The sequence below is a fragment of the Mediterraneibacter glycyrrhizinilyticus genome (assembly GCF_015560805.1).
In the GTDB taxonomy this organism is placed as follows: domain Bacteria; phylum Bacillota; class Clostridia; order Lachnospirales; family Lachnospiraceae; genus Schaedlerella; species Schaedlerella glycyrrhizinilytica_A.
This window is the reverse complement of record NZ_JADMSO010000004.1, coordinates 171,260-228,930: the sequence shown is the minus strand read 5'-3', so window position 1 is coordinate 228,930 and position 57,671 is coordinate 171,260. Positions and strand designations below refer to the sequence as shown.

Genomic DNA, 57,671 nt, shown 5'->3' with positions numbered 1-57,671 from the left:
AAACATACCATGGCATTGTATATACAAAAAAATTCGGAAAAGGCGCATATATCACCAAGGCAACTTCGCAGCTGATGCGTGACCTTGGTTCGATCCAGTCTCCGCAGAATGCGTTTCTTCTGAATCTGGGATTGGAGACATTACATCTGCGCATGCCGCGTCATTGCGAAAATGCGCTTGCGGTTGCTACCTATTTAAAGAATCACGAAAAAGTTGCATGGGTTTCCTGCCCGTCGATGCCGGGAGACAAATATTACGATCTCGCGCAGAAATATATGCCAAATGGCTGCTGCGGAGTGATCACTTTCGGATTGAAAGGTGGAAGAGACGCAGCGGTTGAAATGATGGATAAGTTAAAAATGGTGGCGATCGTAACACATGTTGCGGATGCCAGAAGCTGCGTGCTGCATCCGGCGAGTCACACACATCGTCAGATGAACGAAAAAGAGCTGTTAGAGGCTGGCGTTCAGCCGGATTTGATCCGTTTTAGTGTTGGAATTGAAAATGTAGACGATATTATTGCCGATGTAGAGCAGGCATTACGTTAAATAAAATGGTATGGATGTATACAATTTGCATTCATGCCATTTTTTACTTCTTTACCGTTCGACACCGGTGTATAGTTCCGTCAAATTTTTCGTATACTATGATTCCAAAGAGGATATGTTCCGGGAAGAATACGTTTGAAGAAGACGCGTATCCCGAAAGGAATATGTCGGAGCTTCAATCAGAATAATTATAGAAAGAGGGCTGAAAAATCTATGGAATCAAAAGAAATGCAAAAGTCTGAGACGGGATCGGCAGAAACAAAAGAGCAAAAGAGAGAAGAAGAGACAGCCAGACGTGAAGAAATCAAGGAGATGGGCACGCTGCGGCTGGAAGAGGGGAAGAGCAGACATCGGATCCAGCTTTTAACGATCATCGGGGAGATCGAGGGGCATGAAGCGGTATCCGGAAATACAAAAGCAACGAAATATGAACATTTACTTCCGAAGCTGGCAGAGGCGGAAGACAGTGATGAAACCGAGGGGATCTTGATTCTGCTCAATACGCTTGGCGGAGACGTGGAGGCGGGGCTGGCGATCGCGGAGATGATCGCATCACTCAGCAAGCCGACCGTATCGCTCGTACTTGGCGGCAGTCATTCGATCGGAGGACCGCTTGCGGTCTCGGCAGATTATTCGTTTATTGTTCCGAGCGGCACGATGATCATTCATCCGGTGCGGTCAAATGGGATGTTCATCGGTGTTTACCAGAGTTACCGTAATATGGAACGGACACAGGACAGGATCACCGGCTTTATCGCCAATCACTCCCGGATCAGCCAGAAACGTTTGGAAGAACTGATGCTGGATCCGACAGAGCTTGTAAAAGATGTCGGAACTTTGTTAGAGGGAGAAGATGCGGTGCGAGAGGGGCTGATCGATGAAGTAGGCGGAATCAGTCAGGCTTTGAACAAACTTCATGAGATGATCGACGAACGGAAAAAATCCATGTGAAAATTTTCTGATGACATCATATCGAAAGAATGCTATACTAGAAATAGTGTCGGTGTATGGAGAGAAAGAAATAAGGCACAGGATGTGGGGAGTCTTTCGGAGGGGAACATACACCGGTTCAGGCATTTTAATTGACCAAGGGGGAAGCAATAATGGCCGCAAAGTCAACAAAAAAGCGGAAAAACAGCAGGGGAAAAAAGAAAAAGACACAGGAATATTCCGTATTGCATGGGGAGATCATCATACTTTGTGTGCTGGCAGTTTGTATCTTTCTTATGATCAGTTGTTTTGGTCTGGGAGGGATTGCCGGTGAGATTTGTTCCTCAGTGATCTTTGGATTGTTTGGATGGGTCGGATATGTGATTCCGATTTTGATTTTTGGTGTGGTTGCCTTTTTGATCTCAAATAAAGGCAATACACACGCATACATAAAGACAGCGGCGGCGATCGTGCTTGTATGTCTGGTTGCTGCATTTTTAGAACTGGTTGTCAATTCGTATACACCCGGAACGGGATTGATGGAACATTATCGTCAGGCAAGTATCCGGAAAGATGCGGGAGGATTGCTGGGGGGAGCGCAGGTACAGCTTCTCTGTCCGATGCTTGGCGTAGTCGGCGCATACATTGCGATCGTGATCCTGGCAGTAATCAGTGTGATCCTGATCACCGAGCGCTCGCTGTTGAAACCGCTAAGTCATGGCGGAAAAAGAGTATATGAAGATGCAAAGATACGACATGAGACCGCTGCGATCCGCGCGGCAAAGAAAAGGGAAGAGCGTCGGCAGACAAGGGTTCTTCGGTTAGAAGCGCTGCAGGCGGAAGCAGAAAAAGAACGTGTACAAAAGCAGAATGAAGAGAAGAAAGAATCGAAAAAAGCACGCAGGCAGGATCAGAAAGTTTCCGGTGTGTCCTTTGCCACGACTTTATCAGACGGAACTTCAAAACGAAAGTCTCCGGAAGTTCAAGAACTGATACCGGATCTGCCAATGGATGAAAAGCCGCAGGATATTCCGTTTCCGTTTGACGAAACGCAGGGAGACGATTTGCCGGAGACGGCATTTGTGATCAATCGGGCGGATGATCGTATCGAGGCGGAGCAGGCAGAGGAGACGAATATATGGGGAGAGGAACCGAGGACTTTGGATTCCGAAGTGAATGACGGAGAACAAGTTTCGGCATCTCCCGCAAAGAAAAAAACGACAAAGCAGGATATACAGGAAATTGCGGCGGAGACACAGAATGTCGAGGCGGAGATCAAAGAGAAAGAAGAACAGCCGAAACCGGTCTATAAGATCCCGCCTCTGCGTCTGCTGAAACGCGGAAAGAAAGGCGGCGGAGATTCTGATGCACATTTGCGTGCAACGGCATTGAAACTGGAACAGACACTGCAGAATTTTGGAGTAAAAGTGCATGTGACCAATGCCAGCTGCGGACCGTCGGTTACACGGTATGAAATCCAGCCGGAACAAGGCGTGAAAGTCAGCAAGATCGTCGGGCTTGCCGATGATATTAAACTGAATCTTGCAGTGACCGATCTGCGGATCGAAGCTCCGATCCCGGGGAAAGCGGCAGTCGGGATCGAGGTGCCGAACAGCGAAAATTCTGCCGTTATGCTGCGGGATCTTCTGGAAGCGGAAGATTTTCAGAAAAGTAAGTCCAATCTTACGGTGGCAGTCGGAAAGGATATTGCCGGAAAAGTGGTGATCGCGGATATTGCAAAGATGCCCCATCTGCTTGTGGCAGGTTCGACGGGATCTGGTAAATCGGTATGTATCAACACATTGATCATGAGTATGATCTTCAAGTCTGATCCGGAAGACGTCAAGCTGATCATGGTCGATCCGAAAGTTGTGGAATTAAGCGTATATAATGGAATCCCGCATCTTTTGATCCCGGTTGTCACAGATCCGAAGAAAGCGGCTGGCGCTCTGAACTGGGCAGTTGCCGAGATGATGAAACGTTATCAGATGTTTGCCGAATACAATGTGCGCGATCTGAAAGGCTTTAACGAAAAGATCCTGCAGATGGAGCCCGGGGAGGGCGTGCCGAAAAAAATGGCACAGATCGTGATCATCGTGGACGAGCTAGCCGATCTGATGATGGTCGCTCCAAAAGATGTGGAGGGAGCGATCTGCCGGCTGGCGCAGCTGGCCCGTGCGGCGGGGATTCACCTGATCCTTGCGACACAGAGACCGTCTGTCAATGTCATTACCGGACTGATCAAGGCAAATATGCCGTCGAGGATCGCATTCGCAGTCTCCTCAGGCGTGGATTCCCGGACGATCATCGATATGAACGGTGCGGAAAAACTGCTTGGAAAAGGAGATATGTTGTTTTATCCGACCGGCTATCCGAAACCGGTCCGGGTTCAGGGATCGTTTGTATCCGACAAGGAAGTACAGCAGGTCGTGGAATATTTGATCGAGAACAACGGAAATGCTTCTTATAGCAATGAACTTGAGGAACATATGAACGCGGAGCTGGAGACAGAGAACGGCAGTATATCGATCGCAGCGCCGGGAATGGAAAATAGCAGTGACGCGCGAGATCAGTATTTTGCAGATGCAGGATATTTGATCATTGAGAAAGAGAAAGCGTCGATCGGGATGCTGCAGCGGATGTTCAAGATCGGCTTCAATCGGGCAGCGCGGATCATGGATCAATTGGCGGATGTAGGCGTAGTCGGTCCGGAAGAGGGAACAAAACCAAGGAAAGTGCTGATGACAAAAGAAGAATTTGAGCAATATTTATCAGAAAATAAATGACAGTCAAGGAGGAAATGAAATTGAAAACAGACATTCAGATTGCACAGGAAGCACAGATGCTTCCGATCAGAGAAGTAGCCGAAAGAGCAGGGATCGCAGAGGAAGATCTGGAATTTTACGGAAAGTATAAGGCAAAATTATCGGAAGAATTTTGGGATCGTATCAAAGACAATCCGGATGGAAAGCTTGTCCTTGTGACTGCGATCAATCCAACACCTGCCGGAGAGGGAAAAACGACCACATCAGTGGGGCTTGGTCAGGCAATGCAGAAACTGAACCAGAAAGCGGTCATTGCACTTCGCGAGCCATCGTTAGGACCGTGTTTCGGGATCAAAGGCGGTGCGGCCGGAGGCGGATATGCGCAGGTTGTTCCGATGGAAGATCTGAATCTGCATTTTACCGGAGATTTCCATGCGATCACTTCTGCCAACAATCTGCTTGCAGCAATGCTGGACAATCATATCCAGCAGGGAAATGCACTGCAGATCGATCCTCGCCAGGTTGTATGGAAACGCTGCGTGGATATGAACGACCGCGTACTGCGTAATATTGTTGTCGGACTTGGCAATAAGATGGACGGTATGGTGAGAGAAGATCATTTTGTGATCACGGTAGCGTCGGAGATCATGGCGATCCTCTGTCTTGCAGATGATCTTGCAGATCTGAAACAACGTCTTGGAAAGATCATCGTTGCATACAATTTTGCGGGGGAGCCGGTTACGGCGGACGATCTTCAGGCAACAGGAGCAATGACGGCGCTTTTGAAAGATGCGATCAAACCAAACCTGATCCAGACACTGGAACACACGCCGGCATTGGTCCACGGCGGTCCGTTTGCCAATATTGCCCACGGATGCAACAGTGTGCGGGCAACAAAGATGGCGTTGAAAATGAGTGACATCACGATCACGGAAGCGGGATTCGGCGCGGATCTCGGTGCCGAGAAGTTTATGGACATCAAATGCCGTAAAGCGGGACTGAAACCGGATGCAGTTGTTCTTGTTGCAACCGTGCGTGCTTTGAAGTATAATGGGGGCGTTGCAAAAGCGGATCTGGCAGAAGAAAATCTGGATGCTCTGAAAAAAGGTATCGTCAATCTGGAAAAACATATTGAAAACCTCCAGAAATTCGGTGTTCCGGTTATCGTGACGTTGAATTCGTTTGTTACGGATACAGACGCTGAGAATGCGTTTATCCGCAAATTCTGCGAGGAACGCGGATGTGAATTTGCTTTATCCGAGGTGTGGGAACACGGCGGTGAGGGCGGAATCGAGCTTGCGAAGAAAGTGTTGGAAACATTGCAGACAAAGGAAAGCCATTTCCATACACTCTATGAGGACAGTCTGTCTTTGGAAGAAAAGATCGGGACGATCGCAAAAGAAATTTACGGAGCGCGCGGCGTAGTTTATGAGCCTGCCGCAAAGAAACAGCTGGCACGGATCGAAGAGCTTGGATTTGGAAGTTTCCCAATCTGTATGGCGAAAAATCAATACTCATTGTCGGATGATGCGAAAAAATTGGGACGCCCGGAGAATTTTGATATTCATATCCGGGAGGTTTATGTGAGCGCAGGCGCCGGATTTGTTGTTGCACTGACCGGTGCGGTCATGACAATGCCGGGACTTCCGAAAGTGCCTGCGGCAAATCAGATCGATGTAGACGAAAACGGAAAAATTACCGGTCTGTTTTAATATAGATGCGATAAAGGAGACACGAATGACACATTTGATAGACGGAAAGCAGATTTCAAAAGAAATCAAAGATGAATTGAAACTGGAAGTAAGCAGATTAAAATCTGAGGGAAAGCAGGTCTGCCTGGCGGTTGTACAGGTTGGAGCGGATCCGGCTTCATCGGTTTATGTTAACAATAAAAAGAAAGCCTGTGCATATATCGGGATTGAATCGGAATCTTATGAACTGGAAGAATCAACGTCGGAGGAAGAGCTTCTGAAACTGATCGATACTCTGAACAGTAAAGAATCGGTGAACGGAATCCTTGTCCAGCTTCCGCTTCCGAAACATATTGACGAAGACAAAGTGATCCGCGCCATTTCACCGGAAAAAGATGTGGATGGATTTCATCCGGTCAGTGTAGGAAGACTGTGGATCGGTGAAAAAGGATTTTTATCCTGTACACCGGCAGGGATCATTCAGCTTCTGAAGCGTTCGGACATCACGCTGGACGGAAAAGAATGTGTTGTGGTGGGGCGGAGCAACATCGTCGGGAAACCGATGGCTGCGCTTTTGCTCCGTGAAAATGCAACGGTAACGATCGCGCATTCCCATACAAAGAATCTGAAAGAGATTACAAAGCGAGCAGACATTTTGATCGCAGCAGTCGGAAAAGCACGTTTTATCGATGAGGACTATGTAAAAGACGGGGCGGTCGTGATCGATGTCGGAATGCATCGGGATGAGAACGGAAAGTTATGCGGGGACGTTGCTTTTGAGAGAGTCTCAAAAAAGGCGTCTGCGATCACGCCGGTTCCGGGCGGAGTTGGTCCGATGACAATAGCAATGTTGATGAACAACTGTGTGGAAACAGCACGACAGTAGGAGGAAGCACTAAATGAGATGTACACATTGTGGTGCAGATATACCGGAGGGTATGCTGATCTGCCCCGATTGCAGAAACGAAGTACAGATGGTGCCGGATTATAATCCGTTGGAAGATGTTCTTGTGCGTGAAGTGCGTGGCTCGGTTGAAGATGCAACAAGACCGATCCGGACTGACGATATTCGACGATATCGAAGCGGAGCGGAACAGGGAACCGGAAATTCTACGCGTGTATTGAGTCAGGGGGAACTGGAGCGGATCCGGGCAGAACGAATGGGGAAGACTTCTGCTGTCCGGAGAGGGAATACGCAAGGATGCAGGACACAGGGCGAGGCACGCAGAAATACAGGCAATATGCGGCAAAGCACAGACAGTTTGCGGCAGAACACAGGAAATATGCGTCAAAGTACCGGACAGATGAGACCCGGCACAGGAGCAGTCCGTCAAAATGGAGGCGGATCCGGTCGTGATGTAGAAGAAAAACGTCGTCAGCAGGCAGCGCGTAAAAAACGTGCTGTCAAAAAAAGACGCCGTCTGGTGGCTGGAATCCTGCTTGTGCTCCTTGTCGTATTGGGAGGTGCCGGATTTGTCGTATACCAGAATTCTTACGACGGGGTTGTAGCCAAGGCATATCAGGCAATGCAGACCGGAGATTATCATACTTCGGAAAAACTATTTCAGCGTGCGATACGAAAGGATGCGAAAAAAGCAGAGGCGTACACAGGAATCTCCAAGTTATATATCCAACAGAAAAAGGAAGATGAAGCGGAAGAAATGTTCTTGACGGCAATTGATTCCCAACCTGAAAATGCGGCATTGTATCAGGCGGCGATCCAATTTTATGTGGATACGAAACAGGTGGAACAGATTTCCGGAATGCTTTCGGGATGCAGTGATGCGGTACTTTCTAAGGTGAGCGCATATGTTTCCGATATGCCGGAATTTAGTCTGGAAGAGGGTGATTACACCGAAGTACAGGAAGTTACGCTTACAGGAGACGGTAAGATTTACTATACGCTGGATGATTCGGAACCGACAACGGAAAGCATCGAGTATACGGAGCCGATTCTTCTTGAAGAGGGAACGACAACGATCAAAACGATCGCAGTCAACAAAAAAGGAATCCCAAGTCTGACAGCAAGCCGCACTTATACGATAGAGATCCCAATCGAAGATGCGCCTGCAGTGACACCTTCGACCGGTCAGTACAGTGTACCGACGCAGATCACGATCCAGGTACCGGAAGGGTATACCGCATATTATACAACGGATGGGACTACGCCGTCGGCAGCGTCCACTCCATATACGGGACCGGTAGATATGCCGGAGGGAAGCACGATCTTTTCAGCGGTTCTGATCAATGATGCCGGAAAGATGACACAGGTGACAAAGCGGAATTATCTGTTGGAATACGAATAGAGATACCCCTTGTATTTTTAACTAAAAATGCAAGGGGTTTTTTGTGCACTATTTAGCTCAAAATTTACATATATTGGCTTGTATGAAAAGGGGAAGAGTGTTATAATATACATGTTAAAAAAATAACAAATACATATACAAGGAGATGTATTGCGATGGGAAGATTTACATTACCAAGAGACATTTATCACGGTAAAGGATGTCTGGAAGAACTGAAAAATCTGAAAGGAAAAAAAGCGATCCTCGTAGTTGGCGGTGGTTCCATGAAGCGTCAGGGATTCCTTGATAAAGCGGTGAATTACCTGAAAGAGGCAGGCATGGAAGTAGAACTGTTCGAGGGTGTTGAACCGGATCCGTCTGTTGAGACTGTTATGAGAGGCGCGGAAGCGATGCGCAAGTTTGAACCGGATTGGATCGTATCTATGGGTGGTGGATCCCCGATCGATGCCGCAAAAGCAATGTGGGCATTCTATGAATATCCGGATGTTACATTTGAGGAACTCTGCATTCCGTTTAACTTCCCGGAATTAAGACAGAAAGCAAAATTCTGTGCGATCCCGTCTACATCCGGTACTGCAACAGAAGTAACAGCATTCTCTGTTATCACAAACTATGAGACCGGCGTAAAATATCCGCTGGCTGATTTTAATATCACACCGGATGTTGCGATCGTAGATTCCGAACTGGTAGAGGGACTTCCGGCAAAACAGGTTGCATATACAGGTATGGATGCGTTGACACATGCGATCGAGGCTTATGTATCTACATTGAACTGTGCATATACGGATCCGCTGGCAATTCAGGCGATCGAGATGGTATTTGATTATCTGCCGGCTTCTTTCAGAGGCAATATGGATGCAAGAGCACATATGCATGACGCACAGTGTCTGGCAGGAATGGCATTTTCCAATGCCCTGCTTGGTATCGTTCATTCCATGGCTCATAAGACAGGCGCAGCGTTCTCAACCGGTCATATCACACATGGATGTGCAAACGCAATGTATCTGCCATATGTTATCAAATACAATGCAAAAGATCCGGTAGCTGCAAAACGGTACGCTGAGATCGCAAGAAAAGTCGGACTTCCGGGCGCTTCTGAAAAAGCACTGATCAACAGCCTGTGCGAGAAGATCGACGACTTTAATGTACAGTTGAACATTCCGAAGACATTGAAAGAATTCGGTATCAATGAAGACGAGTTCAAAGAGAAGATTGCAAAGATCTCCGAACTTGCCGTTGGAGATGCATGTACAGGATCCAATCCGCGTGCGATCGATCCGGCTACAATGGAGAAACTGTTCACATGTATTTACTACGGAACAGAAGTTGATTTCTAATTCCGGACGGAAACTTGAGGGACAGGTACTGAAAGGTATCTGTCCTTTTTCTGATGATTTCCTGAAAAAGACTACTTGCTTATAAGAGGGGAATATCGTATTATATCAGAAGAGAGGCTCTTGCACCGGTTTTCTGTAAAAGCAGAATCCAAATGAGAGGGCGTATATGAATACAAGGAGGAAGATCATGTATAAGATTTTAAAAGCAGAGAAGCTGGCTGATAAGATTTTTCTTATGGATGTTCATGCACCACGTGTTGCAAAGCATTGTCAGCCGGGACAGTTTGTGATCGTAAAGATGGATGATAAGGGGGAACGGATTCCGCTTACAATCTGCGATTATGACCGAGAGGCAGGAACGATCACGATCGTATTCCAGGAAGTAGGAGCTTCCACCGTGAAGATGTCGGCGTTAAAAGAGGGCGACAGTTTCCGTGATTTTGTTGGACCGCTCGGATGCGCTTCTGAATTTGTGGCAGAGGCTCTTGCATCTCTGAAGAAGAAAAAAATGCTGTTTGTTGCCGGGGGTGTCGGCGCTGCACCGGTATACCCACAGGTGAAATGGCTTCACGAGCATGGAATCGAAGCAGACGTCGTGCTTGGCGCCAAAACAAAAGATATGGTGATCCTCGAGAAAGAACTGGAAGCAGTTGCCGGAAATCTGTATGTGACAACGGATGACGGCTCTTACGGAAGATCCGGTATGGTAACGGCTGTTGTGGAAGACCTTGTTCAGAATGAAGGCAAGAAATATGACGTATGCGTTGCGATCGGACCGATGATCATGATGAAATTCGTCTGTCTGCTGACAAAGAAACTGGAGATCCCGACGATCGTCAGCATGAACCCGATCATGGTAGACGGAACCGGAATGTGCGGCGCCTGCCGTCTTCAGGTTGGCGATGAGATCAAATTTGCCTGTGTGGACGGACCGGAATTTGATGGTCACCTTGTAGATTTTGATCAGGCAATGAAGAGAGCACAGACATATAAGACTGCAGAGGGACGCGCAATGCTGAAACTGCAGGAGGGTGACACACACCACGGCGGATGTGGAAATTGCGGAGGTGACAACTAATGGCAGATGTATTAAAGAAAGTGCCTGTAAGAGAACAGGATCCGAAAGTACGAGCAGCAAACTTTGAAGAAGTTTGTCTTGGATATAATCAGGAAGAAGCGATGGAAGAGGCAGCCAGATGCATCAATTGTAAAAATGCGAAATGTATTCAGGGATGTCCGGTTGCGATCAATATTCCGGGATTTATCAAAGAAGTAAAAGATGGAAATATCGAGGAAGCCTACAAAGTGATCGGACAGGCAAGCGCGCTTCCGGCTATTTGCGGACGTGTATGCCCGCAGGAATCCCAGTGTGAGGGGCAGTGCATCCGCGGAATCAAGGGCGAGCCGATCTCCATCGGTAAGCTGGAGCGTTTCGTTGCAGATTATGCGCTGGAACATGATATCAAACCGGTCGGCGCAGAGAAGACCAACGGGCATAAAGTTGCAGTGATCGGTTCCGGTCCGTCGGGACTGACTTGCGCCGGAGATCTTGCAAAGCTTGGTTATGAAGTGACAGTATTTGAAGCGCTTCATGAGCTTGGCGGTGTTCTCGTATACGGTATCCCGGAATTCCGTCTGCCGAAGCAGAAAGTTGTTGCAAAAGAAATTGAGAAAGTCAAAGAACTTGGTGTTAAATTTGAGACAAACGTTGTGATCGGCAAATCTACAACGATCGATCAGCTGATCGAGGAAGAGGGATTTGAAGCTGTATTTATCGGATCAGGAGCAGGTCTTCCGAAATTTATGGGAATCCCGGGCGAGAATGCCAACGGTGTATTTTCTGCAAATGAATACCTGACAAGAAGCAACCTGATGAAAGCGTTTGATGATAATTATGATACACCGATCTGCGCCGGAACAAAGGTAGCGGTAGTCGGTGGCGGTAACGTTGCGATGGATGCCGCAAGAACAGCGCTCCGTCTCGGCGCTGAGGTACATATCGTATATCGTCGAAGCGAAGAAGAACTTCCGGCCAGAGTGGAGGAAGTACATCACGCAAAAGAAGAGGGTATCATTTTTGATCTGCTGACAAATCCAAAAGAGATTCTTGTAGACGACAAGGGAAATGTCACAGGAATGAAAGTGATCAAGATGGAATTGGGCGAACCGGATGCATCCGGAAGAAGACGTCCGGTAGAAGTTCCGGGATCTGAATTTGTGATCGACGTGGATACCGTGATCATGTCGCTTGGTACATCCCCGAACCCGCTGATCTCTTCTACGACAGAGGGACTTGAGATCAACAAGTGGAAATGTATCGTAGCAGATGAAGAAAGCGGAAAGACTTCCAAAGAGGGCGTTTATGCAGGCGGAGACGCCGTGACAGGCGCTGCAACGGTTATTCTTGCAATGGGCGCCGGAAAAGCGGCGGCAAAAGGAATCGATGAATATCTGCGTGATAAATAAAATAAGAGAATACGCATGAAAAACAGAGGGCAGAAAGTTATTTTAGAAGCTTCAGGCCTCTGTTTTTTCTTTCATTGACAAACATCCGTGCCGATGGTATAATGCCTCATTGCTTACCCAAAGCGAACACTTTCACTGGTTAAAAAGTATTCGCTTCGGGTCACTAAAAAACACGAAAAGAAAGGAAGATTTTATGACATTTTATCAGGAATTGCAATTAAATCAGGCGGGATCCAAGGCGGTGATCAAAAATGCGGCAGGACGCAGGGAGAAGCTGCATCATACATGCATTTATATGTGCAAAATTGCAATTACGATGATCTTCTGTATGTGTTTTGTGATGTTGTACGGGAAAGTATTCGGTGATGAAAACAGTATTGTCGGCGTAGTCGTACTTCTGTTTTTAATGGTATTTAAAAATGCGGATTTTGGTATCTGTATGCGGCATTCCCTGGAAGTCATCGGCGTTGTGTTCGCGATCATGATGTTTGGTCCGAGGGCTGCGAATTTCTTTGGACCATTTGGCGGAATGCTCGTAAATATCGGCTGTATCTTTGTGCTGGCATTTTTAAGCTGTCACAACATTTTGATGTCCAATCATTCCACCGTCGTTTTGGGATATCTGCTTCTTTATGGATATGATGTGAACGGCACGAAAGCATTTTCCATGAGACTTCTGGGGCTTTTGATCGGCGGGATATTGACGGCAGTCGTTTTTTACAGAGGACATAAGAATCGGGTGTATAAGAGGGATTTGGATCGTATTTTCAAGGAATTTAACATTCATTCTTCAAGGACAAGATGGCAGCTTGCGATGACGTTTGGAGTTGCGACGATGATGTTTTTTGTGGAAATTTTTAAACTGCCTCGTTCAATGTGGGCGGGAATCGCAGTGATGTCCGTGATGCTTCCGTTTGAGAAAGATTCCAAGATCCGTTCCCAAGGGCGTATCCCGGGAAATATTTTCGGAGGGATTCTTTTCCTTGTACTTTATATGCTTCTTCCGCCCTCCTTTTTGTCCTATGCGGGGATCATCGGCGGAATCGGTGTGGGTCTTTCTGCGACATACGGATGGCAGTCTGTCTTTAATTCGCTCGGAGCGATGGCGGTTGCTACCGGTGTGATCGGTCTGGAGGGAGCGATCATTTTCAGGATCGTACATAATATTTGCGGAAGTATTTACGGTCAGGTGTTCTATAAAGGTTTTCATCGTTTTATCGATCTTTTTGCAGGAGAACGCAAAAAGGCAGCCGCACAATAAGAAAAAGGATGTAAGACAAATGAAGATTTCATTGATCACAGTAGGGAAAATCAAAGAAAAGTATTTAAAAGATGCGATTGCCGAATACAGCAAGCGCTTGAGTAAATACTGTAAGTTGGAGATCATTGAGGTGGCGGATGAGAAGACACCGGATCAGGCAAGCAAGGTTGTAGAAAATGGGATCCGTACAAAAGAAGCGGAACGTATTATGAAATATATCAAAGAAGATTCCTATGTGGTCACATTGGAAATCCAAGGGAAAATGCTCTCCTCCGAAGAACTTGCATCGAAGATCGATCAGCTTGGGATCCAGGGGAAAAGCCACATCACATTTGTGATCGGCGGTTCCATCGGTCTCGGGGAAGCGGTGCTGAAACGTTCGGATTTTGCGTTGAGTTTTTCCAAAATGACATTTCCCCATCAGTTGATGCGCGTGATTCTTCTGGAACAGATTTATCGAAGTTATCGGATCAATTTCAGCGAGCCTTACCACAAATAAGAAGAGAGAACAAAGGAGGGACACGATGAAAACTTTTTATTATAACGGAACAATCCTCACCATGGAAGACGCTTCCTTGTATGCGGAAGCTGTCTGTGTGGAAAACGGTCGGATCCTGGCGGTTGGCAGCTTCGATGACGTCATGCAGTATAAGAAAGATGGAGATCAGATGATCGATCTTAAGGGAAAGACGATGCTGCCTGGATTTATCGACGCGCATTCTCATTTTGTCGGGGCGGCGAATGCGATGACGCAGTGTGATCTGTCCGGCTGCGGAAGTTTTGCGGAAATCATAGATACGATGAAAGCATTTGCGCAAAAAAGAAAGCTGACGGAGGACAGCTGGATCATCGGCTGTAATTATGACCAGAATTTCCTAAAAGAAAAGCGCCATCCGGACCGGTACGTTTTGGATGAGATCAGCCGGACGAATCCGGTTCTTCTGATCCATGCATCGTCCCATATGGGTGTGACCAACAGCAGAGGTCTAAAGATCGCTCAGATTGACGAACATACCGAAGACTGTGCAGGAGGAAAATATGGAAGAGTAGAAAACACGCAGATACCGAATGGATATATGGAAGAAAAGGCGTTTATTGAATTTCAGGCACATTTGCCGATGACTTCCATGGAAGAACTGATGTATTTGATCGGGGAAGCGCAGAAGATGTATGCAAGTTACGGAATTACGACCGTTCAGGACGGCATGGTCGCAAAACCGTTGTTCCAGCTTCTGAAATATGCTTCCTCAAACGGTCTTTTAAAATTGGATGTGGTCGGATATGCGGACATTATGACCGCGGCGGATCTGCCGGAGGAAGAACGTGATTATGCGAACCGGTATAAGGATCACTTCAAACTGGGAGGATACAAAGTGTTCCTGGACGGATCGCCGCAGGGACGGACTGCCTGGATGAGTGAACCATATGAGGGCGACAATGCTTACTGCGGATATCCGATCCATACGGATGAAGCGCTGCGCGGATATATCGAACTTGCCCTTGAGAAAAAACAACAGTTGCTTGCGCACTGCAACGGCGATGCCGCTGCCGAACAGTATATTACGCAGTTTGAACGTGTATTAGCGGAAACCGGAACAACCAATCTGCACCGTGCGGTCATGGTACATGCACAGCTTGTCCGGAAAGACCAGCTGCAGCGGATGGCAGCGATCGGAATGATCCCCAGCTTTTTTGTGGCACATACGTATTATTGGGGTGACATCCATTTACAGAATTTCGGAGAGAGACGGGGAAGCCGGATCTCACCGGTGAAAGATGCCATTGATCTTGGAATGAAATATACGTTCCATCAGGACACACCGGTCATTCCGCCGGATATGATGCGGACAGTATGGAGTGCGGTAAACCGGATTTCAAGAGCGGGAAGAACGATCGGAGAAGAGCAGAGGATTTCCGTACTGGATGCGTTAAAAGCCATTACGATCTATGCGGCATATCAGTATTTTGAGGAACAGGAAAAAGGAAGCATCGCATGCGGAAAATATGCGGACTTTGTTGTGCTGGATCAAAATCCACTGGAAGTTCCGAAAGAACAGCTCGATCAGATCAAAGTGAGGATGACGATCAAAGAAAATGAAGTAATTTACAGAAACGGAGAAACAGATCATGAGTAATCGTGCCAAAGGGATCAGCCTTGCCGTCATTACCGCGGTGATGTGGGGAATCATGGGGATTTTTGTAAGATCTCTGTCCCAGTATCAGTTTACAAATCTGGAGATTTCCTTTTTCCGCTGTGCGCTGGCTGGCGGAGCTTACTTTTTGTTTTTGCTTTTTACGAAACCATCCGCATTAAAAATCGACCTCAAAGTACTTGTGATCTGTCTGATCTACGGCGCGGTGGCATACAGCATCAGTTTTGTAAGTTACAGTGTATCCGTTTCCAGGATCCCCGTGGGTGTGGCTACGGTGCTGATGTTTATGAGTCCCATCTGGGTTGCGATCCTCGGTCGTTTCATGTTTGGAGAAAAACTGGAAAAAAACAAGATGATCACGATTTTCATTTGTCTGATCGGAGCGGTTCTTGTCTCCAATCTGATCGGCGGCGGAAATGTAAAGCTGGATGGGATCGGTATTCTCGCAGGTGTCGTCAACGGGATCGGTGTTGCGCTGCAGATCCTGCTCCCGAAATATTTTGCCAAGGATTATGAGAGAGATACGCTTCTTGTCTACGGATTTTTGGGCGCGGCTGTTGTGCTGATGTTCGGAATCGATTTTTCTTCCGTTGCAGGTCATATGAGCGGTACGCCGGTCGGAACATTGATCTGGAATCTGTTCGGGATCGGAATCTTGTGTACGATGGTCGCCAATGTCTCCTGTGTCAAATCCACGCAGTATGTGGAAGCGACGACAACGAGTATTCTTTCCGCGCTGGAAGTTGTGGTGGGAACGCTGGTTGGATTTCTTATCTTCAATGAACATATGACGCTGCTGCAGCTCCTCGGCGCAGTGATCATTGTAGCTGGCGCAGTCGGTTCAGAAATCCGACGGAAATAATTGTATTTGCCGTGCAAGTCATGTATAATAAAATGACAATGTCGGTGTACAAAGGAGAGGTTCTCCTTTGTATTCGACGCTGATCGTATTCGGTTTTTACGCGTGCATGGCAACGGAGAAAGGCAGAGAATTACTTTTGACAGTTACCGTGGCATATCGTCGCGGTACTGTCTTTTTTCGTACCGGATCTTTAAAAGAGCGGAAGGAGAGATGGTTATGAGTATCGGAGCAATATTACTGGCGGCAGTGGGGATCATTCTGCTGATCGTACTCGGAATCCTGATCTGGGTGATCGGATCGTATAACGGATTTGTCAAACTGCGGAACAAGACGGAAGAGGCGTTTTCCGCACTGGACATTTCGCTGAAAAAGCGGTATGATCTGATCCCGAATTATGTGGAGACCGTGAAAGGATATGCGAAATATGAATCGGAGACTCTGGAGCGGGTGATCCAAGCGAGAAACCGTGCGATGAACGCGGCATCTCACAAAGAGCGGATTGAAAAGGACAATGTATTTTCGGGAAGTCTCCACTCATTGTTCGCACTTTCCGAAAACTATCCGGATTTAAAGGCAAGTGAAAATTTTATACAATTACAGGAACAGCTTGCGCGGATCGAAGAGGAAATCGCGGGGGCAAGACGGTATTATAACGGGATCGTGAATCAGTTTAATACAAAGGCGGAGATGTTTCCGGGCAGTCTGATCGCCGGGATCTTTCATTTTGAACGGATGCCGCTGTATGAAGTGAACAGCAGGGAAGAGCGGGAAAAGGTCAATGTATCATTCTGACAGGAGTGGGGATATGAGGATAAAGAATAAAAGCAGTGTTTTTACAATCGTTATTTGGATTTTATTTTTCTTGATCGCCGGGAATTTCGGGATTGTAAGCCGTCTTTTTTCAACAGACGGGACACAGACGCAGGTAGTCGAAGACCGGAATATGACGACGCAGGATTATCATACGGAAATCGAAATCCGGGAAGATCATTCTTATCTTGTGTCGGAACGGATCGAGGTGGATTTCTCAAACGCGCGGCACGGTATTTATCGTTATATTCCACAAAAGGGCGTGATAACGGAACTTCAGGAAGACGGTACACTTTCGGAAATCCCGTATTATGCATCTTTTGATAAGGTCGCATCCGATGAGCCGCTGGATGTGAGTTCTGACAACGGAAATAAAGTCTTTCGTTTTGGATCGGAAGACGAGCAGGTATGGGGAGCTCAGGACTATGATTTTCAGTATGAAGTAACGCCGATCACAAGCAAGGGCTATCCGAATGTATATTATAATATCTTCCCGACCGGCTGGCAAAATGAGATTCCGGCGGGAAGCAGCTTTACGATCTCATTTCCGAAAGATTTTGACAAAGACAATTTTCAGATTTATTACGGCGCCTACGGAGAGCGGATGGACGGCACCGATCTCGTAGATTTAAGCTGGGACGGAAATACCGTGTCCGGCACGCTGCGCGAATCGCTTCCGGTTGGAACCGGGATGACGTTTTTTGTTCCGATGGAAGAGGGATATTTTCAGAGTCTTCATACGACCGGCGGGATCAACGGAATTTTGCTCGGGATCAATGCGGCTGTGCTTTTGATATTACTGCTTCTTTTTTACGGTTTTGGACGTGACAAAAGGATCATCCCGTCGGTACAGTTCCATCCGCCGCAGGGGTTGGACAGCGCCGCAGTGGGATATATTGTAGATGGAAATGTATCCGATACGGATGCGATGTCCCTGCTGCTGTTCTGGGCGGATCAGGGATATATCCGGATCCGGGAAACAAAAAGCAAGACGCTGGCACTGACAAAGATGAAAGAACTTCCGGAGGATGCTCCCAAGTATGCCCGGACGTTTTTCGACGGTATCTTTGGAAAATATGCGCCGAATATCGGGGATGAAGTGCTTGTATCCAAATTGAAACATAAAATGGCAGCGACATTTACGACTGTAAAAGCGGAAGTTGCGGACTGTTATTCGCATCAGGTTTACACGAAGGCATCCAGATGCGCCAGAGCGGCAACGATGATCCTGACCTGCATTCCGGTGTTCATATTGTCAGGTTTCCTGTTCTGTTTTACGTTTACAAATATGCTTGTGTTTCTGCTGCCTGTTTTGTATCTGATCGGTGTGATCTTGTTCGCAAGGACCGTGGATTTCTGGTATTCAAAAGCGAAGAATCCGCGGCTCGTGCTCGGGAGTGTTTCGGTTGCGATGAGTGTGACGTCGGTATTGGCATTTGTATTTGTATATGGGATCGGAATGCTGCGCGGAACGATCCTGAATTTATTTCCGGGAATCCTTTCGGCAGCGCTCGTGTCATGTGCAGGTATGGTATTAACCGGATTTATGAAGAAACGGACGGAACAGTGTGTTGAGTGGATGGGATATCTGGCAGGACTTCGGGACTTTATTGAAACAGCGGAGCTGGAGCGTATGAAAGTGATCGCGGAGCAATCGCCGCACTTGTTTTATCATATTCTGCCGTTTGCTTATGTATTCGGACTGACCGATCTTCTGTTGGATAAGATGCGGGATCTTTCCCTGCCTGCGCCGGACTGGTATGAGACGAGAAGTTCCTCCCCGTATTTTGATTATTATCTGATGCATCGGATGATGCATGAAGATCTGCGTTCGGCTGCGACAACGATCTCTACACCGAGACCAGCGTCTTCCACCGGAAATACCGGGAATAACAGCGGATTTTTCGGTGGATCTGGCGGTTCTTCCGGTGGATTTTCCGGCGGCGGTTTCGGCGGAGGCGGCGGAGGAAGCTGGTAAGATCCGTATTAAAAAAAGATAAAATGACAGGAGTGAAAATCATGACAGAAACAAAGACCGTAAAAATTATTGCAGACAGTACATGTGATCTGTCGAAAGAATTATTAACACGTTACGATATCTCTGTATTGCCGCTGCACATTCTCCTTGGCGAACAGGAATGTGAAGACGGGATCAACGTGACGCCGGATGAGATTTATCAATGGTCCGACGCCAATAAGACGACGCCGAAGACATCGGCGCCGTCCATGGAGCGTGCGATGGAACTGATCCGTCCTTACACCGACGCCGGACGCGAAGTGATCTGCTTTTCGATTTCCGGTGAGATGTCCACATCCGGAAATGTCATGCGGCTTGCAGCGGAAGAACTGGGGCAGGAAGGACTTGTCACTGTGATCGATTCCGCAAATCTTTCAACCGGAATCGGTCTTCTTGTGATCGAAGCGGCTATTTTGGCAAAGAAGGGAAAGTACGCGGAAGAGATCGCGTCAAAGATCGAGCTGCTCAAACCCAAAGTGCGGGCAAGTTTTGTGGTAGACACATTGACTTATTTATATCGCGGCGGACGATGCAGCGGTCTGGCAGCGATGGCCGGAGGCGCATTAAAGCTGCATCCGAAGATCGTCGTGGAAGACGGAGTGATGCGCCCGACGAAAAAATTCCGTGGAAAGATGGACAAGGTGCTTCTCTCTTACGCAAAAGAAATGGAAACAGACTTGAAACACGCACGACCAGGCAGAGTCTTCATTACCCATTCCGGATGCGAAGAGGCGACGATCGACGCAGTACGCGCATATTTGGAAAGTTTATCCGTGTTTGATGAAATCATTGTGACACGGGCAGGCGGCGTGATCTCAAGTCATTGCGGACCGGGAACTTTGGGCGTTTTGTTCCTGGAAAAATAAAGAAAATACAGGGGGATTTTTATTTTTCGTGAAAACGGGAGATGAAAGAAAAGAAAGATGAAGATACAATTTGCAGATGCGGCAAAATATCAGAAAGAAGTAAAGCAGTTATATAAAAGCGCGTTTCCGATATTGGAACAAGTACCTCTTTTTCTGTTGTACCGAAAAGCAAAACAGCATAAAATCGATTTTTTGGCAGTGTTGGATGATGGAAAATTTGTCGGTCTTGCCAGCGCCGCCATGCAGGGCGATGTTGTGATCCTGTTATATCTTGCAATTTCGGATGCGGTGCGCGGGAAAGGATACGGAAGTGCGGTCCTGCAGGCGGTACAGAAAAAATATGCAGGCAAACGGATCATCTTGAACATTGAGGAAATGGATGAACAGGCCGCAAATTATGCGCAGCGGGTGAAAAGAAAGGCATTTTATCAGAAAAACGGATTTGAGATCTTAGACTACAAAGTACGGGAAGTCAGTACAACTTATGATATGATGTCCTGCGGCGGTTATGTCTCCAAGACGGAATACGAAGAAGTTATGGCGTTATATACCGGAAAAGTCCTGTATTTTATCATGAAAAAAATCTGAGAGCGCCGGGGGAATGGAACGAACGATGATGGATTACAAATTATTGATGAATACTGCGATCCTTGCAGGGGAAACGATGTTGAAAAGCGGAGCGGAAACATATCGTGTGGAAGATACGATCAACCGGATCCTAAAAACATCCAACGCCCAGACGGTGGAGACAGTCGTTTTGATGACCGGGATTTTTGTGACGCTGGATGATTCCGGCATCGACCCGATCACCGTCAACAAACGGGTCCACGCGCGGGGGATGAATTTAAACCGGATCGATCGGGTCAATACAGTTTCACGCAGTTATTGCGCCGGGGAGATCACTTTAGACGAAGCATATGAAGAATTAAAACAGATCCACAGCAAGCAATACCGCAGAATGTCGTATAATCTTGCTACGATTTTTGTCTGTGCCGGATTTGCGCCGCTGTTTCAGGGAGGTTTCCCGGAGATCGCGGGGGCGGCGCTTGCCGGTATTGCGCTGGCATTGATCATGACGGTCGGAAAATATTTAAAAATCAATGGATTTATATTGAATGTATTTTCCGCATTCGGCATTGCATTGACGGCTATTTTTTTGCAGGATCTTGTACCAATGGTGGATATGGACATCGTGATCATCAGCAGTATCATGCCTCTTGTGCCTGGAGTTGCGATCACTTATGCGATCCGTGATACGCTGCAGGGCGATTACCTGTCAGGTGCGGCCCGGATCCTGGAGGCGTTTATGACTGCGACTGCCATTGCGCTCGGAGTCGGTACCGGATTTGCACTGACCGGAATTTTACAGCCGGGAGGTGGTCTGTTTTGAATTTACTTTTAGGTACCGTCGGAAGTTTTGTGGCGATCGCCTGTTTTGCCGTCCTGCTGGAATGTCCGCGGAAATATCTGCTTCATGCGGGATGTGTCGGTGCAGTCGGAGGCGGCGTCTATCTGTTCAGTATGGATCTCGGACTCAATGTGGTATTGGCGTCCTTTTTATCTGCGCTTGTGATCGCATTATTCTCACATACATTCGCAAGGGTTTTCCGGGCGCCGGTCACGATCTTTCTGATCCCGGGGATCCTGCCGACCGTTCCGGGAGCGGGAATGTACCGGATCGTGTATTATGTAATGGCAGGTGCTACGAAGCAGAGCATTTATTATCTGATCCAGACATTGGAAATCGCAGGGATGATCGCGCTGGCGATCTTTTTGGTCGGAACGTTGTTTTCCGTATGGAAGCGGTTTTCTGAAATCCGAAAATAGCAATTCGGAAAGCAGAAAATCTCCGAAAAACAGCAGTGAGAAGAAAATAATCGGGAGAAATGACATGACAACAGAACAGGTAAAAGAACAACTTCAAACTCTGGCGGAGGATGATTATAAAGCGTTCAACGAAAATCTGCTGCCGGGAGTCAAACATATATTGGGTGTGCGTCTTCCGCTTCTTCGGAAAATCGCAAAAGAAATCGCGAAAACGGACTGCCGGGTGTATTTAAACGAAGCGGCGGAGACGATCGGAGCGGAAAGCTTTTATGAAGAACTCATGATACAGGGACTTGTGATCGGATATGCGAAGCTTGGTCGGGAGGAAAGAGTCCGCTATCTGGATGAATTTGTACCGAAGATCCAAAGCTGGGGGATCTGCGACAGTTGTACGATGGGATTCAAGTTTATGCAGAAAGAACCGGAGTTCTGGTTTTCTTATATACGAAAGTATAAAGACAGTTCTTCCGAATTTGAACTGCGCTTTTTATTGGTGGCACTTTTGGCACATTATGTAGAGGAAGCACATATCCGTGAGATCCTGGATCTTTGTAATACGATCCATCACGAGGGATATTATGTGAAAATGGCGGCAGCATGGCTCGTTTCGGTTTGTTATGTCAAATTTCCGGAACAGACAAAAGCATTTCTTTGCGAGAATCAGATGGACGATTTTACACATAATAAGTCTATACAAAAAATCCGGGAATCTTACAGGGTGAGTAAAGAAGAAAAAGAAGAGTTGAACAAACTGAAACGAAAAGGACAGCAATTATGAGGATGGAAGACGGCAGCATTTTTTTACAGGAAGTAACGGAAAAGATCAAAGAACGGATCGCACAGACAGAAGAGACGCTTGCGGCGGGACAAAAAGAAATCGAGAATATGCATGATTATTACTGGGAAAATTATACGGAGATGGATCAGTACGGATATGAAGATTTCGACAACCGGCAGGCGCTTCTCCAACAGGAAAATGCGAATCGAGAGGCAAGGCTTTTATATCGGCGGTTTCAGCGGATGCTGGAATCTCCTTTTTTTGGTCGGGTAGATTTTCAGTATGACGGGGACGACGACGCGGAGATCTTCTATATCGGAATCGGGAATTTTGCTGAAAAGACCGGAAGCGTACCGCTTATTTACGACTGGCGCGCACCGGTCTCCAGTTTGTTTTACGATTATGACGGAGGTCCTGCTTCCTATCTTGCGCCGGCGGGGCAGATGGATGGTCTGATCAAGTCGAAATGGCAGTATAAAGTCAAACATGGGAAGATGGTTTATGCATTTGAAAGTGACATGAAGATCGATGATGAGATCTTAAAACGGGAACTGGGAGAAAACGGAGACGTCCGACTCAAAAATATCGTGCAGACGATCCAGCGGGAACAAAATTCGATCATTCGGAATACAAAAGATAAGATCCTTGTCGTACAGGGAAGCGCCGGAAGCGGAAAAACGTCGGTCGCCCTGCATCGGATCGCCTATCTTTTGTATCATGACCGGAAACATCTTAATTCTTCCAATATTCTGATCCTGTCTCCAAATGGTGTGTTTTCTGATTATATTTCTCATATTCTGCCGGAACTGGGCGAGGAAAATATCCGGGAGATGAGCTTTGATCTGTTTGCATACCGGGAACTGCAGGATACGGCTGCGGATTGCGAAGACCGCTATCATCATCTGGAACGGCAGCTAAAACAGTTGGATGCCTGCGGCAGAGAACGTTATGAGTGGAAACAGTCCGCTTCTTATATTGCGGAGACAGAGGGGTATCTTGTCGAACTGGAAGAAGAATTGATGGAGATCCGTGGTGTTTCACTGCGAAACTGGCAGAAATCCGAGCATGAGATCGTGGAGTTGTTTTATTACAAATTTCAGGACACGCCGCTGCTTATGCGAATGGATGCAGTGATGGAATATGTGGTCGATGAATATGAGACATTGCGCGACCGCTCCATATCGGAAGAGGATCAGTTCTCCTTAAAAGAACAATTCGACCGGATGTATGTGACCCGGGATATTTACCGGATTTACAGTGACTTTATGGAACGGCTCGGATATCCTGCCTTGCCGGATGTTCCACCGGAAAAACGGATCATAGAATACGAGGATGTTTTCCCGATGCTGTACTTAAAATACCGGCTTACCGGACGGGCAAAGCAGCAGAAGATCAAGCATCTTGTGATCGATGAGATGCAGGATTATTCTTATCTGCAGTATACGATCCTTTCGTATCTGTTTTCCTGTCGGATGACGATTTTAGGAGACCGCGCGCAGACAATGGAAGAAAAACAACAGGACGTCTGGAAATTTCTTCCGAAGATCTTCGGGCGTGACATCAAAAAGATCGAATTGAAGAAAAGTTATCGTAATACTGCGGAGATCGGAAGATATGCCGGAGCATTGATCGGGATCCGGGAACCGGAATTACTGGAGCGTCACGGATCTGCGGTGGAAGAGATTTCTTTTTCCAAAATGGAAGAAGCCGCCGATCTGGTCGCACATTACGCAGAACATGATCTGGAGAAATATGAGACGATCGCAGTTCTGACACGGACGGAAGAACAGGCGCAAAATATCGATATGCTGCTAAGAAAACGAGATCTGGAACCCTCGTATATCGATCGGGACAGTTCGGCGTTCCAGACAGGGATCACAGTGACAACATTCTATCTGGCAAAGGGACTGGAGTTCGATAAGGTCTATGCAGTCCGCGGAATGGAAGACGGCGGGATCTATCGTCAGGCGGATTATATCTGTGCAACACGTGCGCTCCACGAGCTCGTTATGGTGCGGATCAGTGAAGAAAAAATCTAAAAAATTTTTAGATTCCTTGAAAAAGAGTTTGTAGGAAAGATGGATTTTGGCATTGCCTGTCCATCTTTTTTCATGTATAATCGTGTGGAAGAAAAATGCGGAATGCATAATTTCGTAGTAACACAGGAGGAAGACAGATGGCAAAGAGAAATGATATCCACAAGGTTTTGATTATTGGTTCCGGTCCGATCATTATCGGTCAGGCTTGTGAATTTGACTATTCAGGAACACAGGCTTGTAAAGCATTGAGAAATCTCGGTTATGAGATCGTATTGGTGAATTCCAACCCGGCGACCATTATGACAGACCCGGAAATTGCAGATGTTACATATATTGAACCACTGAATGTGGAGCGGATCGAGCAGATCATCGCAAAAGAAAGACCAGATGCATTGTTACCGAATCTCGGTGGACAGTCCGGTCTTAATTTATGTTCAGAACTGGCGAAAGCAGGCGTGCTGGACAAATATAACGTACAGGTGATCGGCGTACAGGTTGACGCGATCGAGCGTGGAGAGGACCGTATCGAATTCAAGCATACGATGGACAGTCTCGGAATCGAGATGGCAAGAAGTGAAGTGGCATATTCCGTAGACGAGGCGCTTGCGATCGCAGACAAACTTGGTTATCCGGTCGTACTGCGTCCGGCATATACGATGGGCGGTGCAGGCGGCGGTCTCGTATACAACGTAGAAGAACTGAAAACAGTCTGCGCCCGTGGACTTCAGGCAAGTCTGGTAGGACAGGTGCTTGTAGAAGAATCCATTCTCGGCTGGGAAGAGCTGGAGCTGGAAGTTGTGCGTGATGCGGACAACAATATGATCACAGTCTGCTTCATCGAGAACATCGATCCGCTCGGTGTACATACCGGAGATTCGTTCTGTTCCGCACCGATGCTGACGATCTCTGAGGACGTACAGAAACGTCTTCAGGAGAAATCCTACAAGATTGTGGAAGCGATCCAGGTGATCGGCGGAACAAACGTACAATGGGCACATGATCCGAAGACAGACCGTGATATCGTCATCGAGATCAACCCGAGAACATCCCGTTCTTCCGCACTGGCATCCAAAGCGACCGGATTCCCGATCGCGCTTGTATCCGCAATGCTTGCAACGGGGCTGACCTTGAAAGATATTCCGTGCGGCAAATACGGAACACTGGACAAATACGTTCCGGACGGCGACTATGTAGTGATCAAATTTGCGCGCTGGGCATTTGAGAAATTCAAAGGCGTGGAAGACAAGCTCGGAACACAGATGCGTGCAGTCGGCGAGGTTATGAGCATCGGAAAGAACTACAAAGAAGCGTTCCAGAAAGCGATCCGCAGTCTGGAGACCGGACGCTACGGTCTCGGACATGCAAAAGATTTCGATCAGAAATCCAAAGAGGAACTGTTGAAAATGCTGATCACCGCATCCAGCGAACGTCATTTCATTATGTATGAAGCGCTTCGCAAAGGTGCCACTGTGGAGGAAATCCATGAGCTGACCAGCGTAAAACATTACTTTATCGAACAGATGAAAGAACTGGTGGAAGAGGAAGAAGCTCTGATCCGCAGCAAAGGACATCTTCCGTCGGATGAAGCGTTGATCCAGGCAAAGAAAGACGGATTCTCCGATAAGTACTTAAGCCAGATCCTGGAGATCAGCGAAGAAGAGATCCGCAATCATCGCATCAGCCTTGGCGTAGAAGAGGCATGGGAGGGCGTACATGTAAGCGCTACTCCGGACAGCGCATACTATTACTCCACATACAACGGAGAAGATAAAAATCCGGTCAGCACGGAAAAACCTAAGATCATGATCTTAGGCGGCGGACCGAACCGTATCGGACAGGGAATCGAATTTGATTACTGCTGTGTGCATGCATCACTGGCATTGAAGAAACTCGGATTTGAGACGATCATCGTCAACTGTAATCCGGAAACGGTGTCTACCGACTACGATACATCTGACAAACTGTATTTCGAGCCGTTGACTTTGGAAGACGTATTGAGCATTTATAAGAAAGAGAAACCGGTCGGTGTGATCGCACAGTTTGGTGGTCAGACACCGCTGAATCTGGCGGCTGATCTGGAAAAGAACGGCGTGAAGATTTTAGGAACCGCTCCGTCCGTGATCGATCTGGCGGAAGACCGCGATCTGTTCCGTGCGATGATGGAAAAACTGGAGATCCCGATGCCGGAATCCGGAATGGCAGTTACCGTAGATGACGCGCTTGCGATCGCGGAAAAGATCGGCTATCCGGTTATGGTACGTCCGTCTTATGTATTGGGTGGTCGCGGAATGGAAGTTGTATACGATGCAGAAAGTATGGTCGGATACATGAATGCGGCAGTCGGCGTGACGCCGGATCGTCCGATCCTGATCGACCGATTCCTCGGACATGCGACAGAATGTGAGGCAGACGCAATCAGCGACGGAACCCATGCATTCGTACCGGCGGTAATGGAACATATCGAACTTGCCGGCGTACATTCCGGCGACTCGGCATGTATCATCCCGTCCAAACATATTTCCGAGGAAAATGTAAAGACGATCAAAGAATATACGAGAAAGATTGCGGAAGAGATGCATGTCAAAGGTCTGATGAACATGCAGTATGCGATCGAAAACGGAAAAGTATTCGTGCTGGAGGCAAACCCGAGAGCATCCCGTACCGTGCCGCTTGTATCCAAGGTATGCAACATCCGCATGGTACCGCTTGCGATCGATATTGTCACATCCGAACTGACAGGAAAACCGTCTCCGGTTCCGGAACTGAAAGAACAGGATATTCCGTACTACGGAGTAAAAGAATCCGTATTCCCGTTCAATATGTTCCAGGAAGTAGACCCGCTCTTAGGACCGGAAATGCGTTCTACCGGAGAGGTACTCGGACTGTCCCGCTCCTTTGGAGAAGCGTTCTACAAAGCGCAGGAGGCAACCCAGACGAAGCTTCCGCTGGACGGTACCGTATTGATTTCCGTAAGCAACCGCGACAAACCGGAAGTTGTGGAAGTTGCACAGGATTTTGTACGCGCCGGATTCAAGATCATCGCATCCAAGCATACATGTGAACTGCTTCATGCAAATAACATCGAAGCAGAAAAGATCAATAAACTGCAGGAGGGCAGACCGAACATGCTGGATCTGATCACAAATGAAAAGATCGACATCATTGTGAACACGCCATCCGGAAAAGAAAGCAAAAACGACGACAGCTATTTGAGAAAAGCAGCGATCAAAAAGAAAGTGCCGTATGTAACGACAATGGCGGCGGCAAAAGCGGCAGTAAAAGGAATCCTTACTGTAAAAGAGCATGGAAGCAGCGAAGTAAAATCACTTCAGGAACTGCACAGTGAGATCAAACACAAATAAAAAACAGATTTATAAAAACTTCTCCATTATGTGTATCAGACGCATATATGGGGAAGTTTTTATATTTCAGATAATTTGTAAAAAAATCATAAAAAGATTGACTATTACATGCGCCGGCAGTACTATAAAAGAAATAGAAGAAAGCATTTTGAAGAAAGGGGCTGAGCATATGTTAGAGAATACGATGATTTTATTGACGGTGATGCTTCTTCTGATCCTGACAGTCGGTTTTGTGTGGTATATGCGTGGAAGAGTGGACAGCAGAGATTACGTTTTCCACAAGATCTGGTATCTCTTCCGCTATGCAGCTCTAAAATTGGAGATCGGAGCCGGATATGGGATCATGGCTCTGGAATCCTTTGGAAAGAACCGGCGAAAGGAAGAGGGCTCCAGATATCCTGTGGTAGATGTAAGACAGAACAGACTGCAGATGAAAGAGTGGAAATTAAAGGAGATGAGAGAAGAACATTTTTCGACCGGACAGAAAAAAGAACTTTATAATTTAAAGATTCTGAAATAATCTTAAAATAATTCCGTTCCGCCAAAAAAGGAATAGGAAAGAAGTGCCATACATACATTGCTTATAAAGAGTGTGTGTATGGCATTTTTTATGAAGCATGAAACAGATCACGAACCGATCAAAGAACGGATCGTTTCAGCGGCAAACATGCCGAAAGATGTTATGCTTGGCGCGTCTGTACTGACGATCCTCGGCAATTTTGAAGTCTGCATAGAAAATTATCGGGGAATTTTAGAATATACGGATACGTTGATCCGGGTGCAGACAAAAGGAAAGCAGATCCGTTTGTCAGGGAAACAACTTCAGATCGAATATTATACCAATGATGAGATGAAAATTACGGGGAAGATCAGTTCTCTGGAATTTTGCGGTTGATATGAAAAAATCCAGCGATAAGGAGAATGCTTTTGATACAGAAAATGATCCGTTTGTTCGGCGGATATGTAAAGGTGAGGGTGGAGGGATATTCTGCGGAGCGTTTTTTAAATCTCTGCAGTTACCGGCAGATCGACGTATGGGGACTGGTATCCAGACAGAATTCGTATGAGATGTATATGACTTTAAAAGGATTTCGCAGGATCAGGCCGATCGTCCGTAAGACACATACGAAAGTGCTGCTCATCAAACGATACGGACTTCCGTTTTTTCTTCATCAGAACAGGTATCGCGCGGCATTTGCCGCAGGCGCGCTTCTATGCACCGCACTGTTGTTTTTTTATTCCGGCTATATCTGGGACATCCATTTTGAGGGGAATGAAAAGTGGACCGAGGAGACACTTCTGGAATTTCTGGAGACGAAAAATATTACGCCCGGAATGCCAAAAAAGAACATAGACTGTACTCAGATCGTAAAAGATATCCGTCAGCAGTATGACGATATCATCTGGGTGTCCGCATCCATTGACGGAAGCCGTCTCAGGATCCAGATCAAAGAAAACGAAGACACTTTTTTGCAGGGGAATCCAAAAGAGACGGAAAATCAGCCGCTCACAGATGCTGCGGAAACTGTTTCCGCAGCCGGAACCGATCTGGTCGCATCGGCAAACGGCGTTATCACCTCGATGATCACCCGGATCGGGACGCCTCTTGTGCATGTGGGCGATACCGTAGAAGAAGGGCAGATCCTCGTCACCGGTCGTGTGGAAATATTAAACGACGCGAAAGAAGTGACCGGATATCAGTATGAACAGGCCGATGCCGATATTTATGCGGATACACAGATGGAATACGAAGATACCATTTCCCGAAGTTATTTGAAAAAAATCTATGATCCGAAAAGAACGCGGGATCTTGTTTATCTGAAAGTCCCGTTTGGGAAAAAGACGTTTGGGAAAATTTTATTCGGCAGTGAGAGGCATTCTTATAAAAAGTGGGAAACCTATACATCAGAACAACAAGTTAAATTGGGCGAGAACTTTTATCTCCCGGTTTTTTATGGGAAAATCCACATCAGATCTTATACGGAAAAGAAGGCTTTATATACGAAAAAGGAAGTGCAGGAGATCTTATCGCTTCATTTTCAGCATTTTTCTGAAGATTTAAAGGAAAAAGGTATTCAAATTTCCGGAAATGATGTTAAAATACATGTGGACGAAAATTTGGCCGCTGCCAAAGGAACTTTGTATCTGAATCAGCAGATCACAAGGGCAGCGGATACGGAAATACTGGAAATTGAAAGGAACGAAATCAATGAGTCTATCGGAACTGATGATTGATATACCGACACAACATGAACAAAATGTATTTGGTCAGTTTGACGCTTATGCGAAAAAAATCGAGCGTACATTTCATGTGACATTGATCGCCCGGGACGGGCAGGTAAAAATATTAGGAGAGCAGGCGTCCGCAGAGAAAGCCAGACGGGTTCTCACCCAGCTGACGGAGCTATCCAGACGTGGCAACACGATCACCGAGCAAAATGTCGACTATGCCATATCCCTTGTCTTTGAAGATCAGGAAGAGGGGATCGTAGAGATCGACCGCGAACTGATCTGTCATACGCTTCAGGGAAAACCGATCAAACCGAAAACGTTGGGACAGAAAAAATACGTGGATGCGATCAAAAAAGATATGATCACATTCGGACTGGGACCTGCCGGAACCGGAAAAACCTATCTTGCGATGGCAATGGCGATCACCGCTTTTAAGCAAAATGAAGTAGAGCGGATCATTTTAACGAGACCGGCGATCGAAGCAGGCGAGAAGCTTGGATTTCTGCCGGGAGATCTGCAAAGCAAGATCGACCCGTATCTGCGTCCGCTTTATGACGCGCTGTACCAGATCATGGGCGCGGAAAGTTTCTTGAAAAATTCGGAAAAAGGGCTGATCGAAGTGGCGCCGCTTGCTTATATGCGCGGAAGAACGCTGGACAATGCATTTATCATACTGGACGAGGCGCAGAATACGACGCCTGCTCAGATGAAAATGTTCCTGACAAGGATCGGTTTCGGATCCAAAGTCGTGATCACCGGAGATTCCACGCAGAAAGATCTTCCGGCAGGAACGGTTTCCGGTCTGGATGTGGCAGTGAAAGTGATCAAAGGTCTGGAGGGGATCAGCATCTGCACGCTGACGAGCAAAGATGTTGTAAGACACCCACTCGTACAGAAGATCGTAAAAGCATATGAAGAGTACGAAAAGAAAGGAATGCGCGCGCCAAAAGCAAACGCAAAACGGAAGAAGTCATGAGTTTATACATGGAAGAAGAGGGGGCAGTCACACTGTCTTTTGATACAGAAGAGACTGCAAAGATCGTTACAGAGGCAGCGCTGAATTATATCGGATGTCCGTATGAAGCAGAGATCAATCTGCTTTTGACAACAAATGATGAAATCCGGGAAATGAACCGGATGTTCCGGCAGATCGATAAGCCTACCGATGTGCTGTCATTTCCGATGCTGGAATATGAGACGCCGGGAGAGTTTTCCGGATTTGAAGAACAGGGCGAAGAAGCGTTCAATCCGGAATCCGGAGAGCTGATGCTCGGAGACATTGTGATCTCCAAAGAAAAAGTATTGGAACAGGCAGAGGCGTACGGGCATACTCCGCTTCGCGAGTTTGCATTTCTGATCGCACACAGTATGCTGCATTTATTCGGCTATGACCATATGGAAGAGGATGAACGTCAGGTCATGGAAGCAAAACAGCGCGAGATCATGGAAAAAGTACAAATATCGCGGTAATACAGGAGGACACTTATGACAGATCCACATACCAATCAAAAGAAGAGGAAGAAAGACGACTTCCTGATGCAGGGTATGATCCTTGCGATCGCTATGGTGATGACAAAAGTGATCGGCGCTCTCTATCGGATTCCTCTGACGAATATTCTCGGCGATGAGGGTAATGGATTTTACGGTTACGCGTTTGAAGTCTATGCATTTGCGCTGATGCTCTCAAGTTTGAGTCTTCCGACTGCAGTTTCCAAACTTGTTTCCGCGCGGATGGCGATGCGCCAGCGGAGAAATGCGTTTCGGGTTTTCTTAGGATCACTGGTTTTTTCCGTGATCGTCGGCGTGCTGGCATCTCTGATCGTATTTTTCGGAGCGGATATGATCGCGGCAAACCTGATGAAATCACCGCTGAGCGCTTATGCGCTGCGTGTGCTCGCTGTCGGACTGTTTGTTGTTGCGCTGCTTGGTGTGCTGCGAGGGTATTTTCAGGGATTGGGGACGATGATGCCGACCGCAGTTTCCCAGATCATCGAGCAGGTCGTCAACGCGGTCGTAAGTATCGCGGGAGCAAGCGTTTTATTTAAGATCGGAATCGCGGCAGGAGAGAAACGAAACGAAGAACTGCTCGGTCCTGCATATGGTGCGGCGGGAGGAACACTCGGAACCGTTGCCGGAGCTGTTTTTGCACTGCTGTTTTTATTGTTTTCATTTTTTATTTACCGGAAAGTGATCCGGCGGCAGATCCGTGCAGACCGGACAAAGAAAAAAGAAAGTTACCGTCATATTTTAAAAATATTGATCCTGACAATCATTCCGGTCATCTTCAGTACGGCGATCTATAATATCAACCAGATTTTAGATCTGTCCTTTTTCAATCAGATCATGGCTGCACAGGGATTTACCGAAAAAGAATATATGACGTTGCAGGGAATTTATACCGGAAAGTATAATACGTTGATCAACATTCCTCTGGCGATGGCGAACGGGCTTGCTGCATCGGTGATCCCGAGTCTTACGATGGCTGCTGCCACAAAAAATAAAAAAGAGATCCACGGAAAGATCGAGCAGACGATCAAATTGACGATGCTGATCGCGATCCCTTGTTTTATCGGATTTATTGTGCTGGCAAAACCGTTGATGATCCTTTTATATAATGATGCCAACACAACGCCGGCACTGACACTGGCTCTCGGCGCTGTCACAGTCGTTTTGTACTCCTTATCGACAGTAACAAACTCGATCTTGCAGGGACTTGACAAAATGGCGGAGCCGGCAAAAAATGCAGGGCTTTCGCTGATCGTCCATCTGGCGGCGTTATTCCTTATGCTGATCGTGTTTAAATGGAATATTTACGCACTTGTAGGGAGCAATATTATTTTCTCGCTCTGTATGTGTTATCTGAATATCCGTGCGATCCGTCTGACTTGCGGTTATCGTCAGGAAATCGACAAAACCTATTTGAAACCACTTACTGCAGCGCTTGTGATGGGAATTGTTACTTATGTGGTTCATTTATTGTTCGACGTACTGATCGGCGGAAGATTTGTCGCAACCGGTCTTTCTATTTTGATCGCCATGCCGGTTTATGCGGTCGTCGTATTGAAACTTGGCACGCTTTCAAAAAAAGATTTTACCGCATTGCCAAAAGGGGATGCGATTTACCGGATATGCAAGAAACTGCATTTGCTTCCGGGGCATTAGAAAAAATCAATAGCGTCGGTGTACAAGGCGTATTTCCTCTTGTACACTGACGCTAAGGAAACCGGATATCCTGAAAACACATGGCATTTCCGGTTCCGGCATTATAAGAATAAAAAGAAAGAAAAAGCCGATACTATTAGAAAAAAGGAGTGTGTCCTTATGAAAAAAAGATATAGTATCGGTTTTTTTGCGGCATTCTTTCTGATCATATCACTTCTTGCGATCGGATATCAGCTCAGTTATCAGTATAGGATGGACAAGCAGGAAGCGAAGACCGTGGAAGAAGAAAATACGCAGTTCATTTCTACCAAAGGAGAGACGACAAAGAACGAGGGATATTATCTGAAAGAACTGCACGGATATGTGGCGGTTTATTTGAGTGACGGAGAAACGTTGTATGAATTGACCGAGATCTCCTGTTCGTCACTTCCGAAAGAAGTGCAGGAAGCTGTGCGGACCGGAAAATATGTGGAGACGACGAGAGAACTGTATGGTTTTTTGGAAAACTACTCCAGTTAGAAAAATCCATCTGGACGAAATTCCTCAAATAGTGTATGATATGCAATTAGAGAAAGTGAGGAATTTTGAAATGGATGAATTGAAAATTGCAAGGATCAATGAATTATATCGGAAGTCAAAAGCTGAGGGACTGACAGAAGCAGAAAAAGAAGAACAGAAATTGCTTCGTGCGGAATATATCGAGAGCATCCGCAGAAACCTGCGCAGTCAGCTTGACAATATTGATATTCAGGAAAAAGACGGAAGTATTACAAATCTGGGGGATAAATTTGACCGAAAAAAAAGAGCAAATTAGAAAACAGGCGCTTGCGCAAAGAGGTCGGATTTCGGAGAATATGCGTCGTGAATACAGCCGGAAAATAGCGGAGCAAGTGATCTCGCATCCGCTTTTTCTTTGGGCGGAAGAAATCTATTGCTATGTTTCTCATGGTACAGAAGTCCCGACAAATGAAATCTTTTCGGCGGCATGGCGGTGTGGGAAAAAGACTGCGGTTCCGAAAGTGCAAGGCGCCCATGATATGGGATTTTATTTTATTCGATCCATGAAAGAACTCGCTCCTGGATGCTGGAATATTTTAGAGCCGGTCGGGAAACCGGAGACACTTGCAGAGGGAAAAAAGGTTCTTGTCATTCTTCCCGGCGCCGCATTTGACAAATGTGGAAACCGGATCGGATACGGAAAAGGATACTATGATACATATTTGAAAAAACATCCGGAATACCGTCGGATCGGGCTTGCATTTTCCACACAATGTGTGAAAACAATTCCGGCAGAATCCCACGATGTTCCGGTGGAGTTTGTTGTTACAGAAAGAGGAATATTATGTCAGAGCAATTACCAAGAGATCCTATGATCCTGTTAAGTGTTATTAACACGAAATTACGTGATTATTATCAAAATCTGGATCTTCTTTGTGAAGATCTGCAAATATCAAAAGAATATCTGGAAGCAAAACTGGATGCGATCGATTTTGAATACGACGCTGAGAGAAATCAATTTGTATGATAAACATATCGGAAAGGAAGAAATATCATGTCTGATCAGAATCAAAAGATAAGCGAATTTCTGGAAACAATGGATTTGAACGAACCTGCTCCGGCAGAGGAGCCTGCGCGTCAGTTCTACTTTATAAAAAAAGCAAGAATGCTTGTCGCAAAGCAGGAAGCACAGCTTGGCCGCCCGCTGACTTTTTGTGTCACAACGTTTGGCTGTCAGATGAACGCAAGGGACTCTGAAAAGCTGGTCGGGATTTTAGAGCAGATCGGCTACAAGGAAGAAGCGGAGGAAGAAAAAGCGGATTTTGTGATCTTCAATACATGCACGGTCCGGGAAAATGCGAACCAGCGTGTATACGGACGCCTCGGTCAGCTAAGCCGGATCAAGAAACAGAATCCGCATATGTTGATCGGTCTGTGCGGCTGTATGATGCAGGAGCCGGAAGTGGTAGAAAAGCTGAAAAAGAGCTATCGTTTCGTAGATCTTATTTTCGGAACGCATAATATTTATAAGTTTGCGGAGCTGATCGCCACAAGGTTGGAATCAAACCGTATGGTGATCGATATCTGGAAAGATACGGATAAGATCGTCGAAGATCTGCCGAGTGAGCGGAAATATCCGTTCAAATCCGGCGTCAATATTATGTTTGGATGCAACAACTTCTGTAGTTATTGCATTGTGCCGTATGTGCGCGGAAGAGAACGGAGCCGGAATCCGAAAGATATCATCCGTGAGATCGAGATGCTCGTTGCCGATGGTGTAGTTGAAGTCATGCTACTTGGTCAGAACGTCAATTCCTATGGAAAGAATCTGGAAGAGCCGATGACCTTTGCACAGCTCTTAACTGAAATTGAAAAAATAGAGGGATTGGAGCGGATTCGCTTCATGACGTCTCACCCGAAAGATCTGTCCGACGAACTGATCGAGGTCATGGGACGCTCTAAAAAGATCTGCAAACACCTACATCTTCCGGTACAGTCCGGAAGCACCCGGATCCTGGAGAAAATGAACCGACGGTATACAAAGGAACAATATCTGGATCTGGTTGAACGGATCCGCCGGGCAGTACCGGATATTTCCCTGACGACGGATATTATCGTCGGATTCCCGGGAGAGACAGAAGAAGACTTCCTCGAAACAATGGATGTAGTGCAAAAAGTCCGCTATGACAGCGCGTTTACATTTCAGTATTCCAAACGTACGGGAACTCCTGCTGCCGTGATGGAAGATCAGGTTCCGGCAGATGTTGTGACCGATCGTTTTAACAGACTGCTGAAAGAGGTACAGCAGATTTCAGCGGAAACGTGCAGTGTATACAAGGATACCATTCAAGAAGTTTTGGTAGAACAGCAGAATGATCACGATCCGCATCTGATGACCGGAAGAATGAGCAATAATCTGCTTGTTCATTTTCCGGGAGATCTCTCTCTGATCGGAAAGATCGTTCCGGTTGCATTAAAAGAATGCCGCGGATTTTATTATATCGGTGAGATCACGGAGTCTGTGCAGTAATAACTTCCAACTATAATTTTAAGAAAAACGTCCACACTATGAAAGAGAAAGCAAAAGCAAATCTTTCATATACAGGAGGGCGTTTTTTTCATGAAAAGAGTCAGTGAGTATCTGTTCTGCTGGACATTAGGCGGTACGCTTTATTATGCCGTGGAACTTTTGTTTCGCGGTTATTCGCATTGGTCTATGTTTTTGCTGGGGGGATTCTGCTTTCTCTTCTTTGCCTGGCAGGGACTTCAGAACGGATGGAAGACACCGCTCTGGAAGCAGGTGCTTCGCTGTACGGTTTTTGTGACCTCCGGAGAATTTATTACCGGGATCTTTGTCAACAAATGGATGCAGTGGAATGTATGGGATTATTCGGACCAGCCGTTTCAGCTCTTCGGGCAGATCTGTCTTCCGTTTACGATCTTGTTTTCCGGACTCTGTGTGCTTGGGATCTTTCTTGCCGCCTATTTGCTCTATTGGTTATACGGGGAAGAAAAACCTCAGTTTCATGTGTTATAAACTGACTTTGCTGAAATAATTTTTTGGGGAACCTAAGTCTGGTTGGGATCAGATTTGCGATATTGTTTTGGAGGTATCCCGACTAATTTCTTAAATACAGTGCAGAAATAATTATAATCATTAAAACCACAGGCAGAGGCTATCTCGCTGATCCGCATTTGCGGGTATTTAGAAAGAAGAGCCTTTGCCTTTTCTATACGCAAAAAACGGATGTGCTCTGCAATTCCTACGCCATAGTTTTGTTTGGATATTTCATAGAGTGTTGTTTTGCCGATTCCAAAATATTCACAAAGGGAGGGGGTATCGATCTCATCCGTAAAATGTTCCGAAAGATATTCGTCGATCTGGACCGGCAGATCCTTTTGACGTAATATGACCATTCTCTCCAGACACAGATAAGAAGCGACCGCCTGCATGATATGAGAAGCAGAGGTGATAAAATCCTTTGAAATTAACGGCAGCTCCCAGCAGGCAGATTTCAATGCATCCATATCCAGATGATATGGTCTGCAAAGTGCTTCGATCGATTCCCAGCCGTCTTCGTGTGTTTCATATGGAAATACATGTCCGAAAAAAAGATAACCGATCAATAGGTTGCTCTGATATAGTGGAACGATACTTTCCGTAAGTCCGGCATGACAACGGTATGTATAGGCTGTGCGCCGTCCGGCAGCTGTTTCACAAGCATGCCGGTCACACATCTTACAATTCAAGGCTGCATGGGAATCTGTACGTATGATACGGCAAAATGGCGCGATCTGCTCCGGATAAGCAGCCAGTTCACGAAAAGTCTCATCAAATACGGTGATGCGAATATGTGTGAGTGTATAGAAGTCCTTTAATAAAGCATTTAGTTTTGTCAGGTCAAACGTGGAAATCATGTGGTCAGTCCTCCGGTTCCTCAAACAAACAATCAATTCAAACTTCTGTTATTTTACCATGTCTCCGAACAAAATCAAAGTAAAAAGAACAAAACTCTCTATATGGAACCAATATGATTTTATACAATAAATGTAGGAAAACGGTAACTATTATAAGGTGAAACAGGAGGTCACAGAATATGAAAAAAATGACATTTGCGCTTTGTTTTTGTAACAGAGGTTTTATGCCGGGAGAATTGATCTACGGTGCAAGGGAGGATATGATCAAGGCAGTGACGGAGGCAGGATATGACTACATTGCAATGGATGCGGAGCTGACCCGTTATGGTGGTGTGGAGACAAGAGACGAGGGGCTTCTTTATGCGAAGTGGCTTAAGGAACACGAAGGACAGTATGACGGCGTGATCTTCTCCATGCCGATCTTTGCGGATGAAAACGGAGCGATTACAGCGCTGCAGGATGCAGGAGTGCCGATTTTGATGCAGGCATATCCGGATGAGATCGGCAAGATGGATTTTGCACACAGAAGAGACGCGTACTGCGGAAAGTTTTCTGTAACGGATGTGTTTACACAATATGAGGTTCCTTTTACCGTGATGAAGCCACATGTGGTACATCCGCTTTCGGAAGCATTTGCGCAGAATCTGAAAGATTTTGCAGCGATCTGTCGTGTGGTAAATGGAATGAAACGTTTTAATATCGGATGCATCGGGGCAAGAACAACGGCTTTTAAGACGGTTCGTTTTGATGAGATCACCATGCAGAAATATGGAATCAATGTGGAATCTTTCGATCTGTCAGAAGTATTTTTCAAGGTAAGACAGAAAGCCGACGATGATGCGGCAGTGCTGGCGAAGATCGAACGTTTAAAAGATTACAGTGATTTCACGAAAGTGCCGGAGAGCAACATGCTGACACTGGCAAAAATTTCTGTTGTGATTGATGAGTATATCGAGGAGTATCATCTGGATGCACTGGCACTTCGCTGCTGGAACGAAATGGAGACGGAGATGCGCGTATGTCCGTGCGTACTGCTCAGCGAATTAAATGACAGAGGTATTGTGGCATCCTGTGAAATCGATATGTGTTCCGCATTGACCATGCGCGCTATGCATCTGGCCAGTGAACAGCCGACAACCGTTCTGGATTGGAATAACAACTATGGAGAGGATGAGAACAAGGTGATCCTGTTCCACTGCGGTCCGGTTGCGCAGACATTGATGACCGGAAAAGGAACGGTAACCGAGCATAAGATGTTTGCAAAGAATGATCCGGGTTCAGGCTGGGGATGTAATGAGGGACGGATCAAACCATTTGATATGACAATTACCAATTGTCAGACAAAGGACGGCAAGATCCTTGTATATGCAAGTGAAGCAAAGTTTACAGAAGATCCGATCGAAGATGCATTTTTCGGATGCGGCGGCGTAGCAGAGATCCCGGATCTGCAGAATAAGCTTATTAAACTGGCTAGAGGCGGATTTAAGCATCATACATCGATCGGCGTCGGACATATGAAAGAGATTCTGAAAGAAGCATTTACTACATATCTGGGATATGACTGGGTAGATATCGATGAATAAGGAAAGGGCGTATCGATAAAGGATCGTTCGCATATATGAAAAAGGATGATGGAAATGAAGATAGCAGGATTAGATATCGGAACGACCGGATGTAAGATCACGGTATTTGATGAGAAAGGCAATTATCTGGACAAAGCCTATCAGGATTATCCGGTAAGCAGAGGCGTAAGCGAGCATGAAATCGATGCGGCGAATATCATGCAGGCAGTTCTGAAAGTAATTAAGGAAATCGCGGCAAAGTATCACGATATCGCAGGAATCGGCGTGACAAGCTTCGGAGAAACATTTGTAATGACAGATGAGCAGGGAAAACCTCTGCATCGGGCAATGCTTTATACCGATCCGAGAGGCGCAGAGGAATGTAACGTTCTGACAGAGAAAATGGGTGGTAAGACAATCGCGTCCATTACAGGGCTGAAGCCGCATGAGATGTACAGTATCTCAAAAATGATGTGGATGAAAAAACACAGGTCGGAGATTTATGCGCAGGCAAAACATATTTTCCTTATGGAAGATTATGTTGTGTTCGGGCTGACCGGAAAGGCGCAGATTGATTACTCACTTGCGACCAGAACTATGGCGTTTGATATCACAAGTCTGCAATGGAGCAGAGAGATGTTTGAACTGGCAGGGATTGATAGGAAGCTGATGTCAAAAGCAGTGCCGACGGGAACTTCGGCAGGACACATCCGGACAGAAATTGCAGAAGCAACCGGTCTGCCGGCAGATACGCAGATCATATCGATCAGTCACGATCAGGTGGCGGCGGCGGTCGGCTCCGGTGTGTTTGACTCGGATAAAGCGGTTGACGGCGCGGGAACGGTAGAGTGTATTACGCCTGTTTATGACGAACTTCCCGAATTGGAGACGATGTACGAGGGCAATTATGCAGTTGTTCCCTATGTGATTCCGGGGAAATATGTAGCCTACGCCTTTTCTTATACAGGCGGCGCGTTGATCCAGTGGTGTGTGGATACACTGGCAAAAAAAGAAAAAGAACTGGCGAAAGAAGCCGGAATCTCGGTGAATGCATATCTGGAACAAGAATATCTTCGGGAAAACAAGTTGAAAGCAGAAGCGCCGACCGGACTTCTCGTACTTCCTCATTTTGCGGGAGCTGCAACTCCGTATATGGACACCGGATCCAAAGGGGTGATCGCAGGTCTTACAACGGACAGCTCCGCAGGTGAGATCTATCGGGCATGCATGGAAGGTGTTGTGTACGAAATGATGTTGAATATGGAATGTCTGGAAGATTCGGGGCTTCATTTTACAAAGCTGCACGCGACCGGAGGCGGCGCGAAATCCGAACTATGGATGCAGATGAAAGCAGATGCACTGAATGTTCCGATCACGGCGCTGAAAACAGCCGATGCCGGAACAGTAGGAAGCGCGATGCTGACAGGAATCGCAGTCGGCTGCTATGAAAATCTGGAGGATGCGGCAGCGCATATGGTCAGAGAAACAAAGACTTATGAACCAAACCCGGAAATGACAGAGCAGTATGCAAATATTTACAGAAGATACCGAGAACTGTATCGGGCGGTACGTCCACTGGTGGGGTAGGAATATAAAAAACAGGAGAGATCGAATATGTTAGTGACATTAAAACAGATTTTGAATTTGTGTGAAGCGAGAAAGTGTGCGGTGGGATCCTTTAACACGCCGAATCTGGAATCCGTCATGGCGGTGATCGGAGCGGCAGAAGAACTGAACGTGCCGGTAATCATCCAGCATGCAGAAGTGCATGAAGAAATCATGCCGATCGAGATCATCGGACCGATCATGCTGGAACTGGCGAAAAAAGCGAAAGTACCGGTATGCGTACATCTTGATCACGGTGAGACGCTGGATTATGTATGCAAAGCATTGAATATCGGATTTACCTCCGTGATGTATGATGGTTCCATACTTCCGTTTGAAGAGAATACGGCGAATACGCAGATGGTCGTATCCTTTGCAAAGCAGACCGGTGCATCCGTGGAAGCGGAAATCGGCTGTATGGGAAAAAGGGAAACAGGATCCGGAAGCGCCGGAGTCGGAGCAGATCCGGACAAGATATATACCGATCCGGATCTGGCAAAAGAATTTGTGGAAGCAACAGGAATTGATGCGCTTGCATGTTCTTTCGGAACGACACATGGAGTGTATATAACCAAACCGAAGCTGGATTTTGATGTTGTTCGAAACGTACGCAAAAAAGTAAACATTCCGGTTGTGATGCACGGTGGTTCCGGCGTCAGCCCGGAAGAGTTTCGAACAGCGATCGAAAGCGGTGTCCGTAAGGTGAACTACTACACCTATATGGCGATCGCCGGGGGAGAAGAGATTGCCAGCCAGTTCCGTATGGGATGTATTCCTGTGGAAAAGAACGGGAAAAAATATAAATACTGCTATTCTCTGGTCGAAAGTGCAAAAGACACACCTATGATGTACCACGACATTGTACAGTGGGGAACTGCGGCGATGAAAGAAAATTGTAAAAAGGCAATGGAAATTTTTGCGATGAGAAAATAATGTGAGGTGAGGCAAATGAATCCATATATCGGACATGATTCCCAGACAGGCGGGATAGAAGAACATCGTCTGATAGGCGGTAAAGGCGATGGCATGAGATTGATCGAAGTAAATAACGGAAAGGGACTGGAACTGACGATCACTCCGGATCGGGCTGGAGATATATCCAGACTTCGATTCAAAGGAATCAATATGAGTTACTTGTCTCCCTGTGGATATGTAGCTCCGGTATATTATGAGTCAACGGGCTCAAACTGGCTGAAATCATTTACAGCGGGATATCTGACTACATGCGGTCTGTCAGCGGTGGGGTCGCCATGTGTCGATGAGGGGGAAGAACTTCCGCTGCACGGCACGATCGCAAACCAACCGGCGGAGTATACATACCGGGAGGAGAATGAGGAAGAACTGGTTGTTCATGTGTTGGTGAAAGATGAAACTATCTTCGGCAGGAAACTGCGGCTGAACCGGACGATCAAAGTGTCTAAATCTGAGAATGTATTTTACATCTGTGATACGATAGAAAATACCGGAGATAAAACAGAACCATTGGAAATCCTGTATCATATGAACATGGGATATCCACTGTTGGATGAGGACAGTATTGTCATGATTCCGGCCGCAGAGGTACGGGCAAGAGATGCTCATGCTGAGGCAGATATTGCAAACTGGATGCGAATGGAAAAACCACAGGCAGGATATCAGGAGCGGTGTTACTATCATCGATTTGCCGACGAGAACGGCAAAGCATCCATCTTTCAGCCCAAGCTTGGCATCGGATTGGAAATCCGTTTTGATGCAAAAGAACTGGATGGATTTGTAGAGTGGAAGATGATGGGCGTACGGGATTATGTGCTCGGACTGGAATGCGGGAACTGTTATCCGGACGGACGCAATGTAATGCGGAAGACGGGGATGTTGAAGTTCCTGAAGCCGGGAGCAAAGAAATCGTATCAGGTGAAAGTGAAGATGGTGGAAAAATAAATTATTGCATCTCTATACCGGAATACGTCTGCAAGACAATTCTGTATAGAGATGCATTTTTTTCTTTCTATGACAAATTTCGAGAAGTATTCAACTCTCTGTATATATCTTTTCCGGTATCCGGAAAGTTTTTAGAAACGATACAACAAAAATACATAACATGATTAAAACATTGGGTCTGCTTGAAAAGATTTCTAAAATTTGCTATGATTAAGAGCACGCTTAAAAATGCAAATGTTTGATTCTTAGATAAATATGGAGATTAACATATGAATGGTACATTTACCCCGATGATGCAGAAATATCTGGAAACGAAAGAACAATATAAAGACTGCATCTTATTCTATCGTCTCGGCGATTTTTACGAGATGTTTTTTGATGATGCCATTACGGTATCCAGAGAATTGGAGATCACGCTGACCGGAAAGAGCTGTGGGCAGGAAGAGCGGGCTCCCATGTGCGGAGTCCCATATCATGCGGTTGACGGTTATCTGACCCGGCTGGTCGCCAAAGGATATAAAGTCGCGATCTGCGACCAGGTGGAAGATCCGAAACAGGCAAAAGGGCTTGTGAAGAGAGAAGTGACTAGGATCGTTACGCCCGGAACGATCCTGGATGCTCAGGCGATCGATGAGACAAAGAACAATTATATTATGTGTATCGTATACATTGCAGACCGCTACGGTGTTTCCGTTGCGGATATCACAACCGGCGATTATTTTGTGACGGAACTTCCGGACGGCGGAAAATTAAAAGATGAAATCTACCGTTTTATGCCGTCGGAGATCATATGCAATGAAGCATTCTATATGAGCGGACTGGATCTCGAAGACTTGAAAGAACGGTTTCATATGGCTGTATATTCGTTGGAATCCTGGTACTTTGACGACACGGCGTGCCGTGAGAAACTGATGGAACATTTTAAAGTCTCATCCCTTGCCGGTCTTGGTCTTTCCGATTACGACTGCGGCGTTTTAAGTGCAGGTGCATTGCTCCAATATCTGCTGGAAACGCAGAAAAATGATCTGTCGCATATGACGCGGATCACACCGTATACGACCGGAAAATATATGATGCTGGACAGTTCCACGCGCAGAAATCTGGAATTGTGCGAAACATTGCGGGAAAAACAGAAAAGAGGCTCTCTCCTCTGGGTATTGGATAAGACAAAAACAGCGATGGGAGCACGCACGCTCCGGAAATTTATCGAACAGCCGCTGATCGAAAAGCAGGAGATTTTAAGACGGCTGGATGCGGTGGAAGAATTAAAGCAATCAGCGATCTCAAGGGAAGAGATCCGCGAGTACCTTTCTCCGGTATATGATCTGGAACGTCTGATCACCCGCATTACATACGGAACTGCCAATCCGCGGGATCTGACTGCATTTGCCGGTTCTTTGTCCATGCTTCCGCCAATCCGCTATTTATTGGAAGAGATGGATTCCTCTCTGTTGAAAGATATTTATGCAGAACTGGATCCGCTGGAAGATCTCTGTACCCTTGTACAGAATGCAATTGCCGATGAGCCGCCGCTGGCGATGAAAGAGGGCGGCATCATCCGCGACGGTTACAACGAAGAAGTCGATACGCTGCGTCGTGCCAAATCCGAGGGCAAAGACTGGCTGGCAAAACTGGAACAGGACGAACGGGAAAAGACAGGTATCAAGACATTAAGGATCAAATACAATAAAGTTTTCGGTTATTATCTGGAAGTGACCAATTCTTATAAAGAGCTGGTTCCGGATTATTACACAAGGAAACAGACGCTTGCCAATGCAGAGCGTTATATCACGCCCGAACTGAAAGAATTGGAAGATACGATCCTCGGTGCGGAAGATAAATTATATGCGCTGGAATACGAGCTGTACTGTACGATCCGGGATACGATCGCTGCGGAAGTGAAACGGATCCAGACAACCGCAAAGGCGATTGCTGCGCTTGATGTCTTTTCCTCTTTAGCACTTGTGGCAGAGAGGAATAATTATGTCCGCCCGAAGATCAATGAATCCGGAAAGATCGACATCAAAGACGGACGGCATCCGGTTGTGGAGCAGATGATCCCGAACGGGACATTTATTTGCAACGATACGCTCCTTGATGATAAGAAACAGCGTGTTTCCATCATTACCGGACCGAATATGGCAGGAAAATCTACTTATATGCGGCAGGCGGCTCTGATCGTGCTTATGGCGCAGATCGGTTCTTTCGTACCGGCAGCCAAGGCTGATATCGGACTGGTGGATCGGATCTTTACAAGAGTCGGAGCGTCCGACGACCTTGCATCCGGGCAGAGCACGTTTATGGTGGAGATGACGGAAGTTGCCAATATCTTAAGAAATGCGACGTCAAAAAGCCTTTTGATCCTCGATGAAATCGGACGCGGAACAAGTACGTTCGACGGACTTTCGATCGCATGGGCGGTTGTGGAATATATCAGCGATTCCAAATTACTCGGTGCAAAGACATTGTTTGCGACGCATTATCATGAGCTGACAGAACTGGAGGGCAAGATTGACAACGTCAATAATTACTGTATTGCCGTCAAAGAAAAGGGAGACGACATCGTATTCCTGAGAAAGATCGTCAAAGGCGGAGCCGATAAAAGTTATGGTATCCAGGTTGCAAAACTAGCCGGCGTCCCGGATCTTGTGATCGACCGTGCCAAGGAAATCGTGGAAGAACTGGTCAACGAAGATATTACGATCCGTGTCAGCGAGATCGCTGTCGGAGGAAAAGATTCCGTAGCAAAGAAAAAAGCAAAACCAAAGAAATATGACGAGATGGATCTGGCACAGTTTTCATTATTTGACACGGTAAAAGATGACGATGTATTGGAAGAATTAAAAAATATTGACGTCGGAAACCTGACGCCGATCGATGCACTCAATACGATCTATCGTCTGCAGAACAAGTTAAAAAACCGTTGGTAGTAGAAAAGGAGGCGCGCCATGGCGCATATCAAGGTATTAGATCAGATTACGATCGACAAGATCGCGGCCGGAGAAGTCATTGAACGGCCGGCGTCTATTGTCAAGGAACTGACGGAAAATGCGATCGACGCTGGAGCTGATTCCGTCACAGTTGAGATCGAAGACGGCGGGATCACATTGATCCGAATTTCGGACAACGGAAGCGGTATCGAACGGGAAGACATCCACAATGCATTTCTGCGGCATTCCACAAGTAAGATCGAAAGTGTGGACGATCTGATGCATATCTCGTCCCTCGGTTTCCGTGGCGAAGCCCTCTCAAGCATTGCCGCCGTGACAAAGGTGGAACTGATCACAAAACCAAAGGAAGATACCTTCGGTACGCGCTATGTGATCGAAGGCGGGAAAGAAATTTCCATGGAAGATACCGGCGCGCCGGACGGAACTACGTTTCTTGTCCGGCAGTTATTCTATAACGTTCCTGCAAGGAGAAAATTTTTGAAAACGCCGATGACGGAAGCTGGGCATGTTCAGGACCTGCTTACCCGATTGGCGCTTTCCCACCCGGAAGTGGCGATCCGTTTTGTGAACAACGGACAGGAAAAGCTGCGTACGTCCGGCAGCGGGAAATTAAAAGAAGTGATTTACAGCATTTACGGAAGAGAAACTGCGGCAAATATACTGGAACTGGATTATGAAAAAAACGGGATCGGCATCCGCGGTTTTATCGGGAAACCGATCATCACACGCGGCAACCGAAATTATGAAAATATCTTTGTAAACGGGCGATATGTAAAAAGCGCCGTTATTTCCAAAGCGGCGGAAGACGCCTATAAAGATTTTATGATGCAGCATAAATTCCCGTTTTTTGTCCTGCATTTTCTTGTGGACGGAGAGACTGTGGACGTCAACGTCCATCCAACCAAGATGGAACTTCGCTTTCAGAAACAACAGGCAGTGTATGATGCCGTGTTTGAGGCAATCCACCGCAGACTTTTGGATCAGGAACTGATTCCTCAGGTTACGCTGCCGGAGCCAAAACAGCCGGAAAAAGCGAAAGAGCAGAGTCCAAGTCCGTTTCTGCTCAAACCGAAGTCGGGCTCCGGACAGAGCGCAGCGCCTGTTTCCAGACCAATTTCCCTGCCGGATACTGACAGCACCGCTTCGGAAGATACGGCTAATACAAGGATACATTCATCTGTACAATCCCCGGTGCAATCCTCCGCAAAAGCAGAACCGGAAACAAAAGATGAGGATTATTTTATCCGGAAGATGAGGGAACGTGTCATGTCTTACCACAATCGCAGTTCATCGGCGGAGATCACAGGGAAAAGTGCGATTTTCCGTTCTGGAGATCAAGGACAGGAAGATCGGATCAAAAATGCCGTCAAAGAAACGGAGACTGTTTTGCAAAAGGCTTCTCCTCTGCAAAGGGCGATCACTCCCCAGATGCAGACACCGCCGGAGCAGTTAAAAGAGAACGGCAATTATACAGTGGAGCAAAAGCCGCCGAAACAGCTGGATCTTTTTGAGGAAAATCTGCTGAAGCGGGAAATCCGCGCGGAATACCGTCTGATCGGTCAGGTCTTTGATACATACTGGCTGGTACAGTTTCATGACAATCTTTATATCATTGATCAGCATGCCGCACATGAGCGGGTACTTTATGAGCGGACGCTGAAAGAAATGAAGACCCGTGAATTTACTTCCCAGTATTTAAGTCCGCCGATCATACTGAATCTTTCGATGCAGGAAGCGGAAGTTTTAAATACACATAAAGACCGCTTTGCCCAGCTTGGATTTGAAATCGAAGAATTCGGCGGCGAAGCTTACGCAGTCCGTGCGGTTCCGGCAAATTTATTCGGAATCGCAAAAAAGGAACTGCTTCTGGAAATGCTGGACGCATTGTCGGACGGATTGAATACAAGTATGACACCGGATCTGATCGATGAAAAAGTGGCTTCCATGTCATGCAAAGCGGCAGTGAAAGGAAACAACCGACTGTCTGCGCGGGAAGTAGACACATTGATCGGAGAACTGCTTCTTTTGGATAATCCATATCATTGTCCACACGGACGTCCGACGATCATCGCTATGTCCAAGAGAGAGCTGGAAAAGAAATTTAAACGAATCGTATAGGAGTAAGCAGCTATGAAACGACCATTGATTATATTGACCGGACCGACTGCCGTAGGGAAGACGAGCGCTTCGATCAATCTTGCGAAAGCGGTGAACGGAGAGATCATCTCTGCGGATTCCATGCAGGTATACCGGCATATGGATATCGGCTCCGCCAAAATCCGTGCGGAAGAAATGGAGGGGATCCGCCATCATTTGATCGATATTTTAGAACCGGATGAAGAATTTCATGTTGTTCGTTTCCAACAGCTTGCCAAACAGGCGATGGAAGAGATTTATGGGCGCGGACGGATCCCGATCCTTGTCGGAGGCACCGGATTCTACATTCAGGCGGTACTTTACGATATTGATTTTACAGAAAATGACGGAGATCCAGCGTATCGAAAAGAACTGGAAACACTGGCGCAGGAGCAGGGCGCAGAGACACTCCATGCCCGATTAAAGGAAGTGGATCCAAAATCTGCGGAAGAAATCCACGCGCACAATGTAAAACGTGTCATCCGGGCGCTGGAATATTTCCATCTGACCGGGCAGCCTATTTCTGCTCATAACGAAGAACAGCGGCAGAAAGAATCTCCGTATTGCTTTGCCTACTTCGTATTAAACGACGACCGGGCAAACCTGTATCGGCGCATCGACAAACGCGTCGATCAGATGATGGACGAGGGGCTGTTGGAAGAAGTACAGCTGTTAAAAGACATGGGCTATCATAAGAAAATGGTTTCCATGCAGGGGCTTGGATATAAAGAAATGCTGGATCATCTGGACGGGATCTGTCCATTGGAAGAAGCGGTGCGGATCTTAAAACGCGACACAAGACATTTTGCAAAGCGGCAGCTTACCTGGTTCAAACGGGAACGGGATGTGATCTGGTTAAACAAGCCGGATTTTCATTACGATGAGACCGCAATTTTAAATACGATGCTCGAACATCTGAAAGAGCGCGGCGTGCTTGAAAGTATGCGATAAACCATATACTTGCATAGCGGCATAAATCACCGGAAGTGCCAAAAGGCACATTCCGGGATTGTAGGCAGTCGCCTATACAAAAAGTACTCTGCCCGACAAAGCGCAGAGAAACAGAGCACAAAAAACAGAACATAGAGAAACAGAGTATAGAGAAAAGAAAGAGGAAACTACGATATGAATATGGAAATGATCTATCAGGATCTCGGAATTTCAGCAGAAGTTCTCCAGGCAGGAGATAAGCTGGAACAGGAATTGAAAGACCGATTTGATACATTTGATAAAACAGCAGAATATAATCAGCTGAAAGTCATTCATGCGATGCAGAAAAATAAAGTCAGCGAGGGATGCTTTCAATACGCAAGCGGATATGGATACAATGATATGGGACGGGATACATTGGAACAGGTATACGCGGATACATTCCATACGGAAGCCGCTTTGGTCCGTCCTCAGATCACTTGCGGGACTCACGCGCTGGCGCTTGCACTTTCCGCAAATTTACGTCCGGGGGATGAATTACTTTCACCGGTGGGAAAACCATATGATACGTTAGAGGAAGTGATCGGTATCCGTCCATCCAACGGGTCTCTCGCTGAGTATGGCGTAACTTACCGACAGGTGGATCTTCTGGAAGACGGGTACTTTGATTATCCGGCGATCGAAAAAGCACTGAACGAAAAAACAAAACTGGTGACGATCCAGCGATCGAAAGGTTATCAGACTCGTCCGAGTTATTCCGTAGAAAAAATCGGAGAACTGATCGCATTTATTAAAAAAATCAAACCGGATGTGATCTGCATGGTCGACAACTGCTACGGTGAATTTGTGGAAACCATTGAGCCAAGCGACGTCGGAGCGGATCTGATCGTCGGATCGCTGATCAAAAATCCGGGCGGCGGTCTTGCGCCGATCGGAGGCTATGTTGCAGGGAGAGCAGATCTGATCGAAAACTGCGCTTACCGGCTGACTTCTCCGGGACTCGGAAAAGAAGTCGGCGCGTCGCTCGGCGTTATGCAGTCCTTTTATCAGGGATTTTTCCTCGCTCCGACGGTTGTATGCAGTGCATTAAAAGGCGCCGTGTTTGCAGCCAACCTGTACGAACGGCTTGGGTTTGATGTGATCCCGAACGGCAGGGAATCCCGTCATGATATCATTCAGGCAGTCACGCTTGGCACACCGGAGGGCGTGGTCGCATTTTGTCAGGGAATCCAGGCGGCTGCACCGGTAGACAGTTATGTAACGCCGGAACCGTGGGCAATGCCGGGGTATGACAGTGATGTGATCATGGCAGCCGGTGCATTTGTGCAGGGATCCTCGATTGAATTAAGTGCAGACGGTCCGATCAAAGAACCCTATGCGGTTTATTTTCAGGGAGGTCTTACATGGCCGCATGCGAAGCTCGGAATCCTGCGTTCCTTGCAGCAGCTTTTAAATACCGGGATCATCACGAAAGAGCAACTGGAGCAGGCAATATGAAAAACATTATCGTTATCGGCGGCGGTGCATCGGGAATGATGGCCGCCATCGCTGCATCTGCAAACGGTGCAAAAGTTACCATCATCGAACAGAATCCATTTCCGGGAAAAAAAATACTTTCCACCGGAAACGGCCGCTGCAACTATACCAATTTTGTTCAGAACCCATCTTGTTACCGTTCAGATGATCCGCAATTTCCCTGGCAGGTCATCCGACAGTTTGATGAACAAAAGACAGTAGGATTTCTGAAAGATCTTGGCATCTGTCCAAAGGAGAGAAACGGCTATCTTTATCCGAATTCCGATCAGGCACAGGCAGTGGCGGATGCTCTGATCATGGAATGTGAGCGTCTCTCTGTCCGAATGGAAAATAATACATCCTGTCTGGAAATTCTTCCTCTAAAACAGGGATTCCGGATCAAAACAGAGACAATTGAACACGAAGAACTGAAAAAAGGGATCAAAGAAAAGAAAAAGAATATGAAAAATTCCGGTCGACGAATACAAAAAATACGAGCTTGTGATGCCGTGATCCTCGCTGCAGGATCAAAAGCATCCAATATTTCCGGATCGGATGGCAGCGGATATGATCTTGCCAAATCTCTTGGGCATTCGATCATTCCGGTTCTTCCGGCGCTGGTACAGCTTCACTGCGCCGAATCCTTTTACAAGGAAATCGCCGGGATCCGCGTGCAGGGCAGGGTGACACTTTATGTAGGGGAGCAGAAACTTGCCGAAGATACCGGAGAAATCCAATTGACGAATTATGGGATTTCCGGGATCCCGGTTTTTCAGGTCAGCCGTTTTGCGGCAAAAGCGCTCTACGAAAAGAAGCCGGTCAAAGCGGTTTTGAATTTCATGCCCGACATTTCTGAAAATACTTGTTTTGCTTTCTTAAAGGAACGGATTTCCACACGACCGGAAAAAACACTAAATACTTTTTTGGTCGGTCTGTTTCCGAACAAACTGGGGGATCTTTTACTGCACCTGAGCCGGCTGGATCTGACGGACACTGTCCGATGTCTTTCGGATGAAGATATCTGGAAACTGGTGCATTTGATCCAACATTTTGAGACGACGATCACAAAAACGAATGCATATGAACAGGCACAGATCTGCCGCGGCGGAGTCGATACGAGAGAAGTGGATCCGGAAACCATGGAATCACGCTATGTACCGGGAATCTATTTCGCCGGAGAACTTCTGGATGTGGACGGGATCTGCGGCGGATATAATCTGCAGTGGGCGTGGTCCAGCGGCTATGTTGCGGGAAAAAGCGCCGGAAGTCCGGAAAAGGAGAATAAGAAAATACGATGCTTAGAATCAATCAGCTAAAATTACCTGTCGGACACTCCAAGTCCGACTTAAAGCAGGCAGTACTGCATCTGCTTCACATTTCGGAAGAGGAGCTTCTCGGATTTCAGATATTCCGCCGCTCCGTTGATGCACGGAAAAAGCCGCAGATTTTTTATGTTTATACGATCGATGTAAAAACACTGCGGGAAGAAAAGCTTTTAAAACGTCTGAAAAATAAAGTACAGAAGATTACTCCGACCCGGTACGAAACACCGGCACACGGAGCAGAATCTTTGCATCACCGTCCGGTCATCATCGGCGCCGGTCCCGCCGGATTGTTTTGCGCCTATTTGCTGGCGAGAGAGGGGTACCGTCCCGTTCTGCTGGAACGGGGCGCTTCTGTGGAAGAACGGATGCAGGATGTGAACGCCTTTTGGACAACAGGCGCTTTAAAACCCGAGTCCAACGTACAGTTCGGCGAGGGCGGAGCAGGCACATTTTCCGACGGGAAATTGAATACACTTGTAAAAGATAAGTGCGGACGGAACCGCTTTGTCCTGGAAACGTTTGTACGATTCGGTGCGCCGGAACAGATCCTTTACGAACAGAAACCACATATCGGAACCGATGTGCTTTCTGAAGTGATCCCGGCGATGCGCAAAGAAATCGTCCGGCTTGGCGGAGAAGTCCGTTTTCACAGCAAGGTGACAGACTTGATGATCGATGGAAATCAGCTCCGAGGCATTCTTATCAATGGAACCGAACAGTTGGACACAGAAATTGCCGTGCTCGCGATCGGACACAGTGCGAGGGATACGTTTCAGATGCTGTACGATCATAACATTTCGATGCAGGCAAAATCGTTCGCAGTGGGCGTGCGGATCGAACATCCGCAGCAAATGATCCAGGAATCCCAGTATGGCGCACAGATGGCTGACAAACTTCCGGCTGCGGCGTATAAACTGACGGAAAATCTGGAAAACGGCCGCGGCGTTTATACATTCTGTATGTGTCCGGGCGGTTATGTGGTCAATGCATCCTCCGAACCGGACCGGCTTGCCGTCAATGGAATGAGTTACCATGACCGTGACGGTGAAAATGCGAACAGTGCGGTCATTGTGACAGTCACACCGGAGGATTTTCCTGCAAAAGGACTCTTCGCAGACCGAGAAGTAACCGGGAATGATACGGTGCATCCACTCGCAGGCGTAGCATTCCAGCGCGAATTGGAGCAAAAAGCCTATCAGATCGCAAAAGGAAACGTTCCGGTACAGTGTTTTGGAGATTTCTGCCGAAATGAACAAAGTAAATCTTTGGGCGCGGTTGTTCCTCAGATCCGTGGGCAGTGGGAGTTCGCCAATGTACGTTCTGTTTTTCCGGAAGAACTTGCCGCTTCTCTGGAGGAGGGCATCAAGAGAATGGATCAAAAGATCCATGGATTTGCCCGGGAGGACGCAGTACTTTCCGGCGTGGAGAGCCGGACGTCTTCCCCTGTCAGGATATGGCGTGATGAACAGTTCAAAAGCAGTGTCACCGGTCTCTACCCATGCGGAGAGGGCGCGGGATATGCCGGCGGGATCACATCCGCCGCAATGGACGGAATGAAAACAGCAGAAGCGCTGATCGGAAAATTTGCACCTTTCGGATCATAAAATGAATTTTTCGCACACATGTTCACAAAATTTTAAGAAGCTAGCCCTATACACTGTTTCTGAATTATGCTAAAATAAGTTGTTGAATTGTGTCATGCGCAGCAGGATTTTGTGCATGGAAAAGATAAAAGAACTTTGCAGTGAAGAACGGCCTTACGAAAAATGTGAACGTTTCGGTGCGAAACATCTGACAGATATCGAGCTGCTTGCCGTCTTGCTCCGTTCGGGATCAAGAGGGGAGAGCGCATTGCAGCTCGCCAGACATATTCTGTATCCGTCGTTACTGCCGGGCGGGATCCTCAATATCCATAACTGGTCGTATGAGCAATTACGGAAGATCCGGGGCATCGGGAAAGTAAAGGCGATCCAGATCTTATGTCTGTCCGAACTTGCCAAACGGCTTGCGAAAGCGACTGCCGGATGCGAACTGGATTTCAGGACGCCGTCGTCAGTCGCACAATATTATATGGAAGATATGAGGCATCAGAAGCGGGAGAGCATGAAGCTTCTGCTTCTGAACACGAAATCAAGGCTGCTCGGGGAGTCAGATATTTCAAAAGGGACCGTAAATGCTTCCATTGTTTCGCCGCGCGAATTGTTCGTAGAGGCGCTGCAGAAAAATGCAGTCTATATTATTTTGCTGCACAATCATCCCAGCGGTGATCCGTCACCGAGCCGGGAAGATATTCTGGTGACACAGCGGATCCATGATGCAGGGGAGATGATCGGAATCGAACTTCTGGATCATATCATCATCGGAGACAACCGCTATGTCAGCCTGCGGGAAGAAGGGGTTATTCAGTGATAGGAAGAAATGTCTATGGGCTTGATCTCGGTACATACGAGATCAAAGTATTTGATCTGAAAAAAAATGAAATCTGGAAAGAAAAAAATGTCATTGCGATGAAGGACAACACAACCGTTTTTGCCTCCGGGGACGATGCGTTTGCCATGTATGAAAAAGCGCCAGACAATATTCAGGTCGTATTTCCGATGCAGGGCGGAGTCATCGCCCATTTCGATGATATGCAGTATCTGCTGGGAAATCTGCTCAAAAAAGAGCGCCAGTTTTCCAGAGGGGCGGAATATCTGGTCGCAGTGCCAACCGATGTGACAGAAGTAGAAAAACGTGCGTTTTATGATCTTGTTTCTCATTCTTCCGCCCGCGCGAAGTCTGTGCGTATTGTAGAACGCGGATTGGCGGACGGTGTCGGTGCCGGTCTTCCTGTGGATGAAACGCCCGGCGTGATGGTTGTCAATATCGGCGGAGGCACGACAGAACTTTCGGTACTTGCTTTCGGCGGTATGGTGCTCAACCGACTTTTAAAGATCGGAGGAGAACAATTCGATCAGGCGATCATCCATCTTGTCCGTCACAGCAAGGACTTTTTAATTGGTCGGACAACTGCCGAATCTCTCCGAAAAGAGTTCGGTATTTTCACACAGAAAGACAGCGCCTCGCTTTCGGTTTCCGGCCGCGACCTGATCTTTGGAGTTCCCAATACGAAGAAAATCCCGATCAGTCTGGTACGCGCCGCAATGAAAGAACCGTTGGAGGAATGCACCGAAGCGATCCGCGTCATGTATGAGCGGACGCCGCCGGATGTGCGAAAGGGAATCCGGGAAAACGGGATCTGCCTGACCGGCGGTCTTGCTAATTTGAAAGGTCTTTCGACCTATCTGCAGGAAAGCACGGGACTTCCCGTCGCCGTTGCTGAAGAACCGGAACTCTGCGCGGTAAAAGGTCTTCGTGCCATCGCACAGGATAAACATATTTACAAAAAGCTGACATATTCCATGTTAGACGAAGATTACAGGTGGTTGAGATAATATGAAAAAAAAGAATCAAACATCCCAGACAAATAAATATTGGCTGTTCGGTCTGTCTTTGCTCTGTGTCCTTTTGATGCTGCTTTCCGTATTTTCCGGAAAGGTCACCGGACCGTTTAAAGTCGCTGCCAATCTGACTGTCATTCCGATGCAGAAAGGGATCAGCCGGATCGGAGAGTGGATGGGAGACATGAGCGATAACTTCCAGACACTCAAGCAGGTACAAAAAGAGAACGAAACGCTGCAGGCGCAGGTTGATGAACTTCTGATCGAGAACAACAATCTTCAGGAAGACAAGTACGAATTGGAACGGCTTCAGGAATTGTACAAACTGGATCAGAATTATGCGGAATATGAAAAGGTTGCTGCTCATGTGATCGGCAAAGATTCCGGCAACTGGTTCAGCACCTTTACGATCGACAAAGGAAGTAAAGACGGCATAGAAGTCGATATGAACGTCATTGCCGGGAACGGGCTTGTCGGGATCGTAACGCAGGTCGGTCCGACATGGGCGACCGTACGCTCGATCATCGACGATTCCAGTAATGTCAGCGGAATGGTATTGTCCACATCCGATAAATGCATCATCCGCGGAGATCTGTCGTTGATCAACAGCGGACGGATCCGCTTTGAACAGATGGAAAATAATGATAACGTCGTAGAGATCGGCGAACAGATCGTAACTTCCTATATCAGCGACAAATATTTACAGGGGATTTTGATCGGTTATGTCAGCGAAGTCAGCGTTGATTCCAACAACCTGACACGTTCCGGCTACATTACCCCGGTGGTCGATTTTAAAAATCTGCAGGAAGTGCTCGTTATCACAAAAACGAAAGACGCTATGACCGGAACACCGGCAGAATAAGGAGGAGACGATGAAATCCATAAAAATACGACGCGGGATCGTGACGGCGATCGTTGTTTTGGTCTGCTTTCTTTTGCAGTGTATGTTGTTTCCGCATCTTGCTCTTGCATCCATAAAACCGAATCTGATGCTGATCGTGACCGCAGCATACGGATTTATGCGCGGACCAAAAGAGGGGATGCTGATCGGATTTTTTTCCGGACTGATCATCGATATCCAGTTTGGAAATATTCTTGGATTCTACGCCCTGATTTATCTGTTGATCGGTTATGTGAACGGATTATTTGAGCAGATGTACTTTGACGAAGATATCAAACTGCCGCTGATCCTGATCTCAGCAAGTGAATTTGTGTATGGGCTTGTGATCTATCTTTTGATGTTCCTGCTCCGGAGTGAATTTGATTTTCTGCATTATTTAAGTCATATTATCATCCCGGAACTCATATATACAATAGCAGTGACACTGCCGTTATATCCGGTCATACTTTTTATCAACCATAAATTAGACGCAGAAGAAAAAAGGAGTGCAAGTAAATTTGTTTAATCGAATCTTAAGACGTATCAAAGACTTCGGAAACCGGATCCTGGAATCCCGGCTTTTTGTATTGATCCTGGTATTCTGCATCTTGTCCGCCATTTTGATCAGCCGTCTGTTTTATCTGCAGATCGTCAAAGGGGATTACTATCTGGAAAATTATAAGATGCAGATCCGCAAGACACGGGAGATCCCCGGAACCCGCGGCAATATCTACGACCGGAACGGAAATCTTCTCGCATACAACGAGCTTGCTTATTCCGTCACGTTTGAAGATACGCTTGCTTCCGGAAGTGAGAAAAATCAAACCTTAAACAAGATTTTAGAGCAGGTGATCGAGATCGTGGAATCTCACGGAGATTCTGTGATCAACAGTTTCGGGATCGTATTGGATTCTGCCGGGAATTACCAGTTTACGCAGACGAATGAAACACAGCGTCTTCGTTTTATTGCCGATGTATACGGTAAAAGTTATACCGATGATCTTACCGAAGCACAGAAGAACGCAACGCCGGACGAATTGATCCGTTATTTATGTACCAATGATACTTACGGATATGATATTGACATAAAGAATCTGGATCCGGCTTATGTGTTGAAGCTGGTGAATATGCGTTATGCGATCGGGCTCAACAGTTTCCAGAAATTTATCCCGACCGTACTGGCTTCCGACGTCAGCGACGAAACCGCTGCCGCGATCATGGAGAATCTGGACAAGCTGGAAGGAATTGATATTGAGGAGGAATCGCTCCGCCGTTATACGGACAGCAAATATTTCGCATCCATCATCGGCTACACCGGAAAGATTTCTCAGGAAGAATACGACGCGTTGGACAAAGACGAAAAGAAGCGGTATTCTCTTTCGGACATTGTAGGAAAATCCGGACTGGAACAGACGATGGACAGTGTCCTGCAAGGAGAAAAAGGCGAGATGACCTTTTATGTGGACAGTGTCGGGAAAGTGACCGATACAGTCAGCTATACCGAGCAGGGCGCGGGAAACGATGTTTATCTGACGATCGACAAAGATCTGCAGGAGTACACCTACCAGATTCTGGAAGAAAA

The 57,671-nt window shown here is 46.8% G+C and carries 50 protein-coding genes (2 of these 50 running past the window's edge); 49 read left to right on the top strand and 1 reads right to left on the bottom strand.

Going from position 1 to position 57,671, the window contains the following annotated elements; all coding sequences use genetic code 11:
• The 34 genes from I2H87_RS06245 to I2H87_RS06080 form a co-directional block, all read left to right on the top strand.
• A protein-coding gene (locus I2H87_RS06245; RefSeq protein WP_009266194.1) for an O-acetylhomoserine aminocarboxypropyltransferase/cysteine synthase family protein crosses the window boundary here: on the top strand, positions 1-548 show its 3' portion. Its footprint begins 727 nt before the window's first position; only the last 548 of its 1,275 coding nucleotides appear in the window; its start codon lies beyond the left edge, outside the window; it ends in the stop codon at positions 546-548.
• Between the two features lie 312 nt (positions 549-860).
• On the top strand, positions 861-1,499 hold the full coding sequence (locus tag I2H87_RS06240) for a ClpP family protease (RefSeq protein WP_390566126.1): 639 nt from the start codon (positions 861-863) through the stop codon (positions 1,497-1,499).
• Between the two features lie 152 nt (positions 1,500-1,651).
• Complete coding sequence (locus I2H87_RS06235; protein WP_195609537.1) at positions 1,652-4,264, top strand: FtsK/SpoIIIE family DNA translocase; 2,613 nt, start codon at positions 1,652-1,654, stop codon at positions 4,262-4,264.
• Positions 4,265-4,284: 20 nt separating this feature from the next.
• A complete protein-coding gene (locus I2H87_RS06230) occupies positions 4,285-5,955 on the top strand; it encodes a formate--tetrahydrofolate ligase (RefSeq protein ID WP_054704699.1) in 1,671 nt (556 codons plus the stop codon).
• Positions 5,956-5,980: 25 nt separating this feature from the next.
• Positions 5,981-6,820: a bifunctional methylenetetrahydrofolate dehydrogenase/methenyltetrahydrofolate cyclohydrolase FolD gene (gene folD, locus I2H87_RS06225; protein ID WP_022152506.1), complete on the top strand. Its 840-nt coding sequence runs from the start codon at positions 5,981-5,983 to the stop codon at positions 6,818-6,820.
• Between the two features lie 13 nt (positions 6,821-6,833).
• Positions 6,834-8,240 (top strand): chitobiase/beta-hexosaminidase C-terminal domain-containing protein, encoded by a 1,407-nt coding sequence (locus I2H87_RS06220; protein WP_195609536.1) that lies wholly within the window; start codon positions 6,834-6,836, stop codon positions 8,238-8,240.
• Between the two features lie 155 nt (positions 8,241-8,395).
• Positions 8,396-9,577, top strand: a complete 1,182-nt coding sequence (locus tag I2H87_RS06215) for an iron-containing alcohol dehydrogenase (protein WP_117550088.1) — start codon at positions 8,396-8,398, stop codon at positions 9,575-9,577.
• Between the two features lie 187 nt (positions 9,578-9,764).
• Complete coding sequence (locus I2H87_RS06210; protein WP_195609535.1) at positions 9,765-10,655, top strand: sulfide/dihydroorotate dehydrogenase-like FAD/NAD-binding protein; 891 nt, start codon at positions 9,765-9,767, stop codon at positions 10,653-10,655.
• Positions 10,655-12,043 carry an NADPH-dependent glutamate synthase gene (gltA, locus tag I2H87_RS06205; RefSeq protein ID WP_009266202.1) on the top strand — a complete coding sequence of 463 codons (1,389 nt, stop codon included), beginning with the start codon at positions 10,655-10,657 and terminating at the stop codon, positions 12,041-12,043. Before I2H87_RS06210 ends, gltA begins: the two co-directional genes overlap by 1 nt.
• 193 nt (positions 12,044-12,236) lie before the next feature.
• Entirely contained in the window at positions 12,237-13,304 is a 1,068-nt protein-coding gene (locus tag I2H87_RS06200) for an FUSC family protein (protein WP_195609534.1), read from the top strand.
• A 19-nt stretch (positions 13,305-13,323) separates the two neighbouring features.
• Positions 13,324-13,803, top strand: coding sequence for a 23S rRNA (pseudouridine(1915)-N(3))-methyltransferase RlmH (gene rlmH / locus I2H87_RS06195; protein ID WP_022152502.1), 480 nt, complete (start codon positions 13,324-13,326; stop codon positions 13,801-13,803).
• Positions 13,804-13,828: 25 nt separating this feature from the next.
• Complete coding sequence (locus I2H87_RS06190) at positions 13,829-15,439, top strand: amidohydrolase (protein WP_117550094.1); 1,611 nt, start codon at positions 13,829-13,831, stop codon at positions 15,437-15,439.
• Entirely contained in the window at positions 15,432-16,319 is an 888-nt protein-coding gene (locus I2H87_RS06185) for a DMT family transporter (protein ID WP_022151366.1), read from the top strand. Before I2H87_RS06190 ends, I2H87_RS06185 begins: the two co-directional genes overlap by 8 nt.
• Positions 16,320-16,535: 216 nt before the next feature.
• On the top strand, positions 16,536-17,111 hold the full coding sequence (locus I2H87_RS06180) for a LemA family protein (protein WP_054704667.1): 576 nt from the start codon (positions 16,536-16,538) through the stop codon (positions 17,109-17,111).
• Positions 17,112-17,124: 13 nt separating this feature from the next.
• A complete protein-coding gene (locus I2H87_RS06175) occupies positions 17,125-19,107 on the top strand; it encodes a DUF2207 domain-containing protein (protein WP_195609533.1) in 1,983 nt (660 codons plus the stop codon).
• A 41-nt stretch (positions 19,108-19,148) separates the two neighbouring features.
• The gene (locus I2H87_RS06170) at positions 19,149-20,012 is read left to right on the top strand and encodes a DegV family protein (protein WP_195609532.1); all 864 of its coding nucleotides are present in this window, start codon (positions 19,149-19,151) and stop codon (positions 20,010-20,012) included.
• A 57-nt stretch (positions 20,013-20,069) separates the two neighbouring features.
• A complete protein-coding gene (locus tag I2H87_RS06165; RefSeq protein ID WP_022151606.1) occupies positions 20,070-20,600 on the top strand; it encodes a GNAT family N-acetyltransferase in 531 nt (176 codons plus the stop codon).
• Positions 20,601-20,613: 13 nt separating this feature from the next.
• The gene (locus tag I2H87_RS06160) at positions 20,614-21,402 is read left to right on the top strand and encodes a threonine/serine exporter family protein (RefSeq protein WP_022151607.1); all 789 of its coding nucleotides are present in this window, start codon (positions 20,614-20,616) and stop codon (positions 21,400-21,402) included.
• Entirely contained in the window at positions 21,399-21,839 is a 441-nt protein-coding gene (locus I2H87_RS06155) for a threonine/serine exporter family protein (protein WP_009266213.1), read from the top strand. The genes I2H87_RS06160 and I2H87_RS06155 overlap by 4 nt, the downstream gene beginning before the upstream one ends.
• 64 nt (positions 21,840-21,903) lie before the next feature.
• Entirely contained in the window at positions 21,904-22,617 is a 714-nt protein-coding gene (locus I2H87_RS06150) for a DNA alkylation repair protein (RefSeq protein ID WP_117550102.1), read from the top strand.
• Positions 22,614-24,656, top strand: a complete 2,043-nt coding sequence (locus I2H87_RS06145; RefSeq protein ID WP_117550104.1) for a HelD family protein — start codon at positions 22,614-22,616, stop codon at positions 24,654-24,656. The genes I2H87_RS06150 and I2H87_RS06145 overlap by 4 nt, the downstream gene beginning before the upstream one ends.
• Positions 24,657-24,793: 137 nt before the next feature.
• Positions 24,794-28,018, top strand: coding sequence for a carbamoyl-phosphate synthase large subunit (gene carB, locus I2H87_RS06140; RefSeq protein ID WP_195609531.1), 3,225 nt, complete (start codon positions 24,794-24,796; stop codon positions 28,016-28,018).
• Positions 28,019-28,187: 169 nt separating this feature from the next.
• Positions 28,188-28,538, top strand: coding sequence for a hypothetical protein (locus I2H87_RS06135; protein WP_022151611.1), 351 nt, complete (start codon positions 28,188-28,190; stop codon positions 28,536-28,538).
• A 78-nt stretch (positions 28,539-28,616) separates the two neighbouring features.
• Positions 28,617-28,913 carry a YabP/YqfC family sporulation protein gene (locus I2H87_RS06130; protein ID WP_195609530.1) on the top strand — a complete coding sequence of 99 codons (297 nt, stop codon included), beginning with the start codon at positions 28,617-28,619 and terminating at the stop codon, positions 28,911-28,913.
• A gap of 32 nt (positions 28,914-28,945) precedes the next feature.
• Positions 28,946-30,253 (top strand): sporulation protein YqfD, encoded by a 1,308-nt coding sequence (locus tag I2H87_RS06125; protein ID WP_195609529.1) that lies wholly within the window; start codon positions 28,946-28,948, stop codon positions 30,251-30,253.
• Positions 30,228-31,226 carry a PhoH family protein gene (locus I2H87_RS06120; RefSeq protein ID WP_117550110.1) on the top strand — a complete coding sequence of 333 codons (999 nt, stop codon included), beginning with the start codon at positions 30,228-30,230 and terminating at the stop codon, positions 31,224-31,226. The genes I2H87_RS06125 and I2H87_RS06120 overlap by 26 nt, the downstream gene beginning before the upstream one ends.
• Complete coding sequence (ybeY, locus tag I2H87_RS06115) at positions 31,223-31,720, top strand: rRNA maturation RNase YbeY (protein ID WP_195609528.1); 498 nt, start codon at positions 31,223-31,225, stop codon at positions 31,718-31,720. The genes I2H87_RS06120 and ybeY overlap by 4 nt, the downstream gene beginning before the upstream one ends.
• 15 nt (positions 31,721-31,735) lie before the next feature.
• Positions 31,736-33,412, top strand: a complete 1,677-nt coding sequence (locus I2H87_RS06110; RefSeq protein ID WP_195609527.1) for a putative polysaccharide biosynthesis protein — start codon at positions 31,736-31,738, stop codon at positions 33,410-33,412.
• A gap of 159 nt (positions 33,413-33,571) precedes the next feature.
• Entirely contained in the window at positions 33,572-33,931 is a 360-nt protein-coding gene (locus tag I2H87_RS06105) for a hypothetical protein (RefSeq protein ID WP_009266225.1), read from the top strand.
• Positions 33,932-34,001: 70 nt separating this feature from the next.
• Positions 34,002-34,226, top strand: a complete 225-nt coding sequence (locus I2H87_RS06100; RefSeq protein ID WP_022151448.1) for a DUF896 domain-containing protein — start codon at positions 34,002-34,004, stop codon at positions 34,224-34,226.
• On the top strand, positions 34,201-34,785 hold the full coding sequence (locus I2H87_RS06095) for a 5-formyltetrahydrofolate cyclo-ligase (protein ID WP_054704637.1): 585 nt from the start codon (positions 34,201-34,203) through the stop codon (positions 34,783-34,785). Before I2H87_RS06100 ends, I2H87_RS06095 begins: the two co-directional genes overlap by 26 nt.
• Positions 34,755-34,937, top strand: a complete 183-nt coding sequence (locus tag I2H87_RS06090; protein ID WP_022151447.1) for a DUF4250 domain-containing protein — start codon at positions 34,755-34,757, stop codon at positions 34,935-34,937. Before I2H87_RS06095 ends, I2H87_RS06090 begins: the two co-directional genes overlap by 31 nt.
• Positions 34,938-34,964: 27 nt before the next feature.
• Positions 34,965-36,440, top strand: a complete 1,476-nt coding sequence (gene miaB / locus I2H87_RS06085) for a tRNA (N6-isopentenyl adenosine(37)-C2)-methylthiotransferase MiaB (RefSeq protein WP_195609526.1) — start codon at positions 34,965-34,967, stop codon at positions 36,438-36,440.
• A 90-nt stretch (positions 36,441-36,530) separates the two neighbouring features.
• A complete protein-coding gene (locus I2H87_RS06080; RefSeq protein WP_195609525.1) occupies positions 36,531-36,947 on the top strand; it encodes a putative ABC transporter permease in 417 nt (138 codons plus the stop codon).
• 32 nt (positions 36,948-36,979) lie between these two features.
• On the opposite strand, the gene I2H87_RS06075 is transcribed toward I2H87_RS06080, so the two are convergent.
• Positions 36,980-37,828, bottom strand: a complete 849-nt coding sequence (locus I2H87_RS06075) for a PocR ligand-binding domain-containing protein (protein WP_195609524.1) — start codon at positions 37,826-37,828, stop codon at positions 36,980-36,982.
• Between the two features lie 179 nt (positions 37,829-38,007).
• On the opposite strand from I2H87_RS06075, the gene I2H87_RS06070 reads away from it, so the two are divergent.
• The 15 genes from I2H87_RS06070 to I2H87_RS06000 form a co-directional block, all read left to right on the top strand.
• Complete coding sequence (locus tag I2H87_RS06070) at positions 38,008-39,411, top strand: L-fucose/L-arabinose isomerase family protein (RefSeq protein WP_243273887.1); 1,404 nt, start codon at positions 38,008-38,010, stop codon at positions 39,409-39,411.
• 54 nt (positions 39,412-39,465) lie between these two features.
• Entirely contained in the window at positions 39,466-40,977 is a 1,512-nt protein-coding gene (locus I2H87_RS06065; protein WP_195609523.1) for an FGGY-family carbohydrate kinase, read from the top strand.
• 27 nt (positions 40,978-41,004) lie between these two features.
• Positions 41,005-41,928, top strand: coding sequence for a class II fructose-bisphosphate aldolase (locus I2H87_RS06060; RefSeq protein WP_195609522.1), 924 nt, complete (start codon positions 41,005-41,007; stop codon positions 41,926-41,928).
• Between the two features lie 15 nt (positions 41,929-41,943).
• Positions 41,944-42,912, top strand: coding sequence for an aldose 1-epimerase family protein (locus I2H87_RS06055; RefSeq protein WP_195609521.1), 969 nt, complete (start codon positions 41,944-41,946; stop codon positions 42,910-42,912).
• Positions 42,913-43,181: 269 nt separating this feature from the next.
• A complete protein-coding gene (gene mutS / locus I2H87_RS06050; RefSeq protein ID WP_330611497.1) occupies positions 43,182-45,842 on the top strand; it encodes a DNA mismatch repair protein MutS in 2,661 nt (886 codons plus the stop codon).
• Positions 45,843-45,860: 18 nt separating this feature from the next.
• Complete coding sequence (gene mutL, locus I2H87_RS06045) at positions 45,861-47,981, top strand: DNA mismatch repair endonuclease MutL (protein ID WP_195609520.1); 2,121 nt, start codon at positions 45,861-45,863, stop codon at positions 47,979-47,981.
• 12 nt (positions 47,982-47,993) lie between these two features.
• Complete coding sequence (gene miaA, locus I2H87_RS06040) at positions 47,994-48,950, top strand: tRNA (adenosine(37)-N6)-dimethylallyltransferase MiaA (protein ID WP_022151065.1); 957 nt, start codon at positions 47,994-47,996, stop codon at positions 48,948-48,950.
• 174 nt (positions 48,951-49,124) lie between these two features.
• Positions 49,125-50,426, top strand: coding sequence for a methionine gamma-lyase family protein (locus I2H87_RS06035; protein WP_195609519.1), 1,302 nt, complete (start codon positions 49,125-49,127; stop codon positions 50,424-50,426).
• The gene (locus I2H87_RS06030; RefSeq protein WP_195609518.1) at positions 50,423-51,760 is read left to right on the top strand and encodes a BaiN/RdsA family NAD(P)/FAD-dependent oxidoreductase; all 1,338 of its coding nucleotides are present in this window, start codon (positions 50,423-50,425) and stop codon (positions 51,758-51,760) included. The genes I2H87_RS06035 and I2H87_RS06030 overlap by 4 nt, the downstream gene beginning before the upstream one ends.
• Positions 51,739-53,373, top strand: a complete 1,635-nt coding sequence (locus I2H87_RS06025) for an NAD(P)/FAD-dependent oxidoreductase (protein WP_009266237.1) — start codon at positions 51,739-51,741, stop codon at positions 53,371-53,373. Before I2H87_RS06030 ends, I2H87_RS06025 begins: the two co-directional genes overlap by 22 nt.
• Positions 53,374-53,488: 115 nt before the next feature.
• A complete protein-coding gene (gene radC / locus I2H87_RS06020; RefSeq protein ID WP_117550129.1) occupies positions 53,489-54,178 on the top strand; it encodes a RadC family protein in 690 nt (229 codons plus the stop codon).
• The gene (gene mreB / locus I2H87_RS06015; RefSeq protein ID WP_195609544.1) at positions 54,178-55,203 is read left to right on the top strand and encodes a rod shape-determining protein; all 1,026 of its coding nucleotides are present in this window, start codon (positions 54,178-54,180) and stop codon (positions 55,201-55,203) included. Before radC ends, mreB begins: the two co-directional genes overlap by 1 nt.
• Position 55,204: 1 nt before the next feature.
• Positions 55,205-56,071 (top strand): rod shape-determining protein MreC, encoded by an 867-nt coding sequence (mreC, locus tag I2H87_RS06010; protein WP_009266240.1) that lies wholly within the window; start codon positions 55,205-55,207, stop codon positions 56,069-56,071.
• A 10-nt stretch (positions 56,072-56,081) separates the two neighbouring features.
• Positions 56,082-56,615 carry a rod shape-determining protein MreD gene (gene mreD / locus I2H87_RS06005; RefSeq protein WP_022151707.1) on the top strand — a complete coding sequence of 178 codons (534 nt, stop codon included), beginning with the start codon at positions 56,082-56,084 and terminating at the stop codon, positions 56,613-56,615.
• Positions 56,608-57,671: the 5' portion of a penicillin-binding transpeptidase domain-containing protein gene (locus I2H87_RS06000; RefSeq protein ID WP_207746045.1), read on the top strand. It continues 1,801 nt past the right edge of the window; only the first 1,064 of its 2,865 coding nucleotides appear in the window; its start codon is at positions 56,608-56,610; its stop codon lies beyond the right edge, outside the window. Before mreD ends, I2H87_RS06000 begins: the two co-directional genes overlap by 8 nt.

Bases quoted from the DNA above. Each gene is read 5' to 3' on its own strand.
- I2H87_RS06240 (WP_390566126.1), top strand. From the start codon at position 861: ATGGGCACGCTGCGGCTGGAAGAGGGGAAGAGCAGACATCGGATCCAG.
- I2H87_RS06235 (WP_195609537.1), top strand. From the start codon at position 1,652: ATGGCCGCAAAGTCAACAAAAAAGCGGAAAAACAGCAGGGGAAAAAAG.
- folD (WP_022152506.1), top strand. From the start codon at position 5,981: ATGACACATTTGATAGACGGAAAGCAGATTTCAAAAGAAATCAAAGAT.
- I2H87_RS06220 (WP_195609536.1), top strand. From the start codon at position 6,834: ATGAGATGTACACATTGTGGTGCAGATATACCGGAGGGTATGCTGATC.
- I2H87_RS06215 (WP_117550088.1), top strand. From the start codon at position 8,396: ATGGGAAGATTTACATTACCAAGAGACATTTATCACGGTAAAGGATGT.
- I2H87_RS06210 (WP_195609535.1), top strand. From the start codon at position 9,765: ATGTATAAGATTTTAAAAGCAGAGAAGCTGGCTGATAAGATTTTTCTT.
- gltA (WP_009266202.1), top strand. From the start codon at position 10,655: ATGGCAGATGTATTAAAGAAAGTGCCTGTAAGAGAACAGGATCCGAAA.
- I2H87_RS06200 (WP_195609534.1), top strand. From the start codon at position 12,237: ATGACATTTTATCAGGAATTGCAATTAAATCAGGCGGGATCCAAGGCG.
- rlmH (WP_022152502.1), top strand. From the start codon at position 13,324: ATGAAGATTTCATTGATCACAGTAGGGAAAATCAAAGAAAAGTATTTA.
- I2H87_RS06190 (WP_117550094.1), top strand. From the start codon at position 13,829: ATGAAAACTTTTTATTATAACGGAACAATCCTCACCATGGAAGACGCT.
- I2H87_RS06185 (WP_022151366.1), top strand. From the start codon at position 15,432: ATGAGTAATCGTGCCAAAGGGATCAGCCTTGCCGTCATTACCGCGGTG.
- I2H87_RS06180 (WP_054704667.1), top strand. From the start codon at position 16,536: ATGAGTATCGGAGCAATATTACTGGCGGCAGTGGGGATCATTCTGCTG.
- I2H87_RS06175 (WP_195609533.1), top strand. From the start codon at position 17,125: ATGAGGATAAAGAATAAAAGCAGTGTTTTTACAATCGTTATTTGGATT.
- I2H87_RS06170 (WP_195609532.1), top strand. From the start codon at position 19,149: ATGACAGAAACAAAGACCGTAAAAATTATTGCAGACAGTACATGTGAT.
- I2H87_RS06165 (WP_022151606.1), top strand. From the start codon at position 20,070: ATGAAGATACAATTTGCAGATGCGGCAAAATATCAGAAAGAAGTAAAG.
- I2H87_RS06160 (WP_022151607.1), top strand. From the start codon at position 20,614: ATGGAACGAACGATGATGGATTACAAATTATTGATGAATACTGCGATC.
- I2H87_RS06150 (WP_117550102.1), top strand. From the start codon at position 21,904: ATGACAACAGAACAGGTAAAAGAACAACTTCAAACTCTGGCGGAGGAT.
- I2H87_RS06145 (WP_117550104.1), top strand. From the start codon at position 22,614: ATGAGGATGGAAGACGGCAGCATTTTTTTACAGGAAGTAACGGAAAAG.
- carB (WP_195609531.1), top strand. From the start codon at position 24,794: ATGGCAAAGAGAAATGATATCCACAAGGTTTTGATTATTGGTTCCGGT.
- I2H87_RS06135 (WP_022151611.1), top strand. From the start codon at position 28,188: ATGTTAGAGAATACGATGATTTTATTGACGGTGATGCTTCTTCTGATC.
- I2H87_RS06130 (WP_195609530.1), top strand. From the start codon at position 28,617: ATGGCATTTTTTATGAAGCATGAAACAGATCACGAACCGATCAAAGAA.
- I2H87_RS06120 (WP_117550110.1), top strand. From the start codon at position 30,228: ATGAGTCTATCGGAACTGATGATTGATATACCGACACAACATGAACAA.
- ybeY (WP_195609528.1), top strand. From the start codon at position 31,223: ATGAGTTTATACATGGAAGAAGAGGGGGCAGTCACACTGTCTTTTGAT.
- I2H87_RS06110 (WP_195609527.1), top strand. From the start codon at position 31,736: ATGACAGATCCACATACCAATCAAAAGAAGAGGAAGAAAGACGACTTC.
- I2H87_RS06105 (WP_009266225.1), top strand. From the start codon at position 33,572: ATGAAAAAAAGATATAGTATCGGTTTTTTTGCGGCATTCTTTCTGATC.
- I2H87_RS06100 (WP_022151448.1), top strand. From the start codon at position 34,002: ATGGATGAATTGAAAATTGCAAGGATCAATGAATTATATCGGAAGTCA.
- I2H87_RS06090 (WP_022151447.1), top strand. From the start codon at position 34,755: ATGTCAGAGCAATTACCAAGAGATCCTATGATCCTGTTAAGTGTTATT.
- miaB (WP_195609526.1), top strand. From the start codon at position 34,965: ATGTCTGATCAGAATCAAAAGATAAGCGAATTTCTGGAAACAATGGAT.
- I2H87_RS06080 (WP_195609525.1), top strand. From the start codon at position 36,531: ATGAAAAGAGTCAGTGAGTATCTGTTCTGCTGGACATTAGGCGGTACG.
- I2H87_RS06075 (WP_195609524.1), bottom strand. From the start codon at position 37,828: ATGATTTCCACGTTTGACCTGACAAAACTAAATGCTTTATTAAAGGAC.
- I2H87_RS06070 (WP_243273887.1), top strand. From the start codon at position 38,008: ATGAAAAAAATGACATTTGCGCTTTGTTTTTGTAACAGAGGTTTTATG.
- I2H87_RS06065 (WP_195609523.1), top strand. From the start codon at position 39,466: ATGAAGATAGCAGGATTAGATATCGGAACGACCGGATGTAAGATCACG.
- I2H87_RS06060 (WP_195609522.1), top strand. From the start codon at position 41,005: ATGTTAGTGACATTAAAACAGATTTTGAATTTGTGTGAAGCGAGAAAG.
- I2H87_RS06055 (WP_195609521.1), top strand. From the start codon at position 41,944: ATGAATCCATATATCGGACATGATTCCCAGACAGGCGGGATAGAAGAA.
- mutS (WP_330611497.1), top strand. From the start codon at position 43,182: ATGAATGGTACATTTACCCCGATGATGCAGAAATATCTGGAAACGAAA.
- mutL (WP_195609520.1), top strand. From the start codon at position 45,861: ATGGCGCATATCAAGGTATTAGATCAGATTACGATCGACAAGATCGCG.
- miaA (WP_022151065.1), top strand. From the start codon at position 47,994: ATGAAACGACCATTGATTATATTGACCGGACCGACTGCCGTAGGGAAG.
- I2H87_RS06035 (WP_195609519.1), top strand. From the start codon at position 49,125: ATGAATATGGAAATGATCTATCAGGATCTCGGAATTTCAGCAGAAGTT.
- I2H87_RS06030 (WP_195609518.1), top strand. From the start codon at position 50,423: ATGAAAAACATTATCGTTATCGGCGGCGGTGCATCGGGAATGATGGCC.
- I2H87_RS06025 (WP_009266237.1), top strand. From the start codon at position 51,739: ATGCTTAGAATCAATCAGCTAAAATTACCTGTCGGACACTCCAAGTCC.
- radC (WP_117550129.1), top strand. From the start codon at position 53,489: ATGGAAAAGATAAAAGAACTTTGCAGTGAAGAACGGCCTTACGAAAAA.
- mreC (WP_009266240.1), top strand. From the start codon at position 55,205: ATGAAAAAAAAGAATCAAACATCCCAGACAAATAAATATTGGCTGTTC.
- mreD (WP_022151707.1), top strand. From the start codon at position 56,082: ATGAAATCCATAAAAATACGACGCGGGATCGTGACGGCGATCGTTGTT.